Genomic DNA, 53,373 nt, shown 5'->3' with positions numbered 1-53,373 from the left:
TCAACCCGGCGCGACTGGCGCGCGAGTTCTCGAAGCGGCCGAAGGCCAAGCAGACCGAGCAGCCGAAGAGCAGCACCACCGTCTCCCGCTTCAAGCAGGATGACACCGACGGCATCCTGGTCGAGATTCGCGCCAAGGATGGCGGCCGCCTAGCCTCGACCGCGATCCTCTACGCCCGCAAGGACAACACGCTCGCCATGGCGATCGCAGTGACCGACGATTCGCAAGCCGCCCAGGATTTCGCCCGCGCCACCTGGGCTAGCCGCTGATATTGCCGATCGACCGGTAAGCAGGAGACTCCGATGGGCGACAAGCCACAGCTCGACCCACAACTGGTCCAGGAATTCGTCCGCGCCGCGCACGGTAATCTCGAGCGGGTCACAGCGCTCGTCGCAGAGCATCCGACCCTGGTGAACGCGGTCTGGGACTGGGGCGGCGGCGATTGGGAGAGCGGCCTCGGCGCGGCTGCCCATACCGGACGGCGTGAGATCGCCGAATTCCTGCTCGCCCGCGGAGCGAGGATGGACGTCTTCGCGGCGGCAATGCTGGGACATCTCGACCTGGTCCGCGCCCATCTTGCCGCCATGCCGAACGCTCTGACCGCGCCCGGCCCCCACGGCATCCCGCTGCTCACGCATGCCAAGATGGGTGGCGAGGCGGCCAAGCCAGTGCTCGACTATCTGCAAGGCCTTCAGGACGGCAGCGCCACCGCCGCGTCGACACAAGGCACGACAAATGGTTGAGCCTTCACCGATTCGCGGCTAAGGCACCCACACAAAATCCCGCCCGGAGATCACGATGAAAGCCCGCGTCACCGTCACCCTCAAGACCGGCGTGCTCGACCCGCAGGGCAAGGCGATCGAGGGCGCGCTGAAATCGCTCGGCATCGACGGCGTCGGCTCGGTCCGCCAGGGCAAGGTCTTCGACATCGAGCTCGACGGCGCCGACAAGGCGGCCGCCGAGATCTCGCTCAAGGCCGCCTGCGAGAAGCTGCTCGCCAACACCGTGATCGAGAACTATCGGGTCGAGCTGCTGGCATGAGCCCGCATACGTCGAGGATCGTGCCGGCGACGCCGGCCGATATCGACGCGATCATGGCCTGCGAGCGCAGGCCCGGCTACGAGGCGACCGTCGGCCGCTGGAGCTGCGAGGAACACCTCGCCGGCATGGCCGATCCGACGCATCGCTATTTCGTTGCACGTCAGCCTGACGGCGCCATCGCCGGCTTCGTGATGCTGCAGGAGGTCGCGATCGAAGCCGACTCCATCCTGGTGCGCCGCATCGCCGTCGCCGAGCAGCGGCGTGGCCATGGCCGGCAATTGCTTGGCCACGCGCTGCATGTGATCTTCGACGAGCTCGGCGCGCATAATGCGCGGCTGGGCGTGCGCGCCTACAATGGGAACGGCATCGCTCTTTACTCTTCCCTCGGGATGAGGGAGGAGAGCCGACGCGAAGAGCAGGGACACGGCAGCGAGGCCGTCACGGTGATCACCATGACGATGAGTGCCGAGAGCTACCGCCAGTCAAGAAGGGCCAATCCATGAAGGCTGCCGTCATCACCTTCCCCGGCTCGAACCGCGATGGCGACGTCGCCAAGGCCCTGCGCCAGGCTGGCGCGACCGTCGAGCATGTCTGGCATGGCGACCATGAGCTGCCTGCTGGCACCGATCTCGTCGTCCTGCCGGGCGGCTTCTCCTATGGCGATTATCTGCGCTGCGGCGCCATCGCCGGCCGCGCCCACATCATGGACGCGACGCGGGCGCATGCGGCGCGCGGCGGCCTCGTGCTCGGCATCTGCAACGGCTTCCAGATCGCCTGCGAGTCCGGGCTGCTGCCGGGCGTGCTCGCCCGCAACGCCAATCTGAAATTCGTCTGCAAGCGCCAGCACCTCAAGGTCGAGCGCAACGACACCGCCTTCACCTCGGCTTATGCCAAGGGCCAGGTGATCGATGTCTGCATCGCCCATGGCGAGGGCAACTATATCTGCGATCCCGAGACACTCGCCCGGCTCGAAGGCGAAGGCCTCGTCGCCTTCCGCTATTGCGATGCCGAAGGCCAGATCACGGCCGAGGCCGATCCGAACGGCTCGCTCAACCACATCGCGGGCATCTACTCGCCGAACCGCAACGTTCTCGGCCTGATGCCGCACCCGGAGAACCTGATCGACGGCCTCGTCGGCGGCACCGACGGACGCGGCATGTTCGAGAGCCTGGTCAGCGGCAAGAAGGCGGCCTGAGCTCAGGCCGTCACTTCACCAGCGCCGCCGCCTTCGCCAGCATGCGTGAAGCCGCCTGCCCGTCGAGCGGGCCGACATGCTTGTCGAGGATCCGCCCGTCCGGCCCGATCAGGAAGGTCTCCGGCACGCCGTAGACGCCCCAGTCGATCGCGGCGCGGCCGGCACGATCGACGCCGACGGCGGAATAGGGATTGCCGAGCGCGCCAAGGAAGCGGCGGGCGTTCTCGGCCTCGTCCTTGTAGTTGAAGCCGACGAGTTGGACCTTGCCCTGCTTCACCGCGGGCGAGTCGGCCATGGCGACGAGGAAGGGATGCTCGACCCGGCAGGGCGCGCACCAGCTCGCGAAGACATTGACGATCGTCGCCTTGCCCTTGGCGAGGTCGGCCATGCCGAAGCTCGGCACCGGCTGGCCGTCGCGCTGCAAGCCTTCAAGCGGAGGTAATGTGATCGCCGGCGCCGGCTTGCCGATCAGCGCCGAGGGCACCTTGCTGGCATCGCCGGAGAACAGCCCCTTGGCGAACACCGCGGCCAGGGCGGCGAATACCAGCAGCGGGATGGCGTAAAGCCAGGGCGAGCGCCGCGGCGGCGTGGCGGTGGCCTCGCTCATGACGCGCTTCCACCACGGCGACCAGCGCCGCGCTCCTCCAACGCGGCGAGCGCACGCCGCTGCGCGCGCCGGTCGAGCAGGATCGCCGTGGCGAGCCCGCCGAGGATCACCGCCGCAGCCAGATAGGCGGCAAGGATGAAGCCGGCATGGGGTCCGAGCAGATCCATCATTGCGCCGCCTGCAGCGAGAGGCGGTCGAGCCGCTCGGCCTCGAAGATCGTCAGCGTCCGCACCCGCCGGCGTAGGATCTCAGCCTGCATGGCGGCGCAATGCAGCGCCAGCGCCAGCAGCGTAAAGCCGACAGCGGTGATCAGCAGCGGCCAGAGCATCGAGGAATGGATGGTCGGGCCGCTGAGGCGCAGCACCGAGGCCGGCTGGTGCAGCGTGCTCCACCAGTCGACCGAGAACTTGATGATCGGGATGTTGACGCAGCCGACCAGCGTCAGGATCGCAACGGCGCGTCCGGCCCGCGAGGGCTCGTCAATGGCGCGGCGCAGTGCGATCAAACCGAGATAGAGCAGGAACAGCACCAGCATCGAGGTCAGGCGCGCATCCCAGACCCAGTAGGTGCCCCACATCGGCTTGCCCCAGAACGAGCCGGTGAGCAGGCAAATCAGCGCGAAGCAGGCGCCGATCGGTGCCGCCGCCTGCTGGGCGACGTCGGCGAGCGGATGGCGCCAGACCAGCACGCCCAGCGCCGATAGCGTCATCATCGAGTAGAACATCAGCGCCAGCCAGGCAGCCGGCACGTGGATGTACATGATCTTGATGGTCTCGCCCTGCTGGTAGTCGGACGGGGCGACGAACCAGACGAGATAGAAGCCGGTGGCGAGCAGCAACGCCGCCGCGCCCGCAAGCCAGGGCAGCGACGCGCTCGACAGGCGCATGAAGCGCGCCGGATTGGCCAGTTCGGTGAGGCTCGCCATGAAGGTGGTGGCCGGCTCTGCTCTTCTTTCGACCAGAGAGCATGTAGCAATAGGCGGCCCGGCTCACAATCGACCAGCAGCCCCTGCGACGATGAGGCCGCTATTCGTCGTTGCCGTTGGACGACGCGTTGGCGCCGCCGACGTCGACCACGCCGAAGCGGCCGGAGCTGACGCCTTCGCCGGCGATCACGAAACCCTCGGATGCAAGGCCGCGCCGTAGCAATTCGCGCACCGCCGCCGCCCGGCTCGGCATGCGCTTATCGAAGCGCCAGTTCTCGACGGCGCGCAGCTCTTCCACGCTGAGCATGATCTGAAGGCGTTCGCCGCGTTCAAGCCCCGACATCGGGCACCCCTCGTGCCAAAAATGAGTAAGTGAAGATATGTGATTAACTCACTCAATTTCAAGAGGTTGCTCAAGCAGCAATGCCTTAGCGTCATGACGCACTGGGGAGATCTGCTAACTAATTGAATTAATTAATTTTTTTCTTGCGGCAATTCAGCTTCGGGGCTAGTTTGATTGCAGGAGGGATTGTCATGCTCATCAAGCTATCCGATCCCATGTGGCGCGACATCGAAACCACCGTGCGTTCGAAGGCCGGTGAATCGCGGGTCGTCGACGTCTTCGGCGTGGCCGAAGAGGTCCAGCTCCGCTTCGTTGACGACAACGTCGCGCTCGAGGATATCGCTGCCGTCGTCGCCCGGCTGGCAACCCAATCCGGCTGCGCGTTGGAACTCGACAGCGGCGAGATGCTGTCCGAAGTCTGAAAGCATCAGTCCGGCTGGCGCAGCGCCGCCGCCGCCGCAATGCACCCCACGGCAGCCGCCATCAGCGACAACGCGGCCAGAATCAGCAACGGGCTTTGTAACGGCATTGGCCCACGCGCGGCGTCCGAAGCCGAGACCCCGAAGATCAGCACCGGCACGCAGAGCGGCGCGACCAGAATCGGCAGGATCAGCCCGCCACGGCGTAGAGTCGCCGTCAATGCTGCGGCGGCAGCGCCAATGAAGCTCAGCGCCGGCGTGCCCAAAGCGAGGCTCGCCGTCAGCGGCAGGACGCTCTCCGCCGGCAGGGCGACGAGCAGCCCGAGCAGCGGCGCAGCCAAGGTCAACGGCAGGCCGGTCGTCAGCCAATGCGCCAACGCCTTGGCGAAAGCGGCGAGCTCCAATGGCAGCGGCGCGCCGCGGATCAAATCGAGCGAGCCATCCTCCTCATCGGCCTGGAACAGCCGGTCGAGCCCGATCAGCGTCGCCAGCAGCGCCCCTAGCCAAAGGATCGCCGGGCCGATCCGCGACAGCAGGTTAAGGTCGGGCCCGAGCGCGAACGGGATCAGCACGACGACGGTCAGGAAGAAGACGAGCGCGAGTTCGCCGCCGCCGCCGGCCCGCACAGCAAGCGCAAGGTCGCGCCTGAGGATGGCGAGGAAGGCGCTCGTCACGGTTCGATCCTGAGTTCGCGCGCGCCGTCGAGTCCGAGCGGCCCGTGCGTCGCGGCCAAGATCGCGCCACCCGCCGCCAGATGCCCCTGCATCAATTGCGACAGCATCGCCTGCGAGCCGACATCGAGCGCCGCCATCGGCTCGTCCAGCAGCCAGATCGGCCGCGACGCCACCAGGAGGCGCGCCAGGGCGACGCGCCGGCGCTGGCCGGCGGAGAGATAGCCGACGGGCAGCGGCCCGGCCTGCGGCAGGCCGACTGTGGCGAGCGCCTCGGCCGGGGCGAGGCCCGGCGAGCCGAGCAATTCCTGCGCGAACCGCAGATTCTCCGCCGCCGTCAGCGCGGTCTTGAGCCCGTCACGATGGCCGACCAGATGAGCTGCCTCCGCCAGCGGCAGATCGTCTAGGCCATGGAGCTTGATCGTCCCCGCCTCCGGGCGGAGGCGTCCACATAGCATGGCAATCAGGCTCGACTTGCCGGCGCCGTTGCGGCCGGTGAGCGCGATCGCCTCGCCATTCGCCAGCCGAAAGCCGACGCCGTCGAAGATCGCGCGTCCGCCACGGCGGCAAGCGAGGCCTTCAGCGGTCAAGGCAAAGGTCTGGAATAGAGATTGCGTCACGCCGAGCCTGTCTTCCGAAGCGTCATTAGCTCTTCATCCGACGCATATCGAGCCTGTAGCGGGCTTCTTGGAATTGATCTATAGAACCCGTGGCTACGCCGCACGCCGATCCGGCGCGGGGCTCGGGCACTCCCGGGGCGGCGTGCGCGTCATGCGCAACAGGCCTTCGACCGGATTCATCCGCAAGGCGGGATTCGGCTCGTGACCGCAACCCCCTTATCAGGATGTAAGCCCTCATGGCCTCGCTCGATTCATTCAAGTGCCGCAAGACGCTGACCGTCGGCACGAAGAAATACGTCTATTACTCCCTCAAGGCTGCCGAGAAGAACGGCCTCGCCGGCATTTCCAAGCTGCCCTTCTCGATGAAGGTGCTGCTCGAGAACCTGCTGCGCTTCGAGGACGGCCGCTCCGTCACCAAGGCCGATATCGAGGCCTTCGTCGGCTGGCTCAGCGACAAGGGCAAGGCCGGCAAGGAGATCGGTTTCCGCCCCGCCCGCGTGCTGATGCAGGATTTCACCGGCGTGCCGGCGGTGGTCGACCTCGCCGCGATGCGTGACGGCGTCGTCGCCCTCGGCGGCGACCCCAAGAAGATCAACCCGCTGGTGCCGGTCGACCTGGTCATCGACCACTCGGTCATCGTCGACGAGTTCGGCTCGCCCAAGGCCTTCAAGCAGAACGTCGACCTCGAATACCAGCGCAATGGCGAGCGCTATCGCTTCCTGAAATGGGGCCAGGGCGCCTTCGACAACTTCCGCGTCGTGCCGCCCGGCACCGGCATCTGCCACCAGGTCAACCTTGAATACCTCGCCCAGACCGTCTGGACGGCGAAGGAGAAGGTGAAGAAGGGCAAGAAGACCGAAACGGTCGAGGTCGCCTATCCCGACACCGTGGTCGGCACCGATTCGCACACCACCATGGTCAATGGCCTGGCCGTGCTCGGCTGGGGTGTCGGCGGCATCGAGGCCGAGGCCGCCATGCTCGGCCAGCCGCAGTCGATGCTGCTGCCCGAGGTGATCGGCTTCAAGCTCACCGGCAAGCTCAAGGAAGGCATCACTGCGACCGACCTGGTGCTGACCGTCACCCAGATGCTGCGCAAGAAGGGCGTCGTCGGCAAGTTCGTCGAGTTCTTCGGCCCCGGCCTCTACAACCTGACGCTGGCCGACCGCGCCACCATCGCCAATATGGGCCCGGAATACGGCGCGACCTGCGGTTTCTTCCCGGTCGACGCCGAGACGCTGAACTATCTGGAGACGACCAGCCGCAAGGCGGCCCGCGTCGCCCTGGTCGAGAAATATTCGAAGGCGCAGGGGCTGTTCGCCACCCGATCGACGCCCGACCCGGTCTTCACCGACACGCTCGAGCTCGACCTGACCACGGTGCAGGCCTCGATGGCCGGCCCGAAGCGTCCGGAAGGCCGCGCCGATCTCGGCGCGATCAAGAGCGGCTTCGCTGCCGCGATGGACGCCGATTACAAGAAGGGTGGCGAGCTGTCCCGCCGGGTCAAAGTCGAGGGTGAGAAATTCGATCTCGGCCATGGCGACGTCGTCATCGCCGCCATCACCTCCTGCACCAACACCTCGAACCCCTCGGTGCTGATGGCGGCAGGCTTGCTCGCCCGCAATGCCGTGGCGAAGGGCCTCAAGGTCAAGCCCTGGGTCAAGACCTCGCTCGCCCCGGGCTCGCAGGTCGTGGCCGAGTATCTCGCCAAGGCCGGCCTGCAGAAGGATCTCGACAAGCTCGGCTTCAACCTGGTCGGCTTCGGCTGCACTACCTGCATCGGCAATTCCGGCCCGCTGCCGGCGCCGATCTCCAAGGCGATCAACGATCAGGGCCTAATCGCCGGCGCCGTCATCTCGGGCAACCGCAACTTCGAAGGCCGCGTCTCGCCCGACGTGCAGGCGAACTATCTCGCCTCGCCGCCACTGGTCGTCGCCTATGCGCTGGCCGGTTCCGTGCAGATCGACCTGACCACCGAGCCGCTCGGCATGGGCAAGGACGGCAAGCCGGTCTACCTCAAGGACGTCTGGCCCTCCAACAAGGAGATCCAGGCCTTCATCGCCAAGAACGTCACCAAGGCGATCTTCAAGGCGAAGTATGCCGACGTCTTCAAGGGCGACGCCAACTGGCAGAAGGTCAAGGCTCCCACGGGCCAGACCTATGCCTGGGACGACAACTCGACCTATGTCCAGAACCCGCCCTATTTCCGCGGCATGGGCAAGCAGCCGAGCCCGGTCACCGACGTCGTCGGCGCTCGCATCCTCGGCCTGTTCGGCGACAAGATCACCACCGACCACATCTCGCCGGCCGGTTCGATCAAGGCCGCCTCGCCGGCAGGCGCCTATCTCTCCGAGCATGGCGTCGCCGTCGCCGACTTCAACCAGTACGGCACGCGCCGTGGCAATCATGAAGTGATGATGCGTGGCACCTTCGCCAATATCCGCATCCGCAACCACATGATGGGCCCGAACGGGCGCGAGGGCGGCTACACCATCCACTATCCGACCAAGGAAGAGCTGCCGATCTACGATGCGGCCATGCGCTACCAGGCCGAGAAGGTGCCGCTGGTGATCTTCGCCGGCGTCGAATACGGCAACGGCTCCTCGCGTGACTGGGCGGCCAAGGGCACCAACCTGCTCGGCGTCAAGGCCGTGATCGCACAGAGCTTCGAGCGCATCCACCGCTCGAACCTCGTCGGCATGGGCGTGGTGCCGTTCACCCTGCAGGAAGGCACCAGCTGGGCTTCGCTCGGCCTCAAGGGCGACGAGAGCGTGACGATCAAGGGCCTCGCCACCGTCAAGCCGCGCCAGACGCTCGAAGCCGAGATCACCTATGCCGACGGCAAGGTGAAGAAGGTTCCGATCCTCTGCCGCATCGATACGCTGGACGAGCTCGACTACTTCAAGAACGCTGGCATCCTGCACTACGTGCTGCGCGGCATCGCAGCCTAAGGCTTGCGAAGACGATACTGGACGCCCGGCCCCACAGCCGGGCGTCTCTATTTGGTCGTGACGGTTGTCCTATTCTGCACGCAGGTGTAAGGGGGCGGTCACAGCCATCCTCGGCGGGGGGCTTGGGGCAGGCGCGGGGCGAACGCGCCCGGACGCCGTCCGCCATCATCATCCACGACGGGAGCACCCGCATGTCCGCCACGTTCGAGACGGTCGCCGGCATCATTTCGGAAACTTGCGACATTCCTCGCGAGAAGATCACGCCCCAGAGCCACGCGATCGACGATCTCGGCATCGACTCCCTCGCCTTCCTCGACATCGCCTTCGCGATCGACAAGGCCTTTGGCATCAAGCTGCCGCTCGAGCAGTGGACCCAGGAGGTCAATGAGGGCAAGGCGCCGGCCGAGCAGTATTTCGTGCTCGAGAACCTGTGCAAGCGCATCGACGACCTCGTCGCCGCCAAGGCTGCCTGAACGCTTCCCCGGCCCCCCGGGGCCGCCGCTGGACGTTGAAACGCCGCAAGCGGGGCCAGACCCCGATCGCGGCGAGACGGGTTGGAACCGCATGCGCCTCGAATATTTCGACATGATCGACAAGGTCGAGAGCTTCGATCCGGCGAACAAGCGGATTCTGACGCGCTCGACCGTTCCGACGACAAGCCCGGTGTTCGAGGGCCATTTTCCCGGCCATCCGCTCGTTCCCGGCGTGCTGCTCACCGAGACCATGGCGCAGGCCTCCGGCTATCTGCTGCTCGGGCTGAACGGCCTGACGCAGATGCCTTTCCTGATGACGGTCGACAAGGCGCGCTTCCGCACCTTCGTCGAACCGAATGCCGAACTCGAAACCAGCGCCGAACTGGTGATCGAGGGCTCCGGCTACGCCGCGACCAAGGCGAAGATCACGATCGGCGGCAAGCCGATCTGCGATGCTGAACTGCGCTTTCGCCTGATGCCCTTCCCCGCCGATATGCGCACCCTGATGCAGAGCCGCATCGCTGCCATCGGCCTCTCCCCGGAGGCAGCCTGACATGGCCCGCGACGTCGTCATCACCGGCATCGGCATCGCCTCCAGCCTGGGCGAAGGCATCGAGACGCATGCGCAGGCGCTCGCTACGAATGCCGCACCCGTCGTCGATACCCAGAGCTTCGCGCCCTATCCACTGCACCCGCTGAAGCCGCTCGAGCTCGACCGGCAGATCCCGAAGAAATCCGACCAGCGCCAGATGGAGCCCTGGCAGCGCCTCGGCGTCTACGCCGCGGGCCTTGCCCTCGACGAGGCCGGGCTGAAGGACGATACCGAGGCCAAGAGCCAGCTCCAGGTCATCGTCGCCGCCGGCGGCGGCGAGCGTGACCATGCCGTCGACGCCGCCGTGCTGGCCGGCCTGCGCAACGCCAACCAGCCGGGTGCGTTCCTCAATGAGCGGCTGATGGGCGATCTCAGGCCGACCTTGTTCCTGGCCCAGCTCTCCAACCTGCTCGCTGGCAACATCGGCATCGTCCATGGCATCACCGGCGCTTCGCGTACGCTGATGGGTGAGGAGCAGGCCGGTGTCGATGCCATCCGCACCGCCCGGGCCCGGATCGCAGCCGGCCAGGCCGACATCATTCTCGTCGGCGGCGCCTACAATGCCGAGCGTCGTGACATGCTGCTGCTCTTCGAGCTCGGCGGCTTCCTCCGCTCTGCCGAGTTCACTCCGGTCTTCGCTCGCAGCGACGCGCCCGGCATGATCACCGGCAGCGCCGGCGCTTTCCTCGTGCTCGAATCGGCCGAGCGCGCCGCAGCGCGCGGTGCCAGGGCCCATGCCCGCCTCAGCCATGCCGGCGCTCATCGAAGCCGCCGCCAGCCCGGCTCGGTGGCCAAGGCGCTCGACGAATTGCTCACCGGCTTCGGCCCGATCGGTGTCGATGCGCTAGCGATCTCGGCCGCGACCGGCTGCGCCGAAATCACCGACGAAGAGGCCGCCGCGATCGCCAAGGCTGCCCCGAAGGCACGCCGCGTCGCCACCGGCGATCTCGTCGGCCATTCCGTCGAAGCTGCCTTCCCGGTCTCGGTCGCGCTCGCCGCGTCCGCGCTCTCGACCGGCGCGGCGAATGAGGCGATCGTTACCGGTGCAGCACATTGGCGCGGCGAAGGCGCCGCCCGACTTGTCAAGGCTTGAGGAGAGGCGTCATGGGTGCAAGCCATCGCGACAGCCAGGGCCGGCCAGTCGTCGCCGTCACCGGCCTCGGCATCGTCACCTCGCTCGGCCAAGGCAAGGACGCCAACTGGGAAGCCCTGACCGCCGGCCGTTCCGGCATTCACCGGATCGAGCGCTTCCCGACCGACGGCTTGCGCACCACCATCGCCGCGACCGTCGACTTCCTGTTCGACGGCTCCTTCGCGGCGCCGGAGCTCTCCGAGAAGCTCGCCACGCTCGCCGCCGAGGAAGCGGTGACGCAGAGCGGCCTTGGCGAAGCCGGCGATTTCCCGGGCGAGCTCTTCATGGCCGTGCCGCCGGTCGAGATGGAGTGGCCGCAGAAGCAGGAGCTGGCGCAGGCCGCCGCGCACGAAACCGACTATGACGCCCTGCTGCGCGTCGCCGCCCGCCACAAGCACCAGGCGATGCACGAGCTCTTCCTGTTCGGCGGCGTCGCCGAGCACATCGCCGAGAAGTTCGGCACCAAGGGTTCGCCGATCTCGCTCTCGACCGCCTGTTCCTCGGGCGCGACCGCGATCCAGATGGGCGTCGAGGCGATCCGCCGCGGCGAGACGGACGCCGCACTCTGCATCGGCACTGACGGCTCGGTCCATGCCGAGGCGCTGATCCGCTTCTCGCTCCTCTCAGCCCTCTCGACCCAGAACGATCCGCCGGAAGGCGCCGCCAAACCATTCTCGAAGAATCGCGACGGTTTCGTCATGGGCGAAGGCGCCGGCGCGCTGGTGCTGGAAGACTACGACCACGCACTGGCGCGCGGCGCGACCATCCTCGGCATCGTCGCCGGCTGCGGCGAGCGCGGCGATGGCTTCCACCGCACCCGCTCGAGCCCGGACGGCAAGCCGGCGATCCTCGCCATGCAGGACGCCCTCGCCGATGCCGGCCTTACCCCTGATGATGTCGACTACATCAACGCGCACGGCACCTCGACGCCGGAGAATGACAAGATGGAGGCGATGAGCTGTTCGGCCGTCTTCGGCGAGCGCATGGCGAGCCTGCCGATCTCCTCGAACAAGTCGATGCTCGGCCATACGCTGACCGCAGCCGGCGCGGTCGAAGCGGTGATCTCGCTCTTGACCATCGCCAATGGCCGCATCCCGCCGACAATCAACTACATCACACCCGATCCGGCGATCGCGCTCGACGTCATCCCGAACCAGGCTCGCGACGCCAAGGTCCGCACCGTGCTGTCGAACTCCTTCGGCTTCGGCGGCCAGAACACCTGCCTCGTCCTGACCGCCGGGCCATCAGCAGCATGACCAGGGTTCTCGTCACCGGCGGCGCCAAGGGTGTCGGCGCCGCGATCGTGCGGGCGCTCGTGGCTGCTGGCCACGATGTCGACTTCACCTATCGCTCCTCCGGCGAGCAGGCGCAGGCGCTCGCCGCCGAGATCGCGCAGGCCGCCCCCGGCTGTGCAGTGCGTGCCCTGCCGCTCGATCTCTCCGACAAGGCCGCGCTCGACACCTTCTGCGAGCAATGCGAGGGCGAGGCTTATTTCGGCTTCGTCCACAATGCCGGCCAGCCCTATGACACGCTCGCCGCCATGCTGGTGCAGGACAAGGCCGAGGCAGCGATGCAGGTCAATTTCTGGGCCTTCACCCGTCTCGCCAAGAGTCTGATGCGCGCCATGATCCGCGCCAAGGCCGGCCGCATCGTCGCGATCGGCTCGGTCGCGGCCTTGCGCGGCAATCCCGGCAACGCCGCCTATGCGGCGTCCAAGGGCGCCCTGATCTCCTATGCCAAGACGCTCGCGGTCGAGACCGGCAAACGCGGCGTCACCGTCAACGTGATCGCGCCGGGCTTCGTCGACACCGACATGATGGCGCCCTACGCCGCCTATCGCGACAAGATGGAAGGCCAGATCCCGGCCGGCCGTTTCGCCCGGCCGGACGAGGTCGCGGGCCTCGCCGCCTTCCTGCTGAGCCCGCCGGCTGCCTACATCACCGGCACGGTCCTGCCGATCGATGGCGGCCTGACCGCCCATCTCGGCGTGCATCGCTGAAGAGCGCTCCAGCGCTTCACGTGAAACATGGTAAACGCGCAGCGCTTGGTGCCGCGCCGTGAACCGCCTATGTTCACTGTGAACCGGAGTGAACCACCATGACGGCAGCCTTCACCATCCGCCTCGACGACGAGACGCTCGCCAAGCTCGATGCACTGGCAGCGGACACCGACCGCTCACGCAACTGGCTCGCCGCCAAGGCGATCGAGAACTACATCGAGCTCAACGCTTGGCAGATCGAACGGATCAAGGAGGGCATCGCTCAGGCCGATCGCGGCGAGTTCGCCTCTGAGGCGGAGCTCGATGCGATCGAGGCCGAGCTGCAGGCGCGTATCGATTCGACCAAATGAAGCTCGTCTGGACCGCGCGAGCAAAGGCTGACCTCCGCGACATTGCCCTCTATGTCGCTGAGTTCAGCCCGACGGCCGCCCTCGCTCTCGTCCGCCGGCTTCGATCCGCCGCCGCCCAACTCGTCGATTATCCGCATAGCGGCAGAGCCGGACGGGTAGAAGAAACCCGCGAACTCGTGGTAGCCGGCACCAGCTACATCCTTCCCTATCGTGTCCGCGACGGGCGCGTCGAAATCCTCGCGGTCCTGCATGCCTCGCGGCAATGGCCGGATCAGCTCTGAAAGACCAAGATTCATGCTCTCGCTCCAGCTCCATGGCGATCGCGATCTCCGCCTCGAACAGATCGAGCAGCCGCCGCCGCCCGCTCTGGGCGAGGTCCAGATCCGCGTCCGTGCCGTCGGCCTGAACTATCTCGACCTCTGGGGCTTCCGCGGCATGGCCTTCGCCAAGCGCAAGATGCCGCAGGCGGCCGGCGTCGAGGCGGCCGGCGAGGTCGTCGCGATCGGCGAGGGCGTCTCGCACTTCCGCGAGGGCGACACGGTGACCATGTACGGCGCCGAGACCTGCGGCCACTGCAAGGCCTGCCGCGAGGGCCGCGACAATCTCTGCGAGAACGTCGCCGGCATCATGGGCTTCCATATCGACGGTTTCGCCCGCGAGCTGATCAACCGGCCGGAGCGCCTGGTGATCAAGGCGCCGAAGGGCGTCTCCTTCGAGGATGCCGCCTGCGCGCCGATCGGCTTCGGCACGGTCCAGCATATGCTGTTCGACAATGCCAAGCTCGAGCCCGGCGAGTCGGTGCTGGTCCACGCCGGCGGCTCCGGCATCGGCACCGCGGCGATCCTGATGGCCAAGGCGATCGGCTGCACCGTCTACACCACCGTCGGCGACGACGAGAAGGGCGAGAAGGCCAAGGCGCTCGGCGCCGATTTCGTCGTCAACTACAAGACCGAGCGTTTCGAGGGCGAAGTCCGCCGCCTGACCAAGCGCAAGGGCGTCGACGTCGTCTTCGAGCATGTCGGGGCCGACACCTGGAACGGCTCGCTGCTTTGCCTGAAGCGCGGCGGCCGCCTCGTCACCTGCGGCGCCACCTCGGGCGCCTCGACGACGATGAACCTGATGCAGCTCTTCCAGCAGCAATATCGGATCACCGGCTCCTTCGGCTGCCGGATCGAGAACATCACACAGTCGCTGGAGAAGATGGCCTCCGGGATGAAGCCGGTGATCGATTCGGTCTTCCCGCTCGCCGAGTTCGAGCAGGGCCTCGCCCGGATCGAGGGCCGAAAGGTCTTCGGCAAGGTCATCGTCACGCTCTGACTGGCCCTGTGAGCCAGCGCGACTTGACGCGCCGGCCGCAATCCCGCAAGTCGCGCCGCGATGGCGAGGTCCTTCCCGGACGCTGCGCCGGCGGATCGGGCTGGGACCTTGAGGCAGTTGAAGCACTTCGCAACGCGTATCGGCGCTGCGCTGATGATCGGGCTGATCCGCGCGGTCTTCGCCTTCCTGCGCGCGCTGGGGCCGGAGCGGGCTTCCGATCTCGGCGGCTGGCTCTTGCGCAGCGTCAGCCCGCTGATTCCGGTCAACCGCGTCGCCTATGCCAATGTCCGCGCCGCGTTCCCCGGCATCGCCGATGCGGAGGCCCGGCGGCTCGTGCGCGGCGGCTGGGAGAATCTCGGCCGCACCGTCGCCGAATACGCCCATCTCAAGACACTGTTCGACTATGACTACCACAACCCCGATCCGAACGGCCGGATCGAGGTCGTCGGCATCGAGCACTTCATCGCGCTGAAGGACGACGGCAGACCAGGCCTGATTTTCTCGACCCATCTCGCCAACTGGGAATTGCCGGCGATCTGCGCCGCCACCTACGATCTCGACACCACCGCCGTCTTCCGCGCCCCCAACGACCCGGCGATCGCTGCTGTCGTCCACGAGATCCGCTCCGGCGCCATGGGAGGCCTCGCCGCCGCCAAGCAGGGCGCTGCCTTCGCCATGCAGGGCGTGCTGGAGAATGGCGGCCATCTCGGCATGCTGATCGACCAGCATTTCACCCGCGGCGTGCTCGTACCCTTCCTTGGGCGGCCAGCGCTGACCAACCCGATCCTCGGCAAGTTCGCCCGCCGCTTCGAATGCCCTGTGCATGGCGTGCGGGTCATCCGCCTGCCAAACCGGCGCTTTCGCATCGAACTGACCCCGCCGCTCGATCTGCCGCGCGACGCCAATGGTGAGATCGACGTCACCGGCGCCATGGCGATGATGACCGCGGTGGTCGAAGGCTGGGTGCGCGAACATCCCGAGCAGTGGCTTTGGATGCACCGGCGTTGGCGCCCGAACCTGATCGGCGCCGAGGCGCTGGCACGTTTTCGCGATCAGGCGCCGCAGAAGCCTGTTTTCAAGGCAACGTGATTTCCAATTGAGTGGAGAGTAGCGCTTTTGGTAACCGCCTGCTTCTATACAGGCGTCGAGTTCGAATGATGGTCCGCCAGATCAGCAACATCGCTGCCGCCGCTGCTCTCCTGCTCCTCGCAGGAGCTCCAGCGCATGCCCAGCAGCCGGCCGTTCAACCCAAGGCGGTCGTCGAGCTCTTCACCAGCCAGGGCTGCTCGTCCTGCCCCGCGGCGGATGCGCTCTTCACCGAGCTCGCCAAGGACCCCAAGCTGATCACCCTGACCCTGCCGGTAACCTATTGGGACTATCTCGGCTGGAAGGATACGCTCGGCCAGGAGGTCTTCAGCAAGCGCCAGAAGCTCTACGCCAAGGCGCGCGGCGACGGCCAGATCTATACGCCCCAGGCCGTGGTCAACGGCGCCGCCCATATCGTCGGCTCCGACAAGGGCGGCATCGACAAGCTCGTCAAGGAGCAAGGCAAGGACGGTTTCCCGGTCAAGATCGATCTCGCCGAGGCTGACGGCGCGCTGCGCATCAACCTGGGTGCGGCCCCGTTCACCAGCGAGAAGCCGGCCATCGTCCTGCTGCTGCAGGTCAGTCGCACCGCGACCGTGCCGATCGAGCGCGGCGAGAACAGCGGCAAGACCGTGACCTATGCCAATGTCGTGCGCGGCATCAGCCGGATCGGCGAGTGGAAGGGCGAGGCTGCGACCCTGACCGTCCCGCTCGAGACCGTCCGCTCAGCCGCCAAGGCCGATTCCTATGTCGTGCTGGTTCAGGGCGATCCCTATGCCCGCCAGAGCGCGATCCTCGGCGCGGCCCGCGGCCCGGCGAAATAACCGCCCGCTACAGAATCACCACCTTGTTCGGCAGTTCGTCGACATCGTCGGCAGCCGGAGGCGCATGGGCGGCGAGCACGGCGCCGACATCACGCACAGCCGCGATCAAGCCTTCGCGCAGGGTGTCCTGCGCCGCAGCCGCGAGTAGCGGCTCGACGATTCTCTGCCAGGCCTCGCCATCGACCTTGGCCGAGATGCCGGCATCGGCGACCACCTCGGCATAGCGCTCCTGCACGGCGATGTAGAGCAGCACGCCGGTGCGCCCACGCGTCAGCGTCAGCCCGCGCGCGGTGAACTCGCGCAGGGCCGTCTCATGCGCCTGCCGCCTTTTGACGAAGCCGGGCACGAAGCGCCCGCCACGCCCATACCAGAGCAGGGTCGCGAGCAGCAGCGCCGCCGCGATCAGCTGGGCCAGGAAGATGCTCGCCGCGCTCAGATTCGTGATCAACAGGAACGGCCAGGGCACGAACAGCGCGAGCGCAAGCGCCAGCACGAGAGGCACCGCGACATAGCTACCGGCGGCGCGATCGACGACGACGACGATCTCGCCGGAGGTCTGCCGTTCGGCCTCGCGAACCGCATCGGCGATGGCGTCGCGATCATCGGAATTCAGCATCTCACCAATCCCCCGAAGCCCCGCCGCCACCGGACGAGCCGCCGCCACCTGAAAACCCGCCCGAACTCGAACCGCCTCCCCAGCCGGAACTCCAGCCGCCCGAGGAGGAGCCGCCGCTCCAGCCCGAGCCGCCGGAGGGCGGCAGCACGATCCAACGCCCGTCCCGCGTCCGGTGCCGGCGCGCTCCGCCCGAGGAGCGGCCGAGCTCCTGCATGAAGCTCACGATCAGGATGAACACCATGATCATGACGAAAATCACCGCAGCGGTCTCGACCCAGGAGGATTCGTCGTTGCGGATTTGCGCCCGCCGCTGCCATTCCTCGGCATCGCCGGTCAGGATCGATAGGATCGCGTCGACGCCCCCCTCGATACCCCCCGCGAAATCGCCGTTCTTGAACTTGGGCGCGACCGCGGTGGTGATGATCACCTTGGAGAGCGCGTCGGTCAGCGCCCCTTCCAGCCCGTAGCCGACCTCGATGCGCACCTTGCGCTCATTCGGCGCGACGATGAGCAGCACGCCGTTGTTCTTCGCCTTCTCGCCGAGCTTCCAGGCCCGGAACAAGCCGTTGGTGAAGTCCTCGATCGGATAGCCCTGCAGCGAGGGCAGCGTCGCGACCACGACCTGATCGCTGGTCTTCTCCTCATGCGCCCTGAGCTTCTGCTCGATGCGGGCGGAGGCCTCTGCGTTGAGCAGGTTTGCATTGTCGACAATGCGGCCGGTCAGCGCCGGATAGTTCGGCTCGGCTGCGGCTGCAAGGAATGGGAAGAGGAGGAAGAGGAGCAGCGAAAGCAACGCCGCAACGACTGGACGAGCCGGCCTCTTTCCTTCGCCCGGATGGGAGAAGGTGGCGCGGAGCGCCGGATGAGGGGCTGCCATCTCCGCAGAAGGCACAACCACGCCGCTGCTCCTTATCCGGAAAGGGCGGTCCCTCACCCCTGCCCCTCTCCCACTCGGAAGTGGGGTTCCTCGCACTTGCCCACGAACGGCAGAGTCCATTGAAGGATTGCAGCTAGAACTTCACCGCCGGCGGCCGCTCCGCTCCCGCCGTCGCCGAAAAACTCTCCATCGGCTTGGCGCCCCAGAACAGGCGCGCCCAGATTACGCCTGGGAAGGTCCGGATCTCCGTGTTGAAGGCTTGCACTGCCTGGATGTAGTCGCGGCGGGCGACCGCGACGCGGTTCTCCGTGCCTTCGAGCTGCGACTGCAATGCCAGGAAGTTCTGGTTCGACTTGAGCTCGGGATAGCGCTCCACCGTCACCAGCAGGCGCCCGAGCGCGCCGCTGAGCTGGTTCTGCGCGTCCTGGTATTCCTTGAACTTGGCAGGGTCTGTGATGGTCGAGGCGTCGACCTTGACCTGCGTCGCCTTGGCCCGCGCCTCGATTACCTGGGTGAGGACCTCGCGCTCCTGCTGGGCATAGCCCTTCACCGTCTCGACCAGATTGGGGATCAGGTCGGCGCGGCGTTGGTACTGATTCTGCACCTCGCCCCAGGCCCCCTTGGCCTTCTCCTCCAGCGTCGGCACATTGTTGTAGCCGCAGCCCGCCAGCATGAGGCCGAACAGCCCGACCAGCAGCATGACGAGGGGCCGGCGAAAGGCCGTAGACTGCGCGAGCACCATGACGAACCCCTTCGGCTTGGCAGGACAAACTTGGCAGAACAAATCAGGCTTCGACCATAGCCGCGCCGCGAGACAGATCAAACCAACGCCACAAGCATGGCGCGCAAGCCGGCAAGCACGCTAGTCTCGCAGCCAATGAAGAGGAGTGGATCATGCCGCTGACATTGCCCGCATTCCGCGCCCGCTCGATCCTGGCCCTCAGCCTTTGGCTCGCCGCCGCAACAGCAGCCCCGGCCCAGACCACTGCTCCCGCCCCGGAAGCCGCGACCGGCCGTACCGCCAAGACGCTCGGCACGGCGCAGCGCTACATGGCCGCCGCCGCCAATCCGCTCGCCGCTGCGGCCGGGCGCGAGATTCTGCGAGCCGGCGGCAGCGCGACCGATGCCGCGATCGCGATCCAGCTCGTGCTCAACCTGGTCGAGCCGCAGAGTTCCGGCATCGGCGGCGGCGCCTTCTTCGTCTACTGGGACGAGGCCGGCCGTCAGCTGACCACGCTCGACGGGCGCGAGACCGCGCCGAAGGCGGCAAAGCCCGAGCGCTTCCTCGGCACCGACGGCAAGCCGATGAAGTTCGTCGATGCTGTCGTCGGCGGTCGCTCGGTCGGCGTGCCCGGCACGGTTCGGCTGCTCGAGGAGGCGCACAAGCGCTGGGGCAAGCTGCCCTGGGCCGAGGTCTTCGCCCCGGCGATAAAACTGGCCGAGGAGGGCTTTGCGATCTCGCCGCGCCTCAATGGCCTGCTCGCTCTGGAAAAGAACCTCGGCAAGGACGCCCGCGCTGCCGCCTATTTCTACGAGGCCAACGGCAAGCCGAAGGCGGTCGGCACCATCCTGAAGAACCCGGCCTTCGCCGCGACGCTGCGCGCCATCGCCGGGCGCGGCGCCGACGCCTTCTATGAGGGCGAGATCGCGCAGGACATCGTCGCAACCGTAACTGGTCACAAGGACAATCCCGGCGACATCACGCTCGCCGACCTATCCGCCTACAAGGTCGAGGAGCGCGCGCCGGTCTGTGGCCGCTATCGCGTCTATACGCTCTGCGGCATGGGCCCGCCGAGCTCGGGCGCCGTCGCCGTCCAGCAAATCCTCGGCATGCTCGAAACCAAGGACATTGCCCGCCTCGGCCCCGGCGCCGAGGCAGCGCATTGGTTCACCGAAGCCAACAAGCTCGCCTTCGCCGACCGGGCGCTCTATCTCGGCGACCCCGCCTTCGTCAGCGTCCCGACCCTCGGACTGGTCGACGAGGACTATGTTCGCGAACGGGCCGGGCTGATCAGCCCGGGCAAGGCGATGGGCAAGGCCAGCGCCGGCAGCCCGCCGAACAAGCGCGCTTTGCTGCTCGCGCCGTCGGATGGCATCGAGAACGGCACCAGCCATATCTCGGTGATCGACGCCGCCGGCAATGCCGTCTCGATGACCACGACGATCGAGGACGGTTTCGGCTCGCGCCTGATGACCAAGGGCGGCTTCCTGCTCAATAACGAATTGACCGATTTCTCCTTCGCTCCCAGCGAGGACGGCAAACCGGTCGCCAACCGGGTCGAGCCCGGCAAGCGGCCGCGCTCGTCGATGGCGCCGACCATCGTCTTCGACGCCTTCGGCCGGCTCTACGCCGTCACCGGCTCTCCCGGCGGCAGCCAGATCATCGGCTATGTCGCCAAGACGCTGGTCGCGCTGCTCGACTGGAAGATGGACCCGCAGCGCGCCGTCGACCTCGCCAACTTCGGCAACCGCAACGGGCCGACCGAGCTGGAGAAGAGCAGCGAGGCCGAAGCCTGGAAAGCCGCGCTGGAGGCCAAGGGCCACGAGGTCAGGCTGATCGACATGACCTCGGGCATCCAGGCGATCGTCAAGACGCCGGAAGGCTATCTCGGTGGCGCAGATGGCAGGCGCGAGGGCGTGGCGGTAGGCGATTGAGCCGGGTCAGACCTGCTGCGGCGGCGTCTTCGGCTCCCCGCCCGCCCCGCGCCCGGCGATTAGCCAGTAGACGAAGCCCGTGGCGGCACCGACCAGGAAGAGCGCCGACACGACCTGCATTTCGCCGGCACTCGGCGCCCTCGCCATGCCGAGCATGGCGAGCGGCAGCAGCGCCGCAAGCAGGCCGGTGAGGCCGCTCTGGATCAAACCGCTGCGCAGACGGAAGAACTCGGACGCGGCCGCGACCAGCACCACCGGCAGCACCAGGATGGCGAAGCCGAGCCGGCCGAGCAGGGAAAACGCCGCCTCGGCGGTCGGGCCGGGATCGAAGCCACGCTCGGCCTGGTCGAACAGCGCCGCGAGCAGGCGCTCGAAACCGCCGCCGATCAGCAGGCCGAGATCGGGCGAGGCGACACCGGCGATCATCAGCGCGACCAGCCCGGAGCCGATGGCGAACAGCAGCGCAAACGGGATCAGCAGCAGCCAGCGCAGCATCTCAGTGCGCGGCCGCCGCGGCGTCGGCTTCGCCCTGCTCCAGCATCAGCCGGGCCCGGGCCGAGAGTTTTTCGGTCTCGCTCTTGAGCTGGCCGCAGGCCGCGAGGATGTCGCGGCCACGCGGCGTGCGCACCGGCGAGGCATAGCCGGCCCTGAACACGATCTCGGAAAAACGCTCGATCCGCTCCCAGTCCGAGCACTCATATTTGGTGCCGGGCCAGGGATTGAACGGGATCAGGTTGATCTTGGCCGGGATGCCCTTGAGCAGCCGCACCAGCTCGCGCGCCTCGGCGTCGCTGTCGTTGACGCCCTTCAGCATCACATATTCGAAGGTGATGCGCTTCGCGTTCGACAAGCCGGGATAGTTTCGGCAGGCGTCGAGCAAATCCTTGATCGGATACTTCTTGTTGAGCGGCACTAGCTCGTTGCGCAGATCGTCGCGCACCGCATGCAGCGAGATCGCCAGCATCGTGCCCATCTCGTCGCCGAGCGGGCCGATCTGCGGCACCACGCCCGAGGTCGAGACGGTGATGCGCCGGCGGCCGAGCGACAGGCCCTGATCGTCGGTGATCACGCCGATCGCATCGCGCACGCCGTCGAAATTGTAGAGCGGCTCGCCCATGCCCATGAAGACGATGTTCGAGACGAAGCGCCCGCCATCATTGGGAACGAAGGCGCCATCCGGCGCGCTGCGGTTAGGGAAATCGCCGAGCCGGTCGCGCGCGACCATCAACTGCGTGACGATTTCCTCGGTGGTGAGGTTGCGGACGAGCCGTTGCGTGCCGGTGTGGCAGAAGGTGCAGGTCAGCGTGCAGCCGACCTGGCTGGAGACGCAGAGCGTGCCGCGGTCGACCTCGGGGATATAGACGCACTCGATCTCGGCGCCGCGATCGCGCGGGCCGGTCGGGGCCATGCGCAGCAGCCATTTGCGGGTACCGTCGCTGGAGACCTGCTCGGCGGTGACCTCGGGCAAGTCGAGCGTGAAATGCTCGGCGAGCTGGGCGCGCAGGCCCTTGCCGATCGTCGTCATCTCCTGGAAGTCGCGGACGCCGTAATGATAGATCCAGTTCCAGAGCTGGCCGACGCGCATGCGTCGCTCCTTCTCGGGAACGCCGATCTCGGCCAGCGCCGCATCCAGACCGGCGCGCGTGCGCCCGGCTAGCGAAGGCCGCCGCACAACAGGTTCGGCCGCCGGAGGGGCGGCTTCAGCAACAGAAAGATTCATCGGAACTCGGCTCGCAACGGGCGATCTCGCCCGGAATTGGCCGCCTCATAGCATAGCGGCAGCCAATCGCGAAATCGCCTTACTTGCAGGCGTCCTCGGCCCGCTTGACGATCTGCGAGATGCCAGCGAGCGAATACTTGTCGCTGGTCGCATTGCCGCGCTTCGAGGTGCCCTTGATCTCGAGTCCCGAGCCCTTGCGCAGCGCATCGAGCATGCGGCCTTCCTCGGCCGGGTTCTTCAGCCAGACGTTCTGGCCCTTGGCGACCAGCGCGAAGCGGTCATTGCCGATGATCGCCTGATGCTCGACATCTTCCTTGAGGTCGAAATTCATGACGAGGCTGATCTCGTTGCGCACGCCCTCGCCCGGCCGGCTGGAGATGAACAGCAGGCCCTCGACATCCTTGAGATTGGCGGGCGTGCGGCTCTCTGCCTTCGAGAGGGCGTAGCAGATCTTCGAGCGGCCCTGCTGCGAGGAGAAGGCCTGCCATTTGCCGGCGGTCTCGAGCAGCAGCGCCTGGCCCTGACCGCCGGTCGCGGCGGTCTTGGCCGGCGCCGGCTTGGCAGCCGGAGCACGCTGCTGCGCCTGCGCCGAAACGTTCGCGAAAGTCAGGGCCGCCAAGCCGAGCAGGGCAGCGGCCTGGAGCGAAGAGCGGGCGGAAGAGGAAGCCGAAATGCGAATCATGGATCGCCAGTAACCAACAAAAACCTTAACGCCGAATGGAGAATGCGCGGGATCGGCGATCCGGATTGACGCAACGCGCCGGATAGAATGTCACGATCCTGGCGAAATTGCGAATGCCTGCTGCGGGTCCGATGAGCGGACGATGTGTTCTCCTTCAATAGTTTAGAGGGGGCTCAAGGTGGTTTCGCTCGGCGGCCGGCTGTGCCAGCCTTGTGCAGCTGCGAAGGAACGGAGCGGACGAGGGATGGAGGATCGATGAAGGCGCTGCTGTGCGAGGCCCTCGGGCCGGCGGAGACTCTGGTGATCCGCGACCTGCCCGAGCCGAAGCCCGGACCGGGCGAGATCGCGATCCGGGTCAGCGCCGCGGCGCTCAACTTCTTCGACACTCTGGTGATCCAGGGCCGCTACCAGGTGAAGCCGCCGCTGCCCTTCTCGCCCTCGGCCGAATGCGCTGGGACGGTCAGCGCCGTCGGCGAGGGGGTCACGCAGTGGCGAGTCGGCGAGCGCGTTGCCGCCTGGCTCGGCCATGGCGCGGCCCGCGAGACTGTGATCGTTCCAACCGAAGCGGCGATTCGGATTCCCGACAAGCTGAGCGATCATCAGGCCGCCGGCCTCTTCGTCACCTATGGCACGGCGCTGCACGGTCTGATCCAGCGCGGCGATATCCGGCCGGGCGAGACGCTCGCCATTCTCGGCGCCGCCGGTGGCGCGGGTCTCGCGGCGGTCGAGATCGGCGCCCTGCTCGGTGCGCGCGTGATCGCCTGCGCCTCCTCGCCGGAAAAGCTCGCCCTCGCCCGCGAGCATGGCGCGCAGGAGGGGCTCGATTATGCCGCCGATGATCTGCAATCCGGCCTGCGGCGCCTGGCGCCCAACGGGCTGGATGCGCTCTACGACACCGTCGGCGGCGAACTCGCCGAGCCGGCATTGCGCTCAATGGGCTGGGGCGGGCGCTATCTCGTCGTCGGCTTCGCAGGCGGCGAGATCCCGAAGATCCCGCTCAACCTCCTGCTGCTGAAGGGCTGCGACCTGCGCGGCGTGTTCTGGGGCGATTTCGTCCGGCGCGATCCGGCCGGTCATCGCGCCAATATGGAGCGCCTGCTCGCCTGGGCCGCGGCCGGTCAGATCCGCGCCCATGTCCATGGTGCCTATCCCCTGGAGCGGGCGGCGGAAGCCCTCGCGCTGATCGCCGAGCGAAAGGTCCAGGGCAAGGTCGTGTTGGTTCCCTAGATCACCGCGCGTCCTATCAGGCGCGATAACGGTGATCTATCTATTTGTTATAGCACCGGATTTTCCGAAAAGTGGATTCCACTTTTCGGTCCGATGCTATAGCCGATCAGAGATCGGCCAGCATCTCCTTGGCCTTCTCGCGATGCTGCGGCGTGATCGAGCCGGCGACAGCGGCGAGCGCCGCCGCGATCACCGCGGCATCGTCGGTGAAGCCGAGCAGCGGCATCACGTCGGGGATCGCGTCGAGCGGCAGCACGAAATAGCCGAGCGCGGCCAGCAGCGTCAGCTTGACGCGCCGCGGCGTCGCCGGATCGCGCGTACAAACCCAGGCGGCGAGCAGATCCTCGGCGAAGGGGATGCGCTTCGCCACCCGCTTCAGCCGGCCGATGAACTCGGAACCGAAACGGGCCTCGTCACGCAGACTCTTGCGGATCGCCGCCATCTCCTCGGCGGTAAAGCGCTGTCCGAAACCGAAGCTGTCGCTCATTCCTCTCTCCGTTGGCGCGCCAATTCTAGCCCGCCGTCGACGCAAAAATGTGGCCCCGCATGAAGGGCTGCACAAGGGATCGACTCAGAATCGCACGCCAAACCCTCTTGGATGCCGAGCATCGCGCCTCTAAAGCCGTTCCAGCAATGTCAAAAGACGCGAGGGACGCCATGAAGCTCGACTCCTCCATCGCCGCCATCGTCACCGGCGGCGCCTCCGGCCTCGGCGAAGGCACCGCCCGCATGCTCGCCGGCCATGGCGTCAAGGTTGCGCTGTTCGACCTCAATGCCGAGCGCGGCGAGCAGATTGCCACCGAGACCGGCGGCCTGTTCTGCGCCTGCGACGTCACCAACGAGGCTTCAGTCGACGCGGCCCTCGAGAAGGCCCGTGCCGCCCATGGCGTCGCACGCATCGTTGTCAACTGTGCCGGCGTCGCCCCCGGCCGCCGCGTCGTCTCGAAGAAGCGCGACACCGGCGAGCTCGTCGCCCATGACCTCGCCACCTTCGAGAAGGCGGTCGCGATCAACCTGACCGGCACCTTCCGCCTGATCGCCAAATCGGCGGTGGCGCTCGCGGCGCTCGATCCGGTCACCGAGGATGGCGGCCGCGGCGTCTTCGTCTGCACGGCGTCCGTCGCTGCCGAAGACGGCCAGATCGGCCAGGCCGCCTATGCCGCCTCCAAGGCCGGCGTCGTCGGCCTCACCTTGCCAGTCGCCCGCGACCTCGCCGGTGTCGGCATCCGTATCGTCACGATCATGCCCGGCCTGTTCGAGACCCCGATGTTCGCCGGCCTGCCGGACGACGCTCGCGCCTCGCTCGCCGTCTCGGTGCCGCATCCCTCGCGTCTCGGCCGGGCCTCGGAGTATGCCGCTCTGGTCAAGAGCATCGTCGAGAACGACATGCTGAACGGCACCGCGATCCGCCTCGACGGCGCCATCCGCCTCGCGCCGAAGTAGCTAGGGGGCCTGACGCAACCTCGTCCTGGCGAAGTCGATGAAGGCTCGCAGCTTCGGCAGGACCTGGTGGCGCGAGGGAAAGTACAGGAAGAAGCCTGGTGTCTGCGGGCAGAACGGCTCCAGCGTGCGCTCCAAAAGACCACGCCGGCAGAGCGGCTCGACGACGGGATCGAGCATATAGGCGAGGCCGAGCCCCATCACCGCCGCCGAGATCATCACATTGGCCTCGTTGGCGATGACCGGCCCGTCGACGGCGAGCGCGAACTCGCGCCCCTCATCTTCGAACTCCCAATGGTAGAGGCTGCGGTCACTCTGGCGGAAATTGATGCAGGCGTGCCGCTTCAGCTCCTCCGGCCGCAGCGGCCGGCCATGCCTGGCGAAATAGTCAGGCGAGCCGACCACCGCCAATTGGAACGGCGCGCTCAGCGGCACCGCCACCATGTCGGCCTCGACCAGTTCGCCGATGCGAATGCCGGCGTCGAAACCCTCCGTGACGATGTTGGCGAGCCGGTCGTCGACATGAATCTCGACCTGGACCTCCGGATAGCTCGCGCAGAACTCGGCCAGGATCGGCTCGATCAGACTCGGCAACGCCACGCGCGGCACGTTGAGCCGCAAAAGGCCGCTTGGCCTGTCGCCGAGGCTCGCGGCCTCCCGGAACGCGCCGAGGATGTCGTCGACCGCCGGCCGCGCCCGCTCTAGGAAACGCCGTCCGGCTTCGGTCGGCGCGACATCACGGGTCGTGCGTGCCAGCAACGCGACGCCAGCCCGCTGCTCCAGCGCTCGCACGCTCTGGCTGACAGCCGAAGGCGTGACGCCGAGCGCCGCCGCAGCCGCGGTGAAGGAGCGCTTCTCCGCCACGGTCAGAAGAGCCACGAGCCCGTCGAGATCGCCACGTTGCATTGTGTAGCAGTACTGAAAGATACGTTCAGAATACAACGGATTATCGTAAGGATCGCCCCTGGCTAGGTTTCCCGCATCGGCTCAACACCGTCAGCAGGAGACCGCCATGACCGATTCGAACGATGATCGCCGCGCCTTCATCCACACCGCCATGGCCGCCGGCCTCGGCGTCGGCCTGATCGCGACCGCCCGCGCCCAGCCGGCCCCTGCCGGCACCCTTGCCGGCAAGGCCGTGCTGATCACAGGCGCCACCTCCGGTATCGGCCGCGTCACCGCCGAGCTCTTCGCCGCGCAGGGCGCCCACGTCGCCTTCTGCGGCCGGCGCGAGGCGCTGGGCCGCGAGGTCGAGGCCGGCATCCGCGCCAAGGGCGGCGATGCCTTCTATGTCCGGGCCGATGTCCGCGACGAGGGAGAGGTCAAAGCCTTCGTCGATGCCGTGATCGCCCGTTATGGCCGGCTCGACATCGCCTTCAACAATGCCGGCACCGACAAGCCGCCAGCGCCGATTTCAGAGACGGCCGCCGATGGCTTCGACGATCTGATCGCCACCAATCTGCGCGGCGTCTTCCTCGCCATGAAGCATGAACTGCCACATCTGGTCGCGAGCAAGGGCGCGATCATCAACATGGCCTCGATCGGCGGCCGCCACGCCTTCCCGAACATCATCGGCTATGGCGCTTCCAAAGCGGCGGTGATCCACATGACCAAGGCGGCAGCGCAGGAATACGGGCTCGACGTCCGCATCAACGCGATCGCCCCCGGTCCGATCGAGACCGCGATGCTCGAGCGCGTGCGCCGCGACTGGAAGGTAACGAACGAGCAGCTCGCAGCGGCCTATCCGGCCAAGCGCGTCGGCCGGCCTGAGGAGGTCGCCGGACTGGTGCTCTGGCTGGCGAGCCCAGCGGCGTCCTATGTCAACGGCCAGACAGTCGGCGTCGACGGTGGCGGGCTCGCCTGAGACGGCTACTCTGTCACTTCCGGCCGCTTGATCTCATGCTTGAGGATCAGCGGCGTCTGGGCGAGCGCGAAGATCATGGTCAGCGGCATCACGCCCCAGACCTTGAAGGCGACCCAGAAATCCTGGGTCTGCGTCCGCCAGACGACCTCGTTCAGCGCCGCCAGCACGAAGAAGAACAGGCCCCAGCGCAGGGTCAGCCTGCGCCAGCCCTCCTCGTCGAGCTGCAGCACGCTGTCGAGCACCAGCGCCAGCAGCGAGCGGCCGAAGAATAGGCCGCCGAGCAGGATGCAGCCGAACAGGGTGTTCACGATCGTCGGCTTGACCTTGATGAAGAAGGCATCGTCGAGCGCCAGCGTCAGCCCACCGAAGGCCGTCACCACCACGGCGTTGACGATCGCCATGCGCGGCAGATGATTCATCACGAGCTTCGACAGCACCAGCGCGATCAGCGAAGCCGCGATGAAGACGCCGGTGGCGACGAAGATGCGCCGGTCCTCGGCGACGCCGAACCAGCGATCGCCATAGGAATTGACGAAGAAGAAGATCGCCAGCGGCCCGAACTCGAGCGCGAGCTTGACCAGCGGATTGATCGGCTTCGTCTCGGTCGGATTGGCCGCCGCGCCGTTCATGCCGCTTCTCCCAGTCCTGCAACGGCGCGGGCGAAATCCCGTGCCGAGAATGGTTCGAGATCGTCGACGCTCTCGCCGACGCCAATGAAATGCACGGGCAGGCCGAACTGAGCGGCCAAGGCCACGAGGATGCCACCGCGCGCCGTGCCGTCGAGCTTGGTCATCACCAGGCCGGTGACGCCGGCCGTCTCGCGGAAGGCTTCGACCTGGCTGACCGCGTTCTGGCCGACGGTGGCGTCGAGCACGAGCAGCGCCGCATGTGGTGTCTGCGGATCCAGCTTGCGGATCACCCGCACCACCTTGGCCAGTTCGTCCATCAGCCCCGTCTTGTTCTGCAACCGCCCCGCCGTGTCGATCAGCAGCATGTCGGTGTTGTTGGCTTTCGCCTTCTGCAGCGCCTCGAAGGCCAGCCCGGCCGCATCGGCACCCTGCTGGCCGGAGACGACTTCAGCACCTGTCCGTTCGCCCCAGACCTTGAGCTGCTCGATCGCCGCGGCACGGAAGGTGTCGCCCGCCGCCAGCATCACCGACTTGCCCTCGGCCCGGAACTTGGCCGCGAGCTTGCCGATCGTCGTGGTCTTGCCCGAGCCATTGACCCCAACCATCAGGATCACGAACGGCTTTTTGGTGGCATCGATCGCAAGCGGCGTCGCGACCGGGGTCAGGATCGCCTCGACCTCGCGGGCCAGGATCGCCTTCACCTCCTCCGGCTCGATCTGCTTGTCATAGCGCCCTTCGCCCACCGCCTTGGCGATCCTCGCCGAGGTCGCGAGGCCGAGATCGGCCTGGATCAGGATGTCCTCCAGATCCTCCAGCGTCGCCGCGTCGAGCTTGCGCTTGGTGAAAAGGTCACTGATGCCGGTGGTGAGCGCCGACGAGGTGCGCGAGAGCCCGTCGCGCAGCCTGCGCCACCAGCTGCGCTTGGGCTGCACCGGTTCCAGCACGGGCTCCGGCGCCGCGATCGGCAGGGGGGCATCCTCGCCCAGCAGGATCTCGGGCGCGACCGGCGCCTCAGGCTCGGCCTCGAGAGCGGCTTCGGCAACAGGCTCGGCCAGCGGTTCCGGCGCGGGCGCAGGCAAAGGCTCCGGCGGCCGCGGCTGCTCCGGCTGATCCAGTCCGAACAGCTTCGAGAAGAAGCCGCGTTTCTTCGGTTCGGTCTCGCTCATCGCGCGTCCTGCCGCTGCGAGCGGCGAGCTTCGGGTTGCATGGCGGTGAAGTCTTGGTTTAGCGCAATGCCATGACGAGCCCCGAGCGACCAGCCCTTTCACAGGACGATCTGCCCTTCGCGCTGCTGCATCGCGACGCGATGATGCTCGTGATCGACAAACCGGCGGGGCTTCCCGTCCATCGTGGCCCGGCGGCGAAAGGCCGCATCATCCCGGTACTGACCGACCATCTCGACGCCCTGCGCTTCGGCCTGCCACGGCGGCCGGAGGCTGCACACCGCCTCGACAAGGACACCTCCGGCTGCCTCGTACTGGGCCGCCATCCGCGTGCCATGGCGCAGCTCAACCAGCTCTTTCGCGACGGCCGCATCGACAAGACCTATTGGGCCGTGGTCGAAGGCGGGCCGGCCGATGACGAGGGGTCGATCAACCTGCCCTTGGCGAAGCGCTCGCCGGAGCGCGGCTGGTGGATGAAACCGGACCCGGCCGGCCTGCCCTCGCAGACACGCTATCGCGTACTTGGCCGCGGCCATTTCAACGACAACGCTGTCGCCTGGCTGGCGCTCGAGCCGCTGACCGGACGCACGCACCAGTTGCGCGTGCACTGCGCCGCCAGTTTCGGGCCGATCCTCGGCGATGAAATCTACGGCTCGGCGCGACACGATGCCGGCCCGGGATTGCACCTTCACGCGCAGAGCATTGCGATTCCGCTCAATCCGAAGCGTGACCCGGTGAAGGTCTCCGCGCTGCCGCCGCCGCATATGCAAGCAGCGCTTGCGGCCTGCGGCTGGGGCGCCAGCGATAAGCTTTCCTAAACCCTAACGCCGCCGCTACCTGCGACAAGACCTCGTCAACCATTCTCTAAGGCGCGCCTGCTATCCCCGGTTGCAGCGAGCGTGGGGCATTTCATGCTGGACAAAGTGGCGAGAACGGCGGAAGCGCGCGATGCGCTGCTGAGCTTTGCGCAGGCGCGCGCCGATATCGCTGCCGACCCCGCAGCCAACGCGGAACTCGCCACGCTGCTGGGCTGGGTCGAGGCCTATCTGATGCGCGGGCATCCCGATCTCGGCCGCACCGGCGCCGTCTGCCCCTTCACCCGCCAGGCCGCACGCATCGACACGGCAAGGCTCGCAATCTGCTCGGCGAACTCGGAGGAGGAAGAGCGCGCTTTCGCTCTCATCCGCGGCGGCTTCGGCGCGCTCGACGCCATTGCGTCCAAGCCCGGCATGGCGCATTTCCGCACCATCATCGTCGGCTTCCCGAACTGCGCCGATGAGCGCGGCATCGCGATGCTGCAGCGGGTGCAGAAGCGGCACAAATTCTATTCGCTCGCGCGCAGCCGGATGGTCGGGCTGATGTACGAAGGTTCCGAGGCGCCGGGGTTGTGGAATCGCGACTTCCGGCCCTTGCGGGCGCCGCTGCCCGTCCTCGCCATCCGCCATATGGTCGAGCACGACGCGCCCTTTGCGGCGCGTCATCCGCTTCTGCTCGTGCCCTATCTCGCGAAGTTCCGCCTGACAGGCGGACGGCGCCTGATCGACCATCTTCGCGGCCAGGGTTGAGGATGCGCGCCAAGCCCGTGCAGGCGGTTGCCGAAGGATCGCCCTCGCCCGATGGCAGGGCAGCGACCGGCTTTGCCGTCGAGATTCTCACCGGCCGCAACGCCTTTCTGGCCCTCAAGCCGGAATGGGATGGGCTGTTTGCCCGCGCCGGCCTGCCGCATCAGCTCTTCCAGCGCCATGCTTTCCTGCGGCACTGGTGCGATCATTATCTCGTTGCCGATGATCGCCTTTGCCTCGTTGTCGGCCGCGAGGCCGGCCGCCTGGTCATGCTCTGGCCGCTGGAGCGCCGGCGCCGCCTTGGCCTTGAACTGGCACGTTTGATGGGTACGCCGGTCGCGCAGTTCGGTGACGTCCTGGTCGAGTCCGGTCCGCGGCGCGAATACTGGCTCGAGCGTGGCTGGGAGGCATTGCGCCGGCTCGGCATCGACCTTGTCGAGTTGCGCCTTGTCAGGGCCGACAGCGCGCTCGCGCATTGCAACAGGCTCGCCGTGACCACTCCGGTGGTGAGTCAGGAAGCCCTATTCGCTGATCTCGCCTTGCGGGTAGCGCCGGATGGACCGAGCCTAGCCTATCCTCCGCGTGACCGTTCCAGCTATCGCCGCCGTCTACGCCGCCTTGCCGAACGTGGCGAGGTCGGCTTCATCAGCCACGTGCCGGGCGAGGAGGCGCGTGCGTTGGCCGACCAGGCCATCGCCATGAAACGCGACGCGCTCGTGCAGCATGGCATCGTCGCGCCCGCCGTCGTGGATCCGCGCTTTGCTCGCTTCTTCGCCGCCCTCGCCGCCGACCCGAAGGATGAGACGGGCCTGCGCTTGTCCGTCATCGCCTGCGACGGCCGCCCGATCGGGATCGACCTGTCCTTCGACTGCAAGGGCCGCAGCTTCGGCCACGTCATCGCCAGCGATCCCGCCTTCGAACGAGAGGGCCTGGGTCGCGTGCTGGTCCACCATGCCTTCGCCGGAGCCAGGGCGCGTGGCAATTCGATCTTCGACCTTCTGGCGCCGGCCGACCCGTACAAGCGCGAGCACGCCGATGGGGCCGTACCGGTGTGCGATTTCACCGTGCCGCTGAGCTGGCGCGGACAGCTCGCTTGCGACTTTGCGCTGCCGCATCTGCGGCCGACGCTGAAGGCCATCGCCAAGCGCCTGCCGGCCAGCTGGGTCCGGCGCCTCGCAGCGCCGGGCTAGCTCGCCATCGCGTCCATGGCGCGCGCCAGCCTGACGTCGAGCTCGGTCAGGCCGCCTGCGTCATGCGTCGACAGCGTCACCTCGACCGTCTTGTAGACATTCGACCATTCCGGGTGATGGTCGAGCTTCTCCGCCAGGAGCGCCACCCGGCTCATCCAGCCAAAGGCCTCGTTGAAGTCACGGAAGACGAAGCGCTTGCTCATCGCCTCGCGACCCTCGACCAGTGTCCAGCCCGTCAGAACCGACAGCGCTTCCTTGCGGGCCTCCGGGCTCAGGCGCTTCGGACGCTCATGTCCCATGTCGTCGCTCCCTTCACCTGCGCTGCGAAATCGCGCCGCTGGGGCGATTCGGGTAGGACAACCCGAGCGGATAGGCCGCCTCCAGCACATAGGGACCGCCGCCGATCGAATCGCGGGAGGACATCAGTGCAAAGCGCCGCGCCGTGAAGCTGATCGGACGCACGATCGGATGCAAGGCGAGATAATGCGCGACATCGGCCGGCGAGGCATCGCGTAATCGCGCCAGCGTCACATGCGGCGTGAACTTGCGTGATTCGGCCGGCAGCCCGAGCCGTCGCATCAAGCGTTCCAGCTCGGCCTGCAGCTCGTTGAGCTTCTGCGAAGGCTGGACGCGCGCGAACACCGCGCGCGGCCGGTCGCCGCCGAAGCTGCTGAGCTGGTCGAGCGTGATCGTCAGCGGCTCACCGCCGACATCATGCAGGAAACTGTCGACGTCATGGGCCGTGCGCCGGTCGACATCACCGAGGAAACGCAAGGTGACGTGGTAGTCGGCGGGTTCGATCCAGCGGGCGCCGACCAATCCGCCGCGATGCAGCGTCAGGCTTGAAGCGACCTCAGCGGGAATTTCCAGGGCGGTGAATAGCCGGGGCATGACGAATCAGTGCCAAGCATTTGTGACTCTGGCGAGACGGAAGCCTCGCACCATGCGTCGCAGTTCACAAGCCGGCTCTGCTTCCTGCTCATGGGCAGGGATTGCCGACCCGCTGATGGATCGCGTCGATCTTCGCCTCGAGCTCGGGCGAGATCGTAACCTTGGCCGAGCCGACCGCCGTCCTGAGCTGGTCCATGCTGGTCGCCCCGATGATGCTCGAGGTGAGGAAGCAGCGCGAGGTCACGAAGGCCAGCGCCATCTGCACGGGATCGAGCCCGGCCTCTTCAGCGAGCGCGATATAGGCCTTGATCGCCAGTTCCGAGCCTGGCGTCTGGTAGCGCTGCGCCCGGTCAAACAGCGTGGTACGCGCGCCCGCCGGCAGGGCGCCGTCGAGGTACTTTCCGGAGAGATAGCCCTGGGCCAGCGGCGAATAGGCGAGCAGCCCGACCTGCTCACGCATGGCGACCTCGGCCAGCGCCGTCTCGAAGGTACGGTTCAAGAGGTTGTAGGCGTTCTGGATCGACTGCACACGCGGCCGGTCAGGCCCCTTGGCCTCGGCGAGGAAATTCATCGTGCCCCAGGCGCTCTCATTGGAGAGGCCGAGATGGCGGATCTTGCCGGCCTTGACGATCGCCCCGAAGGCGTCGAGCTGCTCGGCGAACGGCGTCTCGTCCTGCGCCTGCTCAAACGCCGCCTGGTTGAAACGGGTCGGGTTCGAGCCCCACTGCATCGGCCGGTCGGGGAAATGGATCTGGTAGAGATCGATATAGTCGGTCTGCAGCCGCTTCAGGCTCTTGTCGACGGCTTCCTCGATCTGCCGGCGATTGACGCGGGTCGGGCCCTTGTCGTCGCGGAACCAGTCGTTTCCGGAGCGCCCGACCACTTTGGAAGCAAGAATCACCTTGTCGCGATTACCGCGCGCCTTGAACCAGGTCCCGATGATCCGCTCGGTCGACCCTTGGGTCTCGGCCTTGGGCGGAATCGAATAGAGTTCGGCCGTGTCGAAGAAATTCACGCCCTGGTCGAGCGCGTAGTCCATCTGCTCATGGCCTTCGGCCTCCGTGTTCTGCTGGCCCCAGGTCATCGTGCCCAGGCAGATCGCCGAGACGTTCAGGTCGGTGCGGCCGAGACGGCGGTAATCCATGGCGAAAGGCTCCGATGGCGGACGCACCGGAAGCTGCGCCGCGCATGACTGAGGTGATGGCAGGATGCGCCCTGGCTCAGGAGCGCGGGCGCAGGGAGGCGAGGAACCGCTCCACCGTCGGCAGGATGCGCTGCGCGATGACGCGCACGCCCTCAGCCTTCGGATGCAGCATGTCGGGCTGGTTCAATACCCGGTCTCCGGCGATCCCGTCCAGAAAGAAGGGATAGAGAATGAGTCCATGTTTCTCGGCGAGCTTCGGATAGATCGCGTCGAAACGTGCGACATAGTCCGGGCCATTGCTGCGCGGCGCATACATGCCGGCGAGCAGCACCGGGATGCCGCGCGCTTTCAACCCGGTCACGATCGCGTCAAGCGACGTCTCGGTCAGCACCGGATCGACCCCGCGCAGCGCATCATTGGCACCGAGCTCGAGGATCACGCCGTCGGTCCCATCCGGCACCGACCAGTCGAGCCGCTCCAGCCCGCCCTGCGAGGTATCGCCGGAGACGCCGGCATTGACGATCTCGACCGAAATCCCCTTGTCGCGCAGCATCTTCTCCAGCACCGTCGGAAACGCCGCATTTCCTGGCAGGTTGTAGCCAGCGGTCAGGCTGTCGCCGAGAGCTACCAGCTTGAGCGGTTTGGTCTGGGCGAAGGCAGAGCTGTTCATCGAAAAGGAACCCAGGCTGACGAAAACGAGCAGCATGACCGCCCAAATGCGCGGCGACAGCTGGATTCGTGACGGCAAGCGCCCATATCGGTTGGCGGCGCGACGCATGGCGGTTCTGGTCCCTTCGGCTTGGAATGGCACTCGAAGCGACGGCATCGGATGGGATGAAAGCGGAAACATGGCGGTGAGCGAAGGAACCCCGGCGGTTATCGAACTCGACAACGTCGAGCTCAGTCTGGGGCGTGGCGCCGCCCGCGTCCATATCCTCAAGGGCGTCTCGCTGGCGATCCCGCAAGGCCAGGCCACCGGCCTCGTCGGCCCGTCGGGCTCCGGCAAGTCAACCTTGCTGATGACTATGGCCGGCCTTGAGCGGCCCGATTCCGGGCTGATCAAGGTCGCCGGCCAGGATCTCGGCGCGCTCGGCGAGGATGCACTCGCCGTCTTCCGCGGACGCCATATCGGCATCGTCTTCCAATCCTTCCACCTCGTGCCGACCATGACGGCGCGCGAGAACGTCGCGCTGCCGCTGGAGCTCGCCGGCGTCGACGATGCCTTCGAGCGCGCCGCGGCCGAACTTCGCAATGTCGGGCTCGGCGAGCGCATGGACCACTACCCGGCCCAACTCTCCGGCGGCGAGCAGCAGCGCGTCGCCATCGCCCGTGCCGTCGCGCCCGATCCGGCGATCCTCGTCGCCGACGAACCGACCGGCAATCTCGACGAGAGCACCGGCCGCTCGATCGTCGACCTGATCTTCGCGCTCCGGCGCGAGCGCGGCGCCACCCTCGTCCTCGTCACCCACGATCTCTCGCTCGCCGCGAGCTGCGATCGCACCGTGCGGCTGCGGGCCGGCCGCATCGAGAGCGAGGCTGGAACCGAAGCGCTGGCGATCTGAGATGCACGCCCCCGTCAAGCCGTCAGCGACTCCTTCGTCCCCCACCCGACGCCCCGTCGGCCTGAAGCTGGCTTTGCGCCTCGCCTGGCGCGATCTGCGCGGCGGCCTGCGCGGCTTCGGCGTCTTCATCGCCTGTCTCGCCCTTGGCGTCATGGCGATCGCCGCGGTCTCCTCGTCATCGCGCGGCCTGAGCGAAGGCCTCGGCCGCGAGGGCCGGCGGATTCTCGGCGGCGACGCCGCCTTCAGCTTGATCCATCGCGAGCCGACCGCAGAGGAACACGCCTTCCTCGCCCGCCATGGCAACGTCTCGACGATCGCGACCCTGCGCAGCATGGCCAATGCCGGCGAGAAGGGCGCCGCCCTGGTCGAGGTCAAGGCGGTCGACGGCTCCTATCCCAGCATCGGCGAATGGCGCACCGATCCGGCCCAGTCGGCCGCCGATCTCCTTGCGTTGCGCGACGGCGCCTATGGCGGCATCGCCGATCCCGTCCTGTTCGGCCGACTCGACCTCAAGCCCGGCGACACCGTGCTGATCGGCTCGGCCCGGGTGCAACTCCGCGCCAGTCTCGTCTCCGAGCCCGACAAGATTGCTGCCGGCGTCGGCTTCGGCCCGCGCCTGATCCTCTCGCAGGAGGCGCTGCGTGCCTCCGGCCTGCTCCAGCCCGGCAGCCTGGTGCGCTGGACCGCCCGCGTCATCCTGCCGGACGGCGCCAGCACAGACGCCGCGCTCGACGCCCTGCTGGCCAACGCCGCCCGCGAACAGCCCAATGCCGGCTGGGAGATCCGCTCGCGCGCCAATGCCGCACCCAACTTCCAGCGCAATATCGAGCGCTTCACCCAGTTCCTGACCCTGGTCGGCCTGACCGCGCTCCTGGTCGGCGGCGTCGGCGTCGCCAATGCGGTGCGCCGCTTCGTCGAGGCCAAGCGGCTCGACTTCGCCACGTTGAAGGCAATCGGCGCCACCGGCGGTCGCGTCGTCGCCATTCATCTGACCGAGGTCATGCTCGTCGCCGCCTTCGGCATCGCGATCGGGCTGGCGCTCGGCGCCGCCGCGCCCTTCGCGCTCGGCTATGCGCTCGCCGACATCGTGCCGCTGCCCTTCGAGCCGACGCTCGCCCCGGCCGAGCTCGCCACCGCGGCACTCTACGGCCTGCTGACCGCGCTGGTCTTCGCAATCATCCCGCTCGGCCGCGCCCATGACGTGCCGGTCTCGGCCCTGTTCCGCGATCAGATCGAGCCCGACCGGCGCCAGCCGCGCTGGCTCTACAGGGCGATCTTCCTCGCCGCGCTCGCCGGCCTCGTCGGCGTCGCGCTCGTCTTCGCCTATGACCGGCGCATCGCGCTGATCTATATCGGCGCCGCCGGCGCCGTCTTCCTGCTGCTGCGCCTGATCGCCTGGGGGCTGATGGCGCTGGCCCGCCGCGCCGGACGCCCACGTCAGCCGGCGCTGCGCCTCGCGCTCGCCAACATTTATCGCCCAGGTGCGCTGACACCCTCGCTGGTGCTGTCGCTCGGGCTTGGCGTCGCCCTGCTCTCGACGCTGGCCTTCATCGACGTCAGTCTGCGGCGGCAATTGACCCAGTCGCTGCCGCAGAAGGCGCCGAGCTTCTTCTTCCTCGACATTCCCAATGCCCAGGCAGCGGAGTTCGACCGCTTCCTCGCCGAACAGCGCCCCGGCGCGCATGTCGAGCGCGTGCCAATGATGCGCGGGCGCATCGTCAGCGTGAACGATGTCCCCGCCGAGCAGATCAAGGCGAGCGAACAGATGGCCTGGGTACTCGAAGGCGATCGCGGAATCACCTATTCCGCCGCCATGCCCGAGGCCTCCAAGCTCGCCTCCGGCGAATGGTGGCCGGAGAATTATCGCGGCGAACCGCTGGTCTCCTTCGACGCCCGCGCCGTCGAGGGACTGGGCCTCAAGCTTGGCGACAAGCTCACCGTCAACGTGCTCGGCCGCAACATCACCGCGCGCATCGCCAATTTCCGCGACATCGAATGGCGCTCGCTCGGCATCAACTTCGTCATGGTGTTCTCGCCCAACACCTTCGCCGGCGCGCCGCACACCAACCTTGCCACCGTGACCGACAACGGCGCGACGCCCGCGATCGGCGATCCCGCTTTGATGCGCCAGCTCGCCATCGCCTTTCCGGCAGTGACGGCGGTCCGGGTCAAGGACGCGCTGGAGGCGGTCAACGGCATCGTCAGCCAGCTCGCCGGCGCGATTCGCGGCGCCTCCGGGCTCGCCATCAGTGCCAGCCTGCTGGTCCTGGCGGGTGCTTTGGCGGCCGGACAGAGGGCGCGGCTCTATGACGCGATGATCCTGAAGACGCTCGGCGCCACCCGTCGCTTCATACTTTCGTCGTACGTCCTCGAATACGCAGGCATCGGCGTCGTTTCAGCCCTGTTCGGGCTGCTGGCAGGTGCCGTGGCGGGCTGGGGTGTCGTCACGCAAGTGATGAAGATAGATTTCGTCCCCGATCCGACAGGCGCTATCATCGCAGCGACTGCAGCTGTCGTGGTTACTGTCGTGTTCGGATTGATCGGAACGCTGCAGATACTGTCGAAGGCGCCTGCTTCTCATCTGAGGAATTTATGAGTTCTGACTCATCGCAGCGCGGCATAAACATGGACAGACGGTAATGTTGCATCGACTGGCCGGCGAATTTCTATGCCGGCAGCGACGCTAACCATGCTTGCCTCTTGTAAGGCCGCGTGATCCCCCTCATATTTCGCACTGTCGCCACGATGGTGCGCGACGGTGGGCGTCGCAAGGGCGATGTCCGCCCGGCACAGTTTCAAGGGGAACTCTCTCCATGAGCGATTTCGACCGCAACGCTCAGGTCTGGGGCGCCGGCCGCGCCCAGCAGACCAGCGCCGTCGAGGTGGACCAGGGCCTGCGCTCGTTCATGCTCGGCGTCTACAACAACATGAGCATCGGCCTGGCCATCACCGGCTTGATGGCGATCGGCATCTCCATGCTGGCGATCGCCGGCTACTCGCCCTCGGGCAAGGTCACTGCGCTGACGCCTCTCGGCCAGGCGCTGTACCTTTCCCCGCTGAAGTGGGTGGTGATGCTGGCTCCGCTGGCCTTCATCTTCTTCTTCTCGTTCAAGGCCGAGAGCATGAGCTCGTCGACCGCCCGTGCCATGTTCTTCGCCTTCGCGGCGGTGATGGGCATCTCGCTCTCGTCGATCTTCGTGGTCTTCACCGGTGAATCGATCGCCAAGGTGTTCTTCATCACCGCGGCCTCCTTCGCTGGCCTCAGCCTGTTCGGCTACACCACGAAGAAGTCGCTGTCGGGCATCGGCTCGTTCCTGATCATGGGCCTGATCGGCCTGGTGATCGCCTCGGTCGTGAACATCTTCCTGGCCTCGAGCGCGCTCTCCTTCGCCATCTCGGTGATCGGCGTGCTGGTCTTCGCCGGCCTGACCGCCTGGGATACGCAGCGCCTGAAGGAAATGTATCTGTACTCGGATCTGGACTCCGAGTCGGCCGCGAAGCTCTCGGTGAACGGCGCCCTGTCGCTCTACCTGAACTTCGTCAACATGTTCCAGATGCTGCTCTCGCTCTTCGGCTCCAAGCAGGAGTGAGCCGGGCGACAGCCTGAGAAACACGAAGCCCCGGCCTCACGGCCGGGGCTTTTCTTTTGGGCATAAGCCCAGCCGACGAAATCAGTTCACCACGCTCAGACGCTTGTCGAGTACCTTGAGCACCCGGCCAAGCTCGGCACCGCGCTTCAGGATCAGCCCGGTCGCGGTCACCACCGAATAGGCGCCCTGGCGTCGCGCCAGCGACGGGTCCTTGACGATCCGGTAGAGCGGCACCTCGGCTGTCCGTCGGAAGACCGAGAATTGCGCCTTGTCGCGCAGGAAATCGATGGCGTAGTCGCGCCATTCCCCGGCTGCGACCATGCGGCCATAAAGATTGAACAGCTCGTTCAGCTCGCGCCGGTCGAAGGTGACCGAGAAGGGCGCGGCAGCCGGAAAGGCGACGACCGCGCCCGCTCGCTGACCTGGCGGAGTTTCGCTTTCGCTCATCGCGCCTCCTTCCATCAATCGCCCCTTATTCGGCAATGGATGATGCGCCTGCCCCTGGAGGCTGGCAAGACAGGTTGACGACAGTAGCGGAATCTTCCGCCGCCGTTATCGCAATTGCCATGATTTTGCCGCGCTTGCGCCAAGCGAGCGCCCCGTTGCGGCATTCAACTCCGATTCGTTGCCTAGACGGCCCGGCCTGTCCGGTTCCGGACACGTCAGCCCCCCAGCCCCTCCGGCGCTGCGGCGGGCCGGGCCAACCAGTCGAGGCCAACTCACGGCTGGCGGTTTCCGCCGGCCGTTTTCTTTTGGGCCGGACCTCTTATCGCGCAGCGCCGTGATACTCGGCATTGGGCCGCATATCGACGGCCGAGGCGATCCGGTTCGACATGTTGTAGAAGGCGGCAACGGCCGCGATGTCCCAGATGTCGCGCTCGCCGAAGCCAGCCTTGCGCAGGCCTTCCCGATCGTCCTCCTCGATCTCGTGCGGCGCCTCGGTCAGCTTCACCGAAAAATCGAGCATGGCGCGATGCCGCGGCGAGAGCTGCGCGGCGCGATAGTTCATCACCATCATCTCACCCAGCACGGGATCGCCGGAGAGCTGGCGCACTGCCTGGCCATGCGCCGTCAGGCAGTAATAGCAGCGGTTCAGGCTGGAGACCGCGACCGCGATCATCTCGCGCTCCAGCTTCGAGAGGCCGGACGGCGCCAGCATCAAATCGTTGTAGAAGGCGGCGAAGGCCTGGAGCTTGGCGTCATCATGCGCATAGGCGGTGAGCACGTTCGGGACATAGCCGAGCTTCTCCTCGCATTTGGCGAAATAGGCCTGCATCTCCTGCGAAAGTTCGGCCTGCGGCAGCGCGAGCGCCATCACGGCGGGTGGCGCATCCTGCTTCGCCGGCGCTTCGCCCACCATCGCTTTGTCATGCTTCTTCGTCATCTCTGCACTCCTCGCGCTGATATCCGCGCAGATTGGACACAACTTGCCGTCTCCGCGCCATATTGGTGCAATCTGGCTGCCGGCATCCGACGAAAGTTGCAGCGGCCGGTGAGCTATGTCATCGCTCGGCAAAATAGCAGGGGGAAGAAGACTATGGCCAAGCGCGAAGCGAATGCCACGGCTGCAGCAGTCACCGCGATCGAGGCCGCTGCCCATGAGCTCGGTTCGGCGATGCCCGCGGAATTCCCCAAGCTGCTCTATGGCCGCACCGTCGCCGAGGACCTCGTCGCCCTGCCGCCGGAACTGCTCGCCCGCGCCGCTGACGCCGCCTACGCCCATCTCAGCGGGCGGCGCAAACCCGGCGAGCCCAATCTGCGCTTCCGCGACGAGGCGGTGAAGGAGGATGGGCGCGAACGCCAGATCACGATCCTCGAGGTCGTCAACGACAACAAGCCGTTCCTGCTCGATTCGACCCTCGCCGAGCTGACCGAGCAGGGCTATGAGCCGCGCCTGGTCGCCCACCCCATCCTCGCCGTGGTGCGCAAGGACGACGGCACCTTTCAGTCGCTCGCCGGCGAGGCGTCCGGACGTGCCGTCGAAGGCACGCGCCGCGAGAGCCTGATCCACATCCATCTCGACCGGATCGACACGGCCGAAGCGCGCGACCGCCTCGCGGCTGGCCTCGCCCGCGTCTATGTCGATGTCGGCCTCGCCGTCGACGACTGGGCCGCGATGCGCGGGCGCATCACCGAGGTGATCCAGTCCTACCGCGCCAACCCGCCGCCGCTCCCGGAGGATGAGGTCGCCGAGGCGCTCAATTTCCTCGAATGGATCGCCAGCGACAATTTCACTTTGCTCGGCGTGCGCGCCTATCGCTTCGCCGGCGGCGACACCGCCGCCGACCCGGTCGATTCCTCCGGCCTCGGTATCCTGCGCGACCCGGATGTCCGCGTGCTGCGCAAGAACCGCGAGCTCGTGGTGATGACGCCGGAGATTCGCGCCTTCCTGGCCAAGCCTCAGGCGCTGATCATCACCAAGGCCAACGTCAAGAGCCGCGTCCACCGCCGCGTCCATCTCGACTATGTCGGCGTGAAGCTGTTCACCGCCGATGGCCGCCTCGACGGCGAACTGCGCATCGTCGGCCTGCTCACCTCGAACGCCTATACCGGCAGCGCCCGCGCCATTCCCTATCTGCGCCTCAAGGTCGCCCGCGTGCTCAAGAGCACCGGCTTCGACCCGTCGAGCTATTCCGGCCGCGCCCTCTACAATGTGCTCGACGCCTTCCCACGCGACGAGCTCTTCCAGATCGACGTTGAGACGCTGGAGCGCTTCGCCCTCGACATCATGCAATTGACCGAGCGGCCGCGCATCCGGGCGCTCGCTCGCGCTGACGAGTTCGACCGTTTCGTCTCGGCGCTCGTCTTCATCCCGAAGGACCGCTACGACACCACGGTGCGCCGCCGCGTCGGCGAGTTCCTGGCCCGTGTCTACCAGGGCCGCCTCTCGGCCGCCTATCCGGCCTATCCGGAAGGCCCACTCTCCCGCACGCACTACATCATCGGCCGCGACGAGGGCCGAACTCCCAAGGTCGACCGCAACACGCTGGAAGCCGGTATCGCCGCGATCGTCCGCACCTGGAGCGACGGTCTCAAGGACGCGCTCGACGCCGGCAAGGCCGGGCCCGCCGCTCGCGCTCTGGCCGAGCGCTATGCCGAAGCCTTCGGCGCCGCCTATCGCGAGCGCTACTCGGCCGAGGATGCGCTGGTCGACGTCGACATGCTGCAGAAGCTCTCGGATGAACGCCCGCGCGCGGTCAACCTCTACCGCCGCGAGGGCGACGGGCCGACGCGGGCCAATCTCAAGCTGTTCTCGCGCGGCGCCGCGATCTCGCTCTCCGAGCGGGTGCCGATGCTGGAGAACATGGGCTTCCGCGTCGTCAACGAGCGCACCTTCAACATCACGCCCCAGCAGAACGGCGGCAGCAGCGCTGACACCCGCGTCTGGTTGCACGACATGACGCTGGAGCGCGCCAGCGGCGGCGAGATCGACATCGAGAACCTCGATCCGACGATCGAGGCGGCGCTGATGGCGCAGTTCCGCGGCCTCACCGAATCCGACCGCTTCGACCAGCTTGTTCTCGCCGCCGGCCTTGCCTGGCGGGAAGCTGCACTGCTGCGGGCGCTCGGCCGCTATCTGCGCCAGGTCGGCGCGCCCTATGCACAGGACTACATCGCCGACGCGCTGACCCGCCATTCCGGCATCGCCACCGGGCTGGTGAAGCTCTTCATCGCCAAATTCGATCCGCGCCTCTCCGAGAAGAAGCGGGCTGAGCAGGTGAAGGCGGAGCGCGAGCGCATCGAAGCTGCGCTCGCCGATGTCACCAGCCTCGACGAGGACCGCATCCTGCGCCGCTTCGTCAACCTGATCGACGCAGCGCTACGCACCAACTTCTTCCAGATCGGCCCGGACGGGCATCCGCGCAGCACGATCTCGTTCAAGTTTGCCTCCGGCCAGGTCGACGGCATGCCGTTGCCGCGCCCGCTCTACGAGATCTTCGTCTATTCGCCACGGGTCGAGGGCGTCCATATGCGCTTCGGCAAGGTCGCGCGCGGTGGCCTGCGCTGGTCCGACCGGCCGCAGGACTTCCGCACCGAGGTGCTCGGCCTGGTCAAAGCGCAGCAGGTCAAGAACGCGGTCATCGTCCCGGTCGGCGCCAAGGGCGGCTTCGTGCCCAAGCAATTGCCGCCGGCAAGCGACCGCCAGGCCTGGCTCGCCGAGGGCACCGAGAGCTACCGCGTCTTCGTACGCACTTTGCTCGAACTCACCGACAATCTCGATGGCGAGAAAATCGTGCCGCCCGCGGACACCGTCCGTCATGACGGCGACGACCCCTATCTCGTCGTCGCCGCCGACAAGGGCACCGCCACCTTCTCCGACACTGCCAACGCGCTTTCGGCCGAGAAGCATCACTGGCTCGGCGACGCCTTCGCCTCCGGCGGCTCGCAGGGCTATGACCACAAGGGCATGGGCATCACCGCCCGCGGCGCCTGGGAGGCGGTGAAGCGCCATTTCCGCGAGATCGACGTCGACATCCAGACGACGCCCTTCACCGTGGCGGGCGTCGGCGACATGTCCGGCGACGTCTTCGGCAATGGCATGCTGCTCTCGCCGGCGATCAAACTCATCGCCGCCTTCGACCATCGCGACATCTTCCTCGATCCCGATCCGGATTCGGCCAAGAGCCTGGCCGAGCGTCAGCGCATCTTCGCGTTGCCGCGCTCCTCCTGGGCCGATTACGACAAGTCGCTGATCTCCAAGGGCGGCGGCATCTTCTCGCGCCAGGCCAAGAGCATACCGCTCTCGCCCGAGGCTCAGCAGGCCCTCGCTTTCGACAAGGCCCAGGTCACCCCGGCCGAATTGATGACGGCAATCCTGAAGGCGCCGGTCGACCTGCTCTGGTTCGGCGGCATCGGCACCTATATCCGCGCCAGCGACGAGACCGATGCGCAGGTCGGCGACCGCGCCAACGACGCGATCCGCGTCACCGGCTCCGATCTGCGCGCCAAGGCGATCGGCGAGGGCGCCAATCTCGGTGCGACCCAGCGCGGCCGCATCGAGGCTGCCCGTAACGGCGTGCGCCTCAACACCGACGCGATCGACAACTCCGCCGGCGTCAACACCTCCGACGTCGAGGTCAATATCAAGATCGCGCTCGCAGATCCCGTCCGCGATGGGCGCCTGCCCGAGAAGAAGCGCAATGCACTGCTGGCGCAGATGACCGACGAGGTCGGCCTGCTCGTCCTGCGCAACAACTACCTGCAGAGCTTGGCGCTCTCGCTGACCGAGGCACAGGGCGTCCAGGCAAGTCCGCATCTGCGCCGGCTGATGGTGCGGCTCGAGGAGGATGGCCGGCTCGACCGCGGCGTCGAGTACCTGCCCTCCGACGCAGTGCTGATCGAGCGCGAGAAGCGCGGCGAAGGCCTGACCCGGCCGGAGCTTGCCGTGCTGCTGGCCTACGCCAAGCTTGCTTTGCACGACGCGCTGCTCGACTCGGCCATTCCCGACGACCCCTATCTCAAGAGCGAGCTCGTCCGCTATTTCCCGCAGCCGCTGCGCGAGGGCTATGGCAAGGAGATCGCCGGGCACAAGCTGCGCCGCGAGATCGTTGCGACCCAGCTTGCCAACGCCATCATCAACCGCGGTGGCCCGGCCATCGTCTCGATGCTGGTCGACCAGACCCGCGCCGAGGCCCCGGCGATCGCTGCGGCCTACGCCGTCGCCCGCGATTCCTTCGACCTGATCACGCTGAATGGCGCCATCGACGCGCTCGATGCCAAGCTGCCAGGCAAGACCCAGACCGGCCTCTATGCCGCCGCGCAGGAGCTGGTCGTCGACCGGATGCGCTGGTTCCTGCGTCGTGGGGTCGCCAAGCCCGGCGCGATCGAGCAGACCGTGGCGCACTATGCCAAGGGCGTCGCGGCGCTGGAGGGCGCACTCGCCGAATTGCTGCCGGAGGCGGCAGCCCAGGCGCGCAATGCCCGTATCGCGGCGCTGACGGCCGAGGGTGTGCCCGAGGCGTTGGCAGTGCGTGTCGCCAGCCTGCCTTGGCTCGCCGAGGCGACCGACATCGTCGACATCGCCAGCCGCACCAAGCGTGACATCGTCGAGGTGGCGCGGATTCATTTCGGCACCGATTCGACCTTCGGCTTCTCGACGCTGGCCACCGCCGCCGCGGCGGTTCCGGCCACCGACGACTATGAGCGCCTGGCGCGCCAGCGCGCGGTCGAGACCCTGACCGACGCCCATGCCGGGCTGACGCAGGAGATCGCTACCGGCAAATCCGGCCCCGACGCGCTGAAGGACTGGCTCGCGGAACGCGGTGCCGACGCGGAACGCACCCGCGCCACCGTCTCGGCCATTGCCATGTCGGGCCTCTCGCTGCCAAAGCTGATGGTGGCGGCCGGCATGCTGGCCGATCTGCCGCGTCGATAAGGCTGGACACCAGGTATCGGTCGCCGCGCTTCATGCGGTGCGCGGCGGCCCCATGAGAGAGTGTGACGATGAATCCCGATGAAGACGGCACGGTCGCGACGCGAATCGACCCGAAGCTGCTGGAGATCCTGGTCTGCCCGATCACGAAGGCGACGCTCGAATACGATGCCGCCCGTCAGGAGCTGATCAGCCGCGCCGCCAAGCTCGCCTATCCGATCCGCGACGGAATCCCGATCATGCTGCCGGAAGAGGCGCGACAACTCGAAGGGTAGTACCGGTAGTGCCCTTCCCTTCTCCCCTCGGGGGAGAAGGTGTCTGCGAAGCAGACGGATGAGGGCGGTACGACCGGGTGAAACGGGGGCAGGGTAGTGCCTGTCCTTCCCTCATCCGTCAGCGCTTCGCGCTGCCACCTTCTCCCCCGAGGGGAGAAGGAATCCCAAGACCTACAGCATCTCGCCCTTGAGCAGCCGCGGCGTCGGCCCGGCCAACCCGGCTGCCTCGCGGATGAAGAAGCGCTTCAGCCCCGGCATGCGCTCGACCAGGCCGAGGCCAAGATCACGCGCTAATCGTAACGGGGTCGAATCGTTCGAGAACAGCCGGTTGAGCCCGTCGGTAACCACGCCCATGGCGACCGTGTCGAAGCGCCGGCCCTTTTCATAAGCTTCGAGGACCTCAGAGCCGCCGACATCGAGGCCGAGCCGGGCGGCATCGACGATCGCCTCGGCCAGCGCCGCGACGTCCTTCAGCCCGAGATTGAGCCCCTGGCCGGCGATCGGATGAATGACGTGAGCGGCGTCGCCGAGCAGCGCCAGCCGCTCGCCGACGAAGCGGCGCGCCACGCCGAAGGAGAGCGGATAGGCACCTGGGCGGCTCTCCATGGCGATCTCGCCCAGTTCGAGGCCGAAGCGGCGCTCGACCTCGAGCAGGAGGTCACTCTCGTCGAGCGCCAGCAGGGCCGGAACATTCTCGCTGCGCTCGGTCCAGACGATCGAGGAGCGATGGCCGAGTTTGCCGCCGTCAGCCAAGGGCAGGATCGCGAAGGGGCCGGATGGCAGGAAGTGCTCGACCGCGCGCCCGTCATGCGGCCGCTCATGGCCGATCGTCGCGACGATCCCCGATTGCGGATAGGACCAGCCGACCCAGCCGATACCGGCTTGCTCGCGCAGTCTTGAGCGCGCGCCGTCGGCCGCGACCAGCAGCGCCGCATCGAGGCTTTCGCCACCAGTGAGCGCGACCGCGATCGCGCCGTCATCGTCCACCGTGCCGGAACGGACGCCTTCAGCCCGGAGTTCGACGCCATTGGCGCGGGCGACCTGGAGCAATGCCGCCATCAGCGCGCCATTCTCGACCATATGGGCGAAAGGTTGGCCGGGCTCGACCTCGCCGTCGAAGCTCAGGAACACCGGGCGCACCAGATCGGGCGTGCGGCTATCGGTGATGATCATCTCGGTCATCGCCGTCGCAGCCGTCTCGGCCAGGCGCCAGATTCCGAGCGCCTCCAGCATGTTGCGCGCCGCCGCCGCGACCGCGTAGGCGCGATCGTCGGCCCGCGCCGGACCGGCGAGCGCCGGGTCGGCGACGATGACGCGAAAACTCTCGCCCAGTGCCTGCTTCAGCGCGACCGCCAACGTCAGCCCAGCGACGCCGCCGCCGGCGATGACGATGCGTTGATGCGCACCCTCGGAACTCTGCGCCATGACATTCCCTGTATCGCACCGCTTGACGCGGCTGGATCGCTCGTTGCTGATGCTCGCCGTCTTGCCCACAGCCGGCCCGGGCCGCAAGCCCGCGCCGAGCCGGTTTTTCAGCCGATGAACCCAGCCGCCAACACTCTGCTCTCGATCTTCGATCTCGAACCGCTCGGAGACAACCGGTTCCAGGGTCGCAGCCCTAACAATGGCTGGACCCGCGTTTTTGGCGGCCAGGTGATCGGCCAGGCGCTCTATGCCGCCTGCAAGACGGTCGAGGATCGCTCGCCGCATTCGCTGCACGCCTACTTCATGCTGCCGGGCGATCCGACGGTCCCGATCGTCTACGAGGTCGAGCGGCTGCGCGACGGCGGCTCGTTCTCGACGCGGCGCGTGCTGGCGCTGCAGAAGGATGCGGCGATCTTCGCAATGTCGGTCTCCTTCCAGATTGCCGAGCCCGGCTACGACCACCAGATGCCGATGCCTGCCGTTCCGATGCCGGAAGATTTGCCGGATCGCGACGGCATGGAACGCGACGTGCTGCCTCACATGCCCGAAGCGGTGCGCGCCTATTACCGCCGTGAGCGGCCGATCGAGATCCGCCCCGTCGAGATGAGCCGCTACGCGCTGGACGGCCCGCGCGAGCCGAAATTCAATGTCTGGGTCAGGGCATCGCAAAAACTGCCCGCTGAGCCGGCGCTGCACCAGAGCGTGCTCGCCTATGCCTCGGACCTGATGCTGCTCGATTCCAGCCTGATCGCTCACGGCACCAGCGTCTTCGACCGGCGTGTCCAGAGCGCCAGCCTCGATCACGCAATGTGGTTCCATCGGCCTTTCCGGGCCGACGACTGGCTGCTCTATGCTCAGGACAGCCCCTCGGCCTCCGGCGCGCGAGGCTTCTCGCGCGGGCTGATCTTCGACCAGGCAGGGCATCTCGTCGCTTCCGTGGCACAGGAAGGCCTGATCCGGCCGCGTCCCGACCGCGCCTGAGCCAATCACCGCCTGCTTTCACGGCATCTGCCTAATTATTGATCAATCCAACCTGCTGCGCCCCACCTGATCGTGGCGGAATCGCGGCATTGCCCGCCAACGCGCCACATCCACCGGTTGGCACGGCCCTTGAAAGGTCTCCCCCGACGCGCTGGAGCCGGATCCGATCAGGTCGACCGACCTGATCGGTGAATCCGCCTCCAAACTTTGAGATGGAGACCGTTTTTCCGATTTACTTGCATTGCAAGCAGATCGGAACGGGCTCCGGCTCGAAAGGGCGCGAGAGGCGCAACGACGTCGCTTGGATCGCGGTCCGACGGCGCACAAGCGGGGGTAACCCAGCCATGAAGATCGTGATGGCTATCATCAAGCCGTTCAAGCTGGAGGAGGTGCGCGACGGGCTCACCGCCATCGGCGTGCACGGCCTGACCGTGACTGAAGTCAAGGGCTATGGCCGCCAGAAGGGCCATACCGAGATCTACCGCGGCGCCGAATACGCCGTGAGCTTCCTGCCCAAGATCAAGATCGAGGTCGCCGTCACCGACGATCTCGTTCCCAAGGTGATCGAGGCCATCACCGCCGCCGCCCGCACCGGCCAGATCGGCGACGGCAAGATCTTCGTCTCGTCGATCGAGAAGGCCGTGCGCATCCGCACCGGCGAGACCGACGGCGACGCCCTCTGAGCCCCGACCTTCCCAGGAGTTTCACGATGAACAACAAGACCCTTAACCGGGCCGGGCTGGTCGGGCTGGCGTTCGCCGCGATGGCCGGCGCCGCGCTGGCGCAAACCCCTGCCGCGCCGCCCGCCCCCGTGCCCAACAAGGGCGACACCGCCTTCATGATGAGCTCGACGATCCTCGTGCTCCTGATGACGGTCCCGGGCCTTGCGCTGTTCTATGGCGGCCTCGTCCGCTCCAAGAACATGCTCTCGGTGCTGACCCAGGTCTTCGCCATCGTCTGCATCGTCTCGCTGATGTGGATCATCTTCGGCTACTCGCTCGCCTTCACCAATGGCGGCGGCCTCAATGACTTCGTCGGCGGCTTCTCCAAGGCCTTCCTGAAGGGTGTCGACGGCAATTCGACCGCCGCGACCTTCTCCAATGGCGTCGTCATCCCGGAATATGTCTACATCGCCTTCCAGATGACCTTCGCCTGCATCACCCCGGCCCTCATCGTCGGCGCCTTCGCCGAGCGCATGAAGTTCTCGGCGCTGCTGCTCTTCATCGTGCTCTGGGTCACCTTCATCTATTTCCCGATGGCCCACATGGTCTGGTACTGGGGCGGGCCCGACGCGGTCGGCAACGCCGCCAAGGCGCTGGCTGATGCCGGCACTGATGGCAAGGCCGCGGCCCAGGCAGCGCTCGACGCTGTGAACGCCGATGCCGGCATGCTGTTCAAGTGGGGCGCGCTCGACTTCGCCGGCGGCACCGTCGTGCACATCAATGCCGGTATTGCGGGCCTCGTCGGCTGCGTCCTGATCGGCAAGCGTATCGGCTTCGGCAAGGAGCTGATGGCCCCGCACTCGCTGACCATGACGCTGATCGGCGCTGCCCTGCTCTGGGTCGGCTGGTTCGGCTTCAACGCCGGCTCCAACCTCGAGGCCAACGGCACCGCCGCGCTCGCCATGATCAACACCTTCGTCGCCACGGCGGCGGCGGCGGTGGCCTGGCTGTTCGTCGAATGGGCCGTGAAGGGCAAGCCCTCCATGCTCGGCATGGTCTCGGGCGCGGTCGCCGGCCTCGTCGCCGTCACCCCGGCTGCGGGCTTTGCCGGCCCGATGGGCTCGATCCTGCTCGGCCTCGTCGCGGGCGCCGTCTGCTTCGTCTTCTGCTCGACCGTGAAGAACGCGCTCGGCTACGACGACTCGCTCGACGTCTTCGGCATCCACTGTGTCGGCGGCATCATCGGTGCGCTGGCGACCGGCATCCTGGTCAACCAGGCGCTCGGCGGCGCCGGCATCCCCGATTACTCGACCAAGCCGGGCGAGCTGGTCGCCGCGACCTACGAGTTCGGCACGGCTTTCATGGCCCAGCTCAAGGCGGTGCTGTTCACGCTCGTCTTCAGCGGCGTCGGCTCGGCGATCCTCTACAAGATCGTCGATGTGATCGTCGGCCTGCGCGTCGCTTCCGACCAGGAGCGCGAGGGTCTCGACATCGCCGAGCACGGCGAGCGCGCCTATCACGACTGAGCCCTGAACAGCCCAGGTCAAAGCATCGCCCCGGCGGGACACCGCCGGGGCTTTTTCATTGCCGCTGGCAGACCCGTCGCCTGTCCCTCAATGAACGGTTCCCCTGCAGGCCCAGGCGATGTTCGCGAAAGATCTCGGGCCGTCGGGCCGGCCGGCTTGATAGGCGTCGCGCACGGCCTCGTCGACGCGCGCCCGCTCCACGGCGTCGAGTGTCGTCACATATTTGCCGAGCGGCCCTTCGCCGGCAGCGATCGGCGCCCAGAAGTCGTCGAAATCCCGATAGTCCATGCGGATCATCAGCTCGGTCTCGATGACGTTCGCGAGACCCTGCTCGGCGAAAGCCCGCTTCATTTCGCCGGGCTGCATCATCGGCTGGAAGCAATAGCGGGCGCGCATCTGGCGCCCGCCTTCGTTCAGCCCCGCGACGGTATCGACCATCATGCGCATGCCCGGCATGCCACCGTAGTGGTCCCACACGGCCGCCGCGACCACGCCGCCTCGCCGCACGACGCGGGCCATCTCGGCGATGGCCTTGCCGGCTTCGGGCACGAAATGCAGCACGAGCAGAGCCAGTGCGCGGTCGAACACGCGATCCTCGAATGGCAGGGTGCAGGCATCCGCCTGCCGGATGCTGATACGCGCGTCGCTGTTGCGCCGGGTCGCCTCCGCGACGAAGACGGGCGAGTAGTCGATCGCGACGACCGCCGCGAGATCTGCGGAGGCAGCGAGCATGAAAGTCAGGCTGCCGGTGCCGCAACCGACGTCGAGAACGCGCTCGCCATCGGCCAAGCCGGCGAAGTCGATGAACCCGGGCGCGAGCTTTTTGCTCCAGCGGCCCATCAGTTGCTCATAGCCGGCCGCATCGTGGATGGTGAAGCTTGAGGCCATCGAACCCTCCTCGCGGCGCGTCGGGAAGGCGGGCGCCGACACCACGACAATAGACCAGTCAGGGTGCTGGAAAAATCGCTCTCGAAACGGTGCGGCGTCTCACTGCTCGCCTGAAGATCGGTCCAGCACGATTTCGAGCACCTGCACCGTCTCCGGCAGCTCGATCAGGAACTCGGCATCGCGTTCGAGATGGTGGATCCTGCGCGGGTCGGGCCCGGCGAAGCGCGACATCGCCTCGACGCTCTCCCAGTAGGAGATCGTCACGAACTCGCTCTCCCCCGCACGGTCCTCGCGGAACATCTGCGCGCCGAGCGCCTTTTTTGCCAGCGGCCTGACGCCGACCTCGAGCAGATAGGCTGCATAGGCATCCGCCTTCTCAGGCACGGTGCGGCCGCGCCAGATCCGGGCAATTCTCGCGATTCTCTCACCGCCATCGGCCATGACGTCCTCCTGGCTGTTGTTCGTCGAAGAATGCTTTGGCCGTGCCATCGTTCCCCACGCTCCCGACAATGCGTGGCGGCAGCGCAAGGTTAAGCGGGCCTTAACCGGACCTTCCTAACCTGCCGGTTCGATGGGGCGGTCTCGGCTGCCTTCCTGACCGACGCCCGCAGACACGGCCCGATGCGCACGATCCGACGCTCCTCATCGCTGATCGACCGCCTGCCCGATCCGGTGCGCGAGTTCCTGTCGCGCCGCGCCGCCGAGATCGGCGGGATGGCGATGCTCGCGGTGATGATCGCCGTCGCTGTCGCCCTCGCCACCTGGTCGGTCGACGATCCCAGCCTGAACAACGCCACGCGCGGCACCGTGCGCAACCTGCTCGGTCGCCCCGGCGCGATGATCGCCGATCTCGCCATGCAGTTGCTCGGTCTCGGCGTTGTCGCGCTGTTGCTGCCGCCATTGCTTTGGTCGCTCCGGCTGATCCGCTTCCATCTCTTCGACCGCAGCGCCCTCAAGCTCGTCCTCTGGGTCGTCGGCATCGTCTCGACCGCCGCGGTGGCGAGCGCCCTGCCGGCGACGCCGCGCTGGCCGCTGCCGACTGGCATGGGCGGCGTCATCGGCGACGCCCTGCTGCAGGGCACCCGCAACATCGTCGGCCTGGGCGGCACCGCACTCGGCGGCCTCGTCGCCTTCGTCTTTGCCGGCATCGCCATTCTCTCCGTCACCGCGGCCGCCGGCTTCGGCTTCGTCACCGACGAGGATCCCGACCCCGACCATGACGACGATGCCGCTTTCGCCGATGGCGAGGAGCGCCGCGACGACGAGCCGGGCTTCTCGGTGATCCTGATCGGCTGGATCGCGCATGGCGCCATGGCGCTGAAGGCCGCGATCCTGCGCCGCCTGCCGCGCCCGCCGCAGCCGGCCTCAGCCAGCGCCGGCACGATGCCCGTACCGGCCCAGACCGGCCGGGTCCGCCGCGAGCCGAACTTCACCGGCGATCCGGAAGCCTACCGGTCCCCTGTCGTCGCGCCCGAACTCGTGCGCCCCGCTGCCGCCAGGCCCGCACCGACGGCGCGCCCGGCTTATGACGACGATGACGAGCCTTTCGAGGCGCAGGATGTGCGTGACCTCAACGCTCCGCGCGTCGCCGCTCCGGTGCGCGCGCCCAAGCCCGGCAAGCGTCTGTCGCGCGAGGCGCAGCCATCGCTGCTCGATCGCGAAGGCTTCGAGCTGCCGCCGCTGACCTATCTCGCCGAGCCCAAGAAGATCCCGGCGAACACCGTCTCCACCGACGCGCTGGAGCAGAACGCCACCTTGCTGGAGGGCGTGCTGGAAGATTTCGGCGTCCGCGGCGAGATCAGCCAGGTCCGGCCCGGCCCGGTGGTCACGTTGTACGAGCTTGAGCCTGCGCCTGGGACGAAGTCGTCGCGGGTGATTTCGCTGGCGGA

The 53,373-nt window shown here is 67.1% G+C and carries 58 protein-coding genes (1 of these 58 only partly in view); 33 read left to right on the top strand and 25 right to left on the bottom strand.

Going from position 1 to position 53,373, the window contains the following annotated elements; all coding sequences use genetic code 11:
• The 5 genes in view from AC07O0_RS29570 to purQ are tightly spaced (at most 55 nt apart) and all read left to right on the top strand, a layout consistent with a single transcriptional unit that may run on beyond the window.
• Positions 1-269 carry the 3' portion of a hypothetical protein gene (locus AC07O0_RS29570; RefSeq protein ID WP_494628329.1) on the top strand. 265 nt of this gene lie to the left of the window's left edge, so 269 of the gene's 534 nt are visible here — the last part of the coding sequence; its start codon lies off the left edge, out of view; its stop codon occupies positions 267-269.
• 33 nt (positions 270-302) lie between these two features.
• Positions 303-743, top strand: coding sequence for an ankyrin repeat domain-containing protein (locus AC07O0_RS29565; RefSeq protein WP_494628327.1), 441 nt, complete (start codon positions 303-305; stop codon positions 741-743).
• Positions 744-798: 55 nt separating this feature from the next.
• Positions 799-1,041 carry a phosphoribosylformylglycinamidine synthase subunit PurS gene (gene purS / locus AC07O0_RS29560; protein WP_494628325.1) on the top strand — a complete coding sequence of 81 codons (243 nt, stop codon included), beginning with the start codon at positions 799-801 and terminating at the stop codon, positions 1,039-1,041.
• Positions 1,038-1,544 carry a GNAT family N-acetyltransferase gene (locus AC07O0_RS29555; protein ID WP_494628323.1) on the top strand — a complete coding sequence of 169 codons (507 nt, stop codon included), beginning with the start codon at positions 1,038-1,040 and terminating at the stop codon, positions 1,542-1,544. The genes purS and AC07O0_RS29555 overlap by 4 nt, the downstream gene beginning before the upstream one ends.
• Positions 1,541-2,236: a phosphoribosylformylglycinamidine synthase subunit PurQ gene (gene purQ, locus AC07O0_RS29550; RefSeq protein WP_494628322.1), complete on the top strand. Its 696-nt coding sequence runs from the start codon at positions 1,541-1,543 to the stop codon at positions 2,234-2,236. The genes AC07O0_RS29555 and purQ overlap by 4 nt, the downstream gene beginning before the upstream one ends.
• A gap of 10 nt (positions 2,237-2,246) precedes the next feature.
• Here purQ and AC07O0_RS29545 read toward each other — a convergent pair whose 3' ends face one another.
• The 4 genes from AC07O0_RS29545 to AC07O0_RS29530 form a co-directional block, all read right to left on the bottom strand.
• On the bottom strand, positions 2,247-2,843 hold the full coding sequence (locus AC07O0_RS29545) for a DsbE family thiol:disulfide interchange protein (RefSeq protein ID WP_494628320.1): 597 nt from the start codon (positions 2,841-2,843) through the stop codon (positions 2,247-2,249).
• Positions 2,840-3,010 carry a heme exporter protein CcmD gene (gene ccmD, locus AC07O0_RS29540; RefSeq protein ID WP_494628318.1) on the bottom strand — a complete coding sequence of 57 codons (171 nt, stop codon included), beginning with the start codon at positions 3,008-3,010 and terminating at the stop codon, positions 2,840-2,842. The genes AC07O0_RS29545 and ccmD overlap by 4 nt, the downstream gene beginning before the upstream one ends.
• Entirely contained in the window at positions 3,010-3,768 is a 759-nt protein-coding gene (locus tag AC07O0_RS29535) for a heme ABC transporter permease (protein ID WP_494628317.1), read from the bottom strand. Before AC07O0_RS29535 ends, ccmD begins: the two co-directional genes overlap by 1 nt.
• A gap of 100 nt (positions 3,769-3,868) precedes the next feature.
• Positions 3,869-4,111: a hypothetical protein gene (locus AC07O0_RS29530; protein WP_494628315.1), complete on the bottom strand. Its 243-nt coding sequence runs from the start codon at positions 4,109-4,111 to the stop codon at positions 3,869-3,871.
• A gap of 191 nt (positions 4,112-4,302) precedes the next feature.
• On the opposite strand from AC07O0_RS29530, the gene AC07O0_RS29525 reads away from it, so the two are divergent.
• On the top strand, positions 4,303-4,533 hold the full coding sequence (locus AC07O0_RS29525; protein ID WP_494628313.1) for a hypothetical protein: 231 nt from the start codon (positions 4,303-4,305) through the stop codon (positions 4,531-4,533).
• Positions 4,534-4,538: 5 nt separating this feature from the next.
• Here the strand turns inward: AC07O0_RS29525 and ccmB are convergent, their stop codons facing one another.
• Together ccmB and ccmA are read right to left on the bottom strand one after the other, a co-directional pair.
• Entirely contained in the window at positions 4,539-5,204 is a 666-nt protein-coding gene (gene ccmB, locus AC07O0_RS29520; RefSeq protein WP_494628312.1) for a heme exporter protein CcmB, read from the bottom strand.
• Positions 5,201-5,821, bottom strand: a complete 621-nt coding sequence (ccmA, locus tag AC07O0_RS29515; RefSeq protein ID WP_494628311.1) for a heme ABC exporter ATP-binding protein CcmA — start codon at positions 5,819-5,821, stop codon at positions 5,201-5,203. Before ccmA ends, ccmB begins: the two co-directional genes overlap by 4 nt.
• 236 nt (positions 5,822-6,057) lie before the next feature.
• Here ccmA and acnA point away from each other — a divergent pair, with 236 nt between their 5' ends.
• The 11 genes from acnA to AC07O0_RS29460 all read left to right on the top strand — a co-directional run bounded on the left by acnA (position 6,058) and on the right by AC07O0_RS29460 (position 16,542).
• A complete protein-coding gene (gene acnA / locus AC07O0_RS29510; RefSeq protein WP_494628309.1) occupies positions 6,058-8,769 on the top strand; it encodes an aconitate hydratase AcnA in 2,712 nt (903 codons plus the stop codon).
• Between the two features lie 191 nt (positions 8,770-8,960).
• Complete coding sequence (locus AC07O0_RS29505; protein WP_066473700.1) at positions 8,961-9,242, top strand: acyl carrier protein; 282 nt, start codon at positions 8,961-8,963, stop codon at positions 9,240-9,242.
• A 91-nt stretch (positions 9,243-9,333) separates the two neighbouring features.
• Entirely contained in the window at positions 9,334-9,795 is a 462-nt protein-coding gene (locus AC07O0_RS29500; protein WP_494628307.1) for a 3-hydroxyacyl-ACP dehydratase FabZ family protein, read from the top strand.
• Between the two features lies 1 nt (position 9,796).
• Positions 9,797-10,927 (top strand): beta-ketoacyl-ACP synthase, encoded by a 1,131-nt coding sequence (locus tag AC07O0_RS29495; protein WP_494628305.1) that lies wholly within the window; start codon positions 9,797-9,799, stop codon positions 10,925-10,927.
• An 11-nt stretch (positions 10,928-10,938) separates the two neighbouring features.
• Positions 10,939-12,222, top strand: a complete 1,284-nt coding sequence (locus AC07O0_RS29490) for a beta-ketoacyl-ACP synthase (protein WP_494628303.1) — start codon at positions 10,939-10,941, stop codon at positions 12,220-12,222.
• Positions 12,219-12,965, top strand: a complete 747-nt coding sequence (locus AC07O0_RS29485) for an SDR family NAD(P)-dependent oxidoreductase (RefSeq protein WP_494628302.1) — start codon at positions 12,219-12,221, stop codon at positions 12,963-12,965. The genes AC07O0_RS29490 and AC07O0_RS29485 overlap by 4 nt, the downstream gene beginning before the upstream one ends.
• 98 nt (positions 12,966-13,063) lie before the next feature.
• Positions 13,064-13,315, top strand: a complete 252-nt coding sequence (locus AC07O0_RS29480; RefSeq protein ID WP_494628300.1) for a CopG family ribbon-helix-helix protein — start codon at positions 13,064-13,066, stop codon at positions 13,313-13,315.
• Complete coding sequence (locus AC07O0_RS29475; RefSeq protein ID WP_494628298.1) at positions 13,312-13,596, top strand: type II toxin-antitoxin system RelE/ParE family toxin; 285 nt, start codon at positions 13,312-13,314, stop codon at positions 13,594-13,596. The genes AC07O0_RS29480 and AC07O0_RS29475 overlap by 4 nt, the downstream gene beginning before the upstream one ends.
• Positions 13,597-13,609: 13 nt before the next feature.
• Positions 13,610-14,632 (top strand): zinc-binding dehydrogenase, encoded by a 1,023-nt coding sequence (locus tag AC07O0_RS29470; protein WP_494628297.1) that lies wholly within the window; start codon positions 13,610-13,612, stop codon positions 14,630-14,632.
• 60 nt (positions 14,633-14,692) lie between these two features.
• The gene (locus AC07O0_RS29465; protein WP_494628295.1) at positions 14,693-15,721 is read left to right on the top strand and encodes a lipid A biosynthesis lauroyl acyltransferase; all 1,029 of its coding nucleotides are present in this window, start codon (positions 14,693-14,695) and stop codon (positions 15,719-15,721) included.
• A 68-nt stretch (positions 15,722-15,789) separates the two neighbouring features.
• Positions 15,790-16,542 (top strand): DUF1223 domain-containing protein, encoded by a 753-nt coding sequence (locus AC07O0_RS29460; protein ID WP_494628293.1) that lies wholly within the window; start codon positions 15,790-15,792, stop codon positions 16,540-16,542.
• A gap of 7 nt (positions 16,543-16,549) precedes the next feature.
• Here AC07O0_RS29460 and AC07O0_RS29455 read toward each other — a convergent pair whose 3' ends face one another.
• The 3 genes from AC07O0_RS29455 to AC07O0_RS29445 all read right to left on the bottom strand — a co-directional run bounded on the left by AC07O0_RS29455 (position 16,550) and on the right by AC07O0_RS29445 (position 18,735).
• Positions 16,550-17,158 carry a TPM domain-containing protein gene (locus tag AC07O0_RS29455; RefSeq protein WP_494628291.1) on the bottom strand — a complete coding sequence of 203 codons (609 nt, stop codon included), beginning with the start codon at positions 17,156-17,158 and terminating at the stop codon, positions 16,550-16,552.
• A 1-nt stretch (position 17,159) separates the two neighbouring features.
• On the bottom strand, positions 17,160-18,035 hold the full coding sequence (locus AC07O0_RS29450) for a TPM domain-containing protein (protein ID WP_494628354.1): 876 nt from the start codon (positions 18,033-18,035) through the stop codon (positions 17,160-17,162).
• Positions 18,036-18,168: 133 nt separating this feature from the next.
• On the bottom strand, positions 18,169-18,735 hold the full coding sequence (locus tag AC07O0_RS29445; protein WP_494628353.1) for a LemA family protein: 567 nt from the start codon (positions 18,733-18,735) through the stop codon (positions 18,169-18,171).
• Positions 18,736-18,929: 194 nt separating this feature from the next.
• Between AC07O0_RS29445 and ggt the strand changes: the two genes are divergently transcribed.
• Positions 18,930-20,690 carry a gamma-glutamyltransferase gene (gene ggt, locus AC07O0_RS29440; protein ID WP_494628289.1) on the top strand — a complete coding sequence of 587 codons (1,761 nt, stop codon included), beginning with the start codon at positions 18,930-18,932 and terminating at the stop codon, positions 20,688-20,690.
• Positions 20,691-20,696: 6 nt separating this feature from the next.
• On the opposite strand, the gene AC07O0_RS29435 is transcribed toward ggt, so the two are convergent.
• The 3 genes from AC07O0_RS29435 to AC07O0_RS29425 all read right to left on the bottom strand — a co-directional run bounded on the left by AC07O0_RS29435 (position 20,697) and on the right by AC07O0_RS29425 (position 23,092).
• Entirely contained in the window at positions 20,697-21,185 is a 489-nt protein-coding gene (locus AC07O0_RS29435) for a hypothetical protein (RefSeq protein ID WP_494628287.1), read from the bottom strand.
• A gap of 1 nt (position 21,186) precedes the next feature.
• On the bottom strand, positions 21,187-22,410 hold the full coding sequence (rlmN, locus tag AC07O0_RS29430) for a dual-specificity RNA methyltransferase RlmN (RefSeq protein ID WP_494628285.1): 1,224 nt from the start codon (positions 22,408-22,410) through the stop codon (positions 21,187-21,189).
• Between the two features lie 79 nt (positions 22,411-22,489).
• Positions 22,490-23,092: an invasion associated locus B family protein gene (locus AC07O0_RS29425; protein ID WP_494628284.1), complete on the bottom strand. Its 603-nt coding sequence runs from the start codon at positions 23,090-23,092 to the stop codon at positions 22,490-22,492.
• 255 nt (positions 23,093-23,347) lie between these two features.
• Between AC07O0_RS29425 and AC07O0_RS29420 the strand changes: the two genes are divergently transcribed.
• The gene (locus AC07O0_RS29420; protein WP_494628282.1) at positions 23,348-24,319 is read left to right on the top strand and encodes an NADPH:quinone oxidoreductase family protein; all 972 of its coding nucleotides are present in this window, start codon (positions 23,348-23,350) and stop codon (positions 24,317-24,319) included.
• 106 nt (positions 24,320-24,425) lie between these two features.
• Here the strand turns inward: AC07O0_RS29420 and AC07O0_RS29415 are convergent, their stop codons facing one another.
• The gene (locus AC07O0_RS29415; protein ID WP_494628280.1) at positions 24,426-24,806 is read right to left on the bottom strand and encodes a YkvA family protein; all 381 of its coding nucleotides are present in this window, start codon (positions 24,804-24,806) and stop codon (positions 24,426-24,428) included.
• A 170-nt stretch (positions 24,807-24,976) separates the two neighbouring features.
• On the opposite strand from AC07O0_RS29415, the gene AC07O0_RS29410 reads away from it, so the two are divergent.
• Positions 24,977-25,762: an SDR family NAD(P)-dependent oxidoreductase gene (locus tag AC07O0_RS29410; protein WP_494628278.1), complete on the top strand. Its 786-nt coding sequence runs from the start codon at positions 24,977-24,979 to the stop codon at positions 25,760-25,762.
• Here the strand turns inward: AC07O0_RS29410 and AC07O0_RS29405 are convergent, their stop codons facing one another.
• On the bottom strand, positions 25,763-26,638 hold the full coding sequence (locus tag AC07O0_RS29405) for a LysR family transcriptional regulator (protein ID WP_494628277.1): 876 nt from the start codon (positions 26,636-26,638) through the stop codon (positions 25,763-25,765).
• Positions 26,639-26,771: 133 nt separating this feature from the next.
• Between AC07O0_RS29405 and AC07O0_RS29400 the strand changes: the two genes are divergently transcribed.
• Positions 26,772-27,623 (top strand): SDR family NAD(P)-dependent oxidoreductase, encoded by an 852-nt coding sequence (locus tag AC07O0_RS29400; protein ID WP_494628275.1) that lies wholly within the window; start codon positions 26,772-26,774, stop codon positions 27,621-27,623.
• Between the two features lie 5 nt (positions 27,624-27,628).
• Here the strand turns inward: AC07O0_RS29400 and AC07O0_RS29395 are convergent, their stop codons facing one another.
• Both AC07O0_RS29395 and ftsY read right to left on the bottom strand, forming a co-directional pair.
• Positions 27,629-28,252, bottom strand: a complete 624-nt coding sequence (locus AC07O0_RS29395; protein ID WP_494628273.1) for a septation protein A — start codon at positions 28,250-28,252, stop codon at positions 27,629-27,631.
• Positions 28,249-29,511 (bottom strand): signal recognition particle-docking protein FtsY, encoded by a 1,263-nt coding sequence (ftsY, locus tag AC07O0_RS29390; RefSeq protein WP_494628351.1) that lies wholly within the window; start codon positions 29,509-29,511, stop codon positions 28,249-28,251. Before ftsY ends, AC07O0_RS29395 begins: the two co-directional genes overlap by 4 nt.
• Between ftsY and AC07O0_RS29385 the strand changes: the two genes are divergently transcribed.
• From AC07O0_RS29385 to AC07O0_RS29375, 3 genes are all read left to right on the top strand, one after another.
• A complete protein-coding gene (locus AC07O0_RS29385; protein WP_494628272.1) occupies positions 29,490-30,233 on the top strand; it encodes an RluA family pseudouridine synthase in 744 nt (247 codons plus the stop codon). The genes ftsY and AC07O0_RS29385 overlap by 22 nt on opposite strands.
• A 93-nt stretch (positions 30,234-30,326) precedes the next feature.
• The gene (locus tag AC07O0_RS29380; protein WP_494628270.1) at positions 30,327-30,980 is read left to right on the top strand and encodes a DUF6875 domain-containing protein; all 654 of its coding nucleotides are present in this window, start codon (positions 30,327-30,329) and stop codon (positions 30,978-30,980) included.
• 2 nt (positions 30,981-30,982) lie between these two features.
• Positions 30,983-32,167, top strand: a complete 1,185-nt coding sequence (locus AC07O0_RS29375) for a GNAT family N-acetyltransferase (protein ID WP_494628268.1) — start codon at positions 30,983-30,985, stop codon at positions 32,165-32,167.
• Here the strand turns inward: AC07O0_RS29375 and AC07O0_RS29370 are convergent.
• The 4 genes from AC07O0_RS29370 to AC07O0_RS29355 form a co-directional block, all read right to left on the bottom strand.
• On the bottom strand, positions 32,164-32,466 hold the full coding sequence (locus AC07O0_RS29370) for a 4a-hydroxytetrahydrobiopterin dehydratase (protein ID WP_454028811.1): 303 nt from the start codon (positions 32,464-32,466) through the stop codon (positions 32,164-32,166). The two genes, AC07O0_RS29375 and AC07O0_RS29370, sit on opposite strands and share 4 nt — an antisense overlap.
• 13 nt (positions 32,467-32,479) lie before the next feature.
• A complete protein-coding gene (thpR, locus tag AC07O0_RS29365) occupies positions 32,480-33,058 on the bottom strand; it encodes an RNA 2',3'-cyclic phosphodiesterase (protein WP_494628266.1) in 579 nt (192 codons plus the stop codon).
• An 88-nt stretch (positions 33,059-33,146) separates the two neighbouring features.
• Positions 33,147-34,202 (bottom strand): aldo/keto reductase, encoded by a 1,056-nt coding sequence (locus AC07O0_RS29360; protein WP_494628264.1) that lies wholly within the window; start codon positions 34,200-34,202, stop codon positions 33,147-33,149.
• 76 nt (positions 34,203-34,278) lie between these two features.
• Positions 34,279-34,872, bottom strand: coding sequence for an arylesterase (locus AC07O0_RS29355; RefSeq protein ID WP_494628349.1), 594 nt, complete (start codon positions 34,870-34,872; stop codon positions 34,279-34,281).
• 178 nt (positions 34,873-35,050) lie between these two features.
• Here AC07O0_RS29355 and AC07O0_RS29350 point away from each other — a divergent pair, with 178 nt between their 5' ends.
• The 3 genes from AC07O0_RS29350 to AC07O0_RS29340 all read left to right on the top strand — a co-directional run bounded on the left by AC07O0_RS29350 (position 35,051) and on the right by AC07O0_RS29340 (position 39,354).
• The gene (locus tag AC07O0_RS29350; protein ID WP_494628262.1) at positions 35,051-35,764 is read left to right on the top strand and encodes an ABC transporter ATP-binding protein; all 714 of its coding nucleotides are present in this window, start codon (positions 35,051-35,053) and stop codon (positions 35,762-35,764) included.
• Between the two features lie 73 nt (positions 35,765-35,837).
• Positions 35,838-38,360 (top strand): ABC transporter permease, encoded by a 2,523-nt coding sequence (locus AC07O0_RS29345; protein WP_494628260.1) that lies wholly within the window; start codon positions 35,838-35,840, stop codon positions 38,358-38,360.
• 217 nt (positions 38,361-38,577) lie between these two features.
• Positions 38,578-39,354, top strand: coding sequence for a Bax inhibitor-1/YccA family protein (locus tag AC07O0_RS29340; RefSeq protein WP_092163126.1), 777 nt, complete (start codon positions 38,578-38,580; stop codon positions 39,352-39,354).
• Between the two features lie 81 nt (positions 39,355-39,435).
• Here the strand turns inward: AC07O0_RS29340 and AC07O0_RS29335 are convergent, their stop codons facing one another.
• Positions 39,436-39,801: a DUF2794 domain-containing protein gene (locus AC07O0_RS29335; protein ID WP_494628258.1), complete on the bottom strand. Its 366-nt coding sequence runs from the start codon at positions 39,799-39,801 to the stop codon at positions 39,436-39,438.
• A gap of 319 nt (positions 39,802-40,120) precedes the next feature.
• Complete coding sequence (locus AC07O0_RS29330) at positions 40,121-40,714, bottom strand: peroxidase-related enzyme (RefSeq protein ID WP_494628347.1); 594 nt, start codon at positions 40,712-40,714, stop codon at positions 40,121-40,123.
• Between the two features lie 177 nt (positions 40,715-40,891).
• Between AC07O0_RS29330 and AC07O0_RS29325 the strand changes: the two genes are divergently transcribed.
• Together AC07O0_RS29325 and AC07O0_RS29320 are read left to right on the top strand one after the other, a co-directional pair.
• Positions 40,892-45,730, top strand: coding sequence for an NAD-glutamate dehydrogenase (locus AC07O0_RS29325; protein ID WP_494628256.1), 4,839 nt, complete (start codon positions 40,892-40,894; stop codon positions 45,728-45,730).
• Positions 45,731-45,798: 68 nt separating this feature from the next.
• Positions 45,799-46,002 carry a Trm112 family protein gene (locus AC07O0_RS29320; protein WP_494628254.1) on the top strand — a complete coding sequence of 68 codons (204 nt, stop codon included), beginning with the start codon at positions 45,799-45,801 and terminating at the stop codon, positions 46,000-46,002.
• A gap of 171 nt (positions 46,003-46,173) precedes the next feature.
• Here the strand turns inward: AC07O0_RS29320 and AC07O0_RS29315 are convergent, their stop codons facing one another.
• Positions 46,174-47,427 (bottom strand): ubiquinone biosynthesis hydroxylase, encoded by a 1,254-nt coding sequence (locus AC07O0_RS29315; RefSeq protein WP_494628252.1) that lies wholly within the window; start codon positions 47,425-47,427, stop codon positions 46,174-46,176.
• A gap of 114 nt (positions 47,428-47,541) precedes the next feature.
• Here AC07O0_RS29315 and AC07O0_RS29310 point away from each other — a divergent pair, with 114 nt between their 5' ends.
• The 3 genes from AC07O0_RS29310 (at position 47,542) to AC07O0_RS29300 (ending at position 50,596) form a co-directional block, all read left to right on the top strand.
• Positions 47,542-48,408 (top strand): acyl-CoA thioesterase, encoded by an 867-nt coding sequence (locus AC07O0_RS29310; RefSeq protein WP_494628250.1) that lies wholly within the window; start codon positions 47,542-47,544, stop codon positions 48,406-48,408.
• Between the two features lie 344 nt (positions 48,409-48,752).
• A complete protein-coding gene (locus AC07O0_RS29305) occupies positions 48,753-49,091 on the top strand; it encodes a P-II family nitrogen regulator (protein WP_110493299.1) in 339 nt (112 codons plus the stop codon).
• A gap of 26 nt (positions 49,092-49,117) precedes the next feature.
• Positions 49,118-50,596, top strand: a complete 1,479-nt coding sequence (locus tag AC07O0_RS29300; protein ID WP_454028822.1) for an ammonium transporter — start codon at positions 49,118-49,120, stop codon at positions 50,594-50,596.
• An 87-nt stretch (positions 50,597-50,683) separates the two neighbouring features.
• Here AC07O0_RS29300 and AC07O0_RS29295 read toward each other — a convergent pair whose 3' ends face one another.
• Together AC07O0_RS29295 and AC07O0_RS29290 are read right to left on the bottom strand one after the other, a co-directional pair.
• Positions 50,684-51,484 (bottom strand): class I SAM-dependent methyltransferase, encoded by an 801-nt coding sequence (locus tag AC07O0_RS29295; RefSeq protein ID WP_494628345.1) that lies wholly within the window; start codon positions 51,482-51,484, stop codon positions 50,684-50,686.
• A 99-nt stretch (positions 51,485-51,583) separates the two neighbouring features.
• A complete protein-coding gene (locus tag AC07O0_RS29290; protein WP_494628343.1) occupies positions 51,584-51,925 on the bottom strand; it encodes an antibiotic biosynthesis monooxygenase family protein in 342 nt (113 codons plus the stop codon).
• A gap of 180 nt (positions 51,926-52,105) precedes the next feature.
• Here AC07O0_RS29290 and AC07O0_RS29285 point away from each other — a divergent pair.
• On the top strand, positions 52,106-53,373 hold a 1,268-nt coding region (locus tag AC07O0_RS29285; protein ID WP_494628247.1), incomplete at its 3' end, for a DNA translocase FtsK 4TM domain-containing protein.

The sequence above is a fragment of the Allobosea sp. GW821-FHT10B12 genome (assembly GCF_059415545.1).
This window is presented reverse-complemented; position numbering and strand designations above follow the sequence as displayed.

What these genes read in the sequence shown, in the direction of transcription:
- AC07O0_RS29420 (WP_494628282.1), top strand. Translation starts at nt 23,348, where the DNA reads ATGAAGGCGCTGCTGTGCGAGGCCCTCGGGCCGGCGGAGACTCTGGTG.
- AC07O0_RS29320 (WP_494628254.1), top strand. Translation starts at nt 45,799, where the DNA reads ATGAATCCCGATGAAGACGGCACGGTCGCGACGCGAATCGACCCGAAG.
- AC07O0_RS29380 (WP_494628270.1), top strand. Translation starts at nt 30,327, where the DNA reads ATGCTGGACAAAGTGGCGAGAACGGCGGAAGCGCGCGATGCGCTGCTG.
- AC07O0_RS29490 (WP_494628303.1), top strand. Translation starts at nt 10,939, where the DNA reads ATGGGTGCAAGCCATCGCGACAGCCAGGGCCGGCCAGTCGTCGCCGTC.
- AC07O0_RS29465 (WP_494628295.1), top strand. Translation starts at nt 14,693, where the DNA reads ATGGCGAGGTCCTTCCCGGACGCTGCGCCGGCGGATCGGGCTGGGACC.
- AC07O0_RS29455 (WP_494628291.1), bottom strand. Translation starts at nt 17,158, where the DNA reads ATGCTGAATTCCGATGATCGCGACGCCATCGCCGATGCGGTTCGCGAG.
- AC07O0_RS29410 (WP_494628278.1), top strand. Translation starts at nt 24,977, where the DNA reads ATGAAGCTCGACTCCTCCATCGCCGCCATCGTCACCGGCGGCGCCTCC.
- AC07O0_RS29385 (WP_494628272.1), top strand. Translation starts at nt 29,490, where the DNA reads ATGACGAGCCCCGAGCGACCAGCCCTTTCACAGGACGATCTGCCCTTC.
- AC07O0_RS29355 (WP_494628349.1), bottom strand. Translation starts at nt 34,872, where the DNA reads ATGAACAGCTCTGCCTTCGCCCAGACCAAACCGCTCAAGCTGGTAGCT.
- AC07O0_RS29450 (WP_494628354.1), bottom strand. Translation starts at nt 18,035, where the DNA reads ATGGCAGCCCCTCATCCGGCGCTCCGCGCCACCTTCTCCCATCCGGGC.
- AC07O0_RS29555 (WP_494628323.1), top strand. Translation starts at nt 1,038, where the DNA reads ATGAGCCCGCATACGTCGAGGATCGTGCCGGCGACGCCGGCCGATATC.
- AC07O0_RS29305 (WP_110493299.1), top strand. Translation starts at nt 48,753, where the DNA reads ATGAAGATCGTGATGGCTATCATCAAGCCGTTCAAGCTGGAGGAGGTG.
- AC07O0_RS29325 (WP_494628256.1), top strand. Translation starts at nt 40,892, where the DNA reads ATGGCCAAGCGCGAAGCGAATGCCACGGCTGCAGCAGTCACCGCGATC.
- ccmD (WP_494628318.1), bottom strand. Translation starts at nt 3,010, where the DNA reads ATGGATCTGCTCGGACCCCATGCCGGCTTCATCCTTGCCGCCTATCTG.
- AC07O0_RS29530 (WP_494628315.1), bottom strand. Translation starts at nt 4,111, where the DNA reads ATGTCGGGGCTTGAACGCGGCGAACGCCTTCAGATCATGCTCAGCGTG.
- AC07O0_RS29485 (WP_494628302.1), top strand. Translation starts at nt 12,219, where the DNA reads ATGACCAGGGTTCTCGTCACCGGCGGCGCCAAGGGTGTCGGCGCCGCG.
- ggt (WP_494628289.1), top strand. Translation starts at nt 18,930, where the DNA reads ATGCCGCTGACATTGCCCGCATTCCGCGCCCGCTCGATCCTGGCCCTC.
- AC07O0_RS29475 (WP_494628298.1), top strand. Translation starts at nt 13,312, where the DNA reads ATGAAGCTCGTCTGGACCGCGCGAGCAAAGGCTGACCTCCGCGACATT.
- thpR (WP_494628266.1), bottom strand. Translation starts at nt 33,058, where the DNA reads ATGCCCCGGCTATTCACCGCCCTGGAAATTCCCGCTGAGGTCGCTTCA.
- rlmN (WP_494628285.1), bottom strand. Translation starts at nt 22,410, where the DNA reads ATGAATCTTTCTGTTGCTGAAGCCGCCCCTCCGGCGGCCGAACCTGTT.
- AC07O0_RS29290 (WP_494628343.1), bottom strand. Translation starts at nt 51,925, where the DNA reads ATGGCCGATGGCGGTGAGAGAATCGCGAGAATTGCCCGGATCTGGCGC.
- AC07O0_RS29330 (WP_494628347.1), bottom strand. Translation starts at nt 40,714, where the DNA reads ATGGTGGGCGAAGCGCCGGCGAAGCAGGATGCGCCACCCGCCGTGATG.
- AC07O0_RS29315 (WP_494628252.1), bottom strand. Translation starts at nt 47,427, where the DNA reads ATGGCGCAGAGTTCCGAGGGTGCGCATCAACGCATCGTCATCGCCGGC.
- acnA (WP_494628309.1), top strand. Translation starts at nt 6,058, where the DNA reads ATGGCCTCGCTCGATTCATTCAAGTGCCGCAAGACGCTGACCGTCGGC.
- AC07O0_RS29525 (WP_494628313.1), top strand. Translation starts at nt 4,303, where the DNA reads ATGCTCATCAAGCTATCCGATCCCATGTGGCGCGACATCGAAACCACC.
- AC07O0_RS29400 (WP_494628275.1), top strand. Translation starts at nt 26,772, where the DNA reads ATGACCGATTCGAACGATGATCGCCGCGCCTTCATCCACACCGCCATG.
- AC07O0_RS29370 (WP_454028811.1), bottom strand. Translation starts at nt 32,466, where the DNA reads ATGGGACATGAGCGTCCGAAGCGCCTGAGCCCGGAGGCCCGCAAGGAA.
- AC07O0_RS29505 (WP_066473700.1), top strand. Translation starts at nt 8,961, where the DNA reads ATGTCCGCCACGTTCGAGACGGTCGCCGGCATCATTTCGGAAACTTGC.
- purS (WP_494628325.1), top strand. Translation starts at nt 799, where the DNA reads ATGAAAGCCCGCGTCACCGTCACCCTCAAGACCGGCGTGCTCGACCCG.
- AC07O0_RS29415 (WP_494628280.1), bottom strand. Translation starts at nt 24,806, where the DNA reads ATGAGCGACAGCTTCGGTTTCGGACAGCGCTTTACCGCCGAGGAGATG.
- AC07O0_RS29375 (WP_494628268.1), top strand. Translation starts at nt 30,983, where the DNA reads ATGCGCGCCAAGCCCGTGCAGGCGGTTGCCGAAGGATCGCCCTCGCCC.
- AC07O0_RS29340 (WP_092163126.1), top strand. Translation starts at nt 38,578, where the DNA reads ATGAGCGATTTCGACCGCAACGCTCAGGTCTGGGGCGCCGGCCGCGCC.
- AC07O0_RS29395 (WP_494628273.1), bottom strand. Translation starts at nt 28,252, where the DNA reads ATGAACGGCGCGGCGGCCAATCCGACCGAGACGAAGCCGATCAATCCG.
- AC07O0_RS29470 (WP_494628297.1), top strand. Translation starts at nt 13,610, where the DNA reads ATGCTCTCGCTCCAGCTCCATGGCGATCGCGATCTCCGCCTCGAACAG.
- AC07O0_RS29480 (WP_494628300.1), top strand. Translation starts at nt 13,064, where the DNA reads ATGACGGCAGCCTTCACCATCCGCCTCGACGACGAGACGCTCGCCAAG.
- AC07O0_RS29335 (WP_494628258.1), bottom strand. Translation starts at nt 39,801, where the DNA reads ATGAGCGAAAGCGAAACTCCGCCAGGTCAGCGAGCGGGCGCGGTCGTC.
- purQ (WP_494628322.1), top strand. Translation starts at nt 1,541, where the DNA reads ATGAAGGCTGCCGTCATCACCTTCCCCGGCTCGAACCGCGATGGCGAC.
- AC07O0_RS29435 (WP_494628287.1), bottom strand. Translation starts at nt 21,185, where the DNA reads ATGCTGCGCTGGCTGCTGCTGATCCCGTTTGCGCTGCTGTTCGCCATC.
- AC07O0_RS29445 (WP_494628353.1), bottom strand. Translation starts at nt 18,735, where the DNA reads ATGCTGCTGGTCGGGCTGTTCGGCCTCATGCTGGCGGGCTGCGGCTAC.
- AC07O0_RS29500 (WP_494628307.1), top strand. Translation starts at nt 9,334, where the DNA reads ATGCGCCTCGAATATTTCGACATGATCGACAAGGTCGAGAGCTTCGAT.
- AC07O0_RS29300 (WP_454028822.1), top strand. Translation starts at nt 49,118, where the DNA reads ATGAACAACAAGACCCTTAACCGGGCCGGGCTGGTCGGGCTGGCGTTC.
- AC07O0_RS29460 (WP_494628293.1), top strand. Translation starts at nt 15,790, where the DNA reads ATGGTCCGCCAGATCAGCAACATCGCTGCCGCCGCTGCTCTCCTGCTC.
- AC07O0_RS29360 (WP_494628264.1), bottom strand. Translation starts at nt 34,202, where the DNA reads ATGGATTACCGCCGTCTCGGCCGCACCGACCTGAACGTCTCGGCGATC.
- AC07O0_RS29545 (WP_494628320.1), bottom strand. Translation starts at nt 2,843, where the DNA reads ATGAGCGAGGCCACCGCCACGCCGCCGCGGCGCTCGCCCTGGCTTTAC.
- AC07O0_RS29295 (WP_494628345.1), bottom strand. Translation starts at nt 51,484, where the DNA reads ATGGCCTCAAGCTTCACCATCCACGATGCGGCCGGCTATGAGCAACTG.
- AC07O0_RS29565 (WP_494628327.1), top strand. Translation starts at nt 303, where the DNA reads ATGGGCGACAAGCCACAGCTCGACCCACAACTGGTCCAGGAATTCGTC.
- AC07O0_RS29535 (WP_494628317.1), bottom strand. Translation starts at nt 3,768, where the DNA reads ATGGCGAGCCTCACCGAACTGGCCAATCCGGCGCGCTTCATGCGCCTG.
- AC07O0_RS29350 (WP_494628262.1), top strand. Translation starts at nt 35,051, where the DNA reads ATGGCGGTGAGCGAAGGAACCCCGGCGGTTATCGAACTCGACAACGTC.
- AC07O0_RS29495 (WP_494628305.1), top strand. Translation starts at nt 9,797, where the DNA reads ATGGCCCGCGACGTCGTCATCACCGGCATCGGCATCGCCTCCAGCCTG.
- AC07O0_RS29310 (WP_494628250.1), top strand. Translation starts at nt 47,542, where the DNA reads ATGAACCCAGCCGCCAACACTCTGCTCTCGATCTTCGATCTCGAACCG.
- AC07O0_RS29425 (WP_494628284.1), bottom strand. Translation starts at nt 23,092, where the DNA reads ATGATTCGCATTTCGGCTTCCTCTTCCGCCCGCTCTTCGCTCCAGGCC.